Annotated in this window: 48 protein-coding genes, 1 pseudogene and 1 other annotated feature (1 of these 50 running past the window's edge); of the genes and pseudogenes, 21 read left to right on the top strand and 28 right to left on the bottom strand. The window is 54.1% G+C overall.

All coding sequences use genetic code 11. The features are described from left to right. Nucleotides 1-1,171 carry the 5' end (the start) of a putative bifunctional diguanylate cyclase/phosphodiesterase gene (locus ACH6EH_RS09145; protein WP_397332060.1) on the bottom strand. The gene continues 1,268 nt to the left of window position 1, outside the view, so the window shows 1,171 of its 2,439 coding nt (coding positions 1-1,171); the start codon lies at nt 1,169-1,171; its stop codon lies off the left edge, out of view. A 309-nt stretch (nt 1,172-1,480) separates the two neighbouring features. Beyond that, nucleotides 1,481-2,398, bottom strand: a complete 918-nt coding sequence (locus ACH6EH_RS09140; RefSeq protein ID WP_397332059.1) for an aldo/keto reductase — start codon at nt 2,396-2,398, stop codon at nt 1,481-1,483. A gap of 170 nt (nt 2,399-2,568) precedes the next feature. Between ACH6EH_RS09140 and ACH6EH_RS09135 the strand changes: the two genes are divergently transcribed. After that, the gene (locus ACH6EH_RS09135; RefSeq protein WP_397332058.1) at nt 2,569-3,624 is read left to right on the top strand and encodes an LLM class flavin-dependent oxidoreductase; all 1,056 of its coding nucleotides are present in this window, start codon (nt 2,569-2,571) and stop codon (nt 3,622-3,624) included. A 71-nt stretch (nt 3,625-3,695) separates the two neighbouring features. Here the strand turns inward: ACH6EH_RS09135 and ACH6EH_RS09130 are convergent, their stop codons facing one another. Then, nucleotides 3,696-4,625 carry a GNAT family N-acetyltransferase gene (locus ACH6EH_RS09130; RefSeq protein WP_397332057.1) on the bottom strand — a complete coding sequence of 310 codons (930 nt, stop codon included), beginning with the start codon at nt 4,623-4,625 and terminating at the stop codon, nt 3,696-3,698. Beyond that, complete coding sequence (locus tag ACH6EH_RS09125) at nt 4,609-6,732, bottom strand: S-layer homology domain-containing protein (protein WP_397332056.1); 2,124 nt, start codon at nt 6,730-6,732, stop codon at nt 4,609-4,611. The genes ACH6EH_RS09130 and ACH6EH_RS09125 overlap by 17 nt, the downstream gene beginning before the upstream one ends. A 221-nt stretch (nt 6,733-6,953) precedes the next feature. On the opposite strand from ACH6EH_RS09125, the gene rpmG reads away from it, so the two are divergent. From rpmG to ACH6EH_RS09105, 4 genes are all read left to right on the top strand, one after another. Further along, the gene (rpmG, locus tag ACH6EH_RS09120) at nt 6,954-7,103 is read left to right on the top strand and encodes a 50S ribosomal protein L33 (protein ID WP_138227413.1); all 150 of its coding nucleotides are present in this window, start codon (nt 6,954-6,956) and stop codon (nt 7,101-7,103) included. 11 nt (nt 7,104-7,114) lie between these two features. Beyond that, nucleotides 7,115-7,582: a hypothetical protein gene (locus ACH6EH_RS09115; RefSeq protein WP_397332054.1), complete on the top strand. Its 468-nt coding sequence runs from the start codon at nt 7,115-7,117 to the stop codon at nt 7,580-7,582. A gap of 6 nt (nt 7,583-7,588) precedes the next feature. Beyond that, nucleotides 7,589-8,794: a GTP-binding protein gene (locus tag ACH6EH_RS09110; RefSeq protein WP_397332053.1), complete on the top strand. Its 1,206-nt coding sequence runs from the start codon at nt 7,589-7,591 to the stop codon at nt 8,792-8,794. A gap of 121 nt (nt 8,795-8,915) precedes the next feature. Beyond that, the gene (locus tag ACH6EH_RS09105) at nt 8,916-9,929 is read left to right on the top strand and encodes an SDR family oxidoreductase (protein WP_397332052.1); all 1,014 of its coding nucleotides are present in this window, start codon (nt 8,916-8,918) and stop codon (nt 9,927-9,929) included. Nucleotides 9,930-9,994: 65 nt separating this feature from the next. On the opposite strand, the gene ACH6EH_RS09100 is transcribed toward ACH6EH_RS09105, so the two are convergent. Further along, nucleotides 9,995-11,419, bottom strand: coding sequence for a sodium/glutamate symporter (locus tag ACH6EH_RS09100; RefSeq protein WP_397332051.1), 1,425 nt, complete (start codon nt 11,417-11,419; stop codon nt 9,995-9,997). Nucleotides 11,420-11,659: 240 nt separating this feature from the next. On the opposite strand from ACH6EH_RS09100, the gene ACH6EH_RS09095 reads away from it, so the two are divergent. After that, nucleotides 11,660-12,160, top strand: a complete 501-nt coding sequence (locus ACH6EH_RS09095; RefSeq protein WP_397332050.1) for a cupin domain-containing protein — start codon at nt 11,660-11,662, stop codon at nt 12,158-12,160. A gap of 103 nt (nt 12,161-12,263) precedes the next feature. Here ACH6EH_RS09095 and ACH6EH_RS09090 read toward each other — a convergent pair whose 3' ends face one another. The 9 genes from ACH6EH_RS09090 to ACH6EH_RS09050 all read right to left on the bottom strand — a co-directional run bounded on the left by ACH6EH_RS09090 (nt 12,264) and on the right by ACH6EH_RS09050 (nt 25,866). Continuing rightward, a complete protein-coding gene (locus ACH6EH_RS09090) occupies nt 12,264-13,625 on the bottom strand; it encodes a sodium-dependent transporter (protein ID WP_138227407.1) in 1,362 nt (453 codons plus the stop codon). Between the two features lie 375 nt (nt 13,626-14,000). Beyond that, complete coding sequence (locus tag ACH6EH_RS09085) at nt 14,001-15,497, bottom strand: extracellular solute-binding protein (protein ID WP_397332049.1); 1,497 nt, start codon at nt 15,495-15,497, stop codon at nt 14,001-14,003. A 383-nt stretch (nt 15,498-15,880) separates the two neighbouring features. Further along, nucleotides 15,881-17,407, bottom strand: coding sequence for an extracellular solute-binding protein (locus ACH6EH_RS09080; protein ID WP_397332048.1), 1,527 nt, complete (start codon nt 17,405-17,407; stop codon nt 15,881-15,883). A 444-nt stretch (nt 17,408-17,851) separates the two neighbouring features. Then, on the bottom strand, nt 17,852-19,348 hold the full coding sequence (locus ACH6EH_RS09075; RefSeq protein ID WP_397332047.1) for an extracellular solute-binding protein: 1,497 nt from the start codon (nt 19,346-19,348) through the stop codon (nt 17,852-17,854). Between the two features lie 22 nt (nt 19,349-19,370). After that, a complete protein-coding gene (locus tag ACH6EH_RS09070; protein WP_397332046.1) occupies nt 19,371-20,255 on the bottom strand; it encodes a carbohydrate ABC transporter permease in 885 nt (294 codons plus the stop codon). A gap of 3 nt (nt 20,256-20,258) precedes the next feature. Further along, nucleotides 20,259-21,185, bottom strand: coding sequence for an ABC transporter permease (locus ACH6EH_RS09065; protein ID WP_138227403.1), 927 nt, complete (start codon nt 21,183-21,185; stop codon nt 20,259-20,261). Nucleotides 21,186-21,426: 241 nt separating this feature from the next. Next, complete coding sequence (locus ACH6EH_RS09060; protein ID WP_397332137.1) at nt 21,427-23,670, bottom strand: helix-turn-helix transcriptional regulator; 2,244 nt, start codon at nt 23,668-23,670, stop codon at nt 21,427-21,429. A gap of 92 nt (nt 23,671-23,762) precedes the next feature. Then, nucleotides 23,763-24,395, bottom strand: coding sequence for an SGNH/GDSL hydrolase family protein (locus ACH6EH_RS09055; RefSeq protein ID WP_397332045.1), 633 nt, complete (start codon nt 24,393-24,395; stop codon nt 23,763-23,765). Between the two features lies 1 nt (nt 24,396). Then, nucleotides 24,397-25,866 carry a sulfatase family protein gene (locus ACH6EH_RS09050; protein WP_397332044.1) on the bottom strand — a complete coding sequence of 490 codons (1,470 nt, stop codon included), beginning with the start codon at nt 25,864-25,866 and terminating at the stop codon, nt 24,397-24,399. A gap of 268 nt (nt 25,867-26,134) precedes the next feature. On the opposite strand from ACH6EH_RS09050, the gene ypfJ reads away from it, so the two are divergent. Further along, the gene (ypfJ, locus tag ACH6EH_RS09045) at nt 26,135-26,974 is read left to right on the top strand and encodes a KPN_02809 family neutral zinc metallopeptidase (RefSeq protein ID WP_397332043.1); all 840 of its coding nucleotides are present in this window, start codon (nt 26,135-26,137) and stop codon (nt 26,972-26,974) included. A gap of 77 nt (nt 26,975-27,051) precedes the next feature. Here ypfJ and ACH6EH_RS09040 read toward each other — a convergent pair whose 3' ends face one another. Then, entirely contained in the window at nt 27,052-27,897 is an 846-nt protein-coding gene (locus tag ACH6EH_RS09040; protein WP_138227398.1) for an ABC transporter ATP-binding protein, read from the bottom strand. 221 nt (nt 27,898-28,118) lie between these two features. Between ACH6EH_RS09040 and ACH6EH_RS09035 the strand changes: the two genes are divergently transcribed. From ACH6EH_RS09035 to ACH6EH_RS09010, 6 genes are all read left to right on the top strand, one after another. Next, entirely contained in the window at nt 28,119-29,174 is a 1,056-nt protein-coding gene (locus ACH6EH_RS09035) for an NAD(P)/FAD-dependent oxidoreductase (RefSeq protein WP_138227397.1), read from the top strand. 173 nt (nt 29,175-29,347) lie between these two features. Then, nucleotides 29,348-32,434: an ATP-binding protein gene (locus tag ACH6EH_RS09030; protein WP_397332042.1), complete on the top strand. Its 3,087-nt coding sequence runs from the start codon at nt 29,348-29,350 to the stop codon at nt 32,432-32,434. A gap of 155 nt (nt 32,435-32,589) precedes the next feature. After that, on the top strand, nt 32,590-33,648 hold the full coding sequence (gene rlmN, locus ACH6EH_RS09025) for a dual-specificity RNA methyltransferase RlmN (RefSeq protein WP_208203784.1): 1,059 nt from the start codon (nt 32,590-32,592) through the stop codon (nt 33,646-33,648). A gap of 53 nt (nt 33,649-33,701) precedes the next feature. After that, nucleotides 33,702-34,184, top strand: a complete 483-nt coding sequence (gene greA, locus ACH6EH_RS09020) for a transcription elongation factor GreA (protein WP_138227395.1) — start codon at nt 33,702-33,704, stop codon at nt 34,182-34,184. A 148-nt stretch (nt 34,185-34,332) separates the two neighbouring features. Then, nucleotides 34,333-34,620: a DUF6509 family protein gene (locus tag ACH6EH_RS09015; protein ID WP_397332041.1), complete on the top strand. Its 288-nt coding sequence runs from the start codon at nt 34,333-34,335 to the stop codon at nt 34,618-34,620. Between the two features lie 40 nt (nt 34,621-34,660). Continuing rightward, complete coding sequence (locus tag ACH6EH_RS09010; RefSeq protein WP_138227390.1) at nt 34,661-35,425, top strand: TrmB family transcriptional regulator; 765 nt, start codon at nt 34,661-34,663, stop codon at nt 35,423-35,425. Nucleotides 35,426-35,531: 106 nt separating this feature from the next. On the opposite strand, the gene ACH6EH_RS09005 is transcribed toward ACH6EH_RS09010, so the two are convergent. From ACH6EH_RS09005 to ACH6EH_RS08980, 5 genes are all read right to left on the bottom strand, one after another. Further along, the gene (locus ACH6EH_RS09005; protein ID WP_397332040.1) at nt 35,532-36,716 is read right to left on the bottom strand and encodes an MFS transporter; all 1,185 of its coding nucleotides are present in this window, start codon (nt 36,714-36,716) and stop codon (nt 35,532-35,534) included. 210 nt (nt 36,717-36,926) lie between these two features. After that, a complete protein-coding gene (trpS, locus tag ACH6EH_RS09000; RefSeq protein ID WP_233281076.1) occupies nt 36,927-37,916 on the bottom strand; it encodes a tryptophan--tRNA ligase in 990 nt (329 codons plus the stop codon). Nucleotides 37,917-37,964: 48 nt separating this feature from the next. Then, nucleotides 37,965-38,255, bottom strand: a binding site (T-box leader). 140 nt (nt 38,256-38,395) lie between these two features. Further along, nucleotides 38,396-39,268 carry an SDR family oxidoreductase gene (locus tag ACH6EH_RS08990; RefSeq protein ID WP_397332039.1) on the bottom strand — a complete coding sequence of 291 codons (873 nt, stop codon included), beginning with the start codon at nt 39,266-39,268 and terminating at the stop codon, nt 38,396-38,398. Continuing rightward, on the bottom strand, nt 39,265-40,347 hold the full coding sequence (gene uxuA / locus ACH6EH_RS08985; protein ID WP_138227386.1) for a mannonate dehydratase: 1,083 nt from the start codon (nt 40,345-40,347) through the stop codon (nt 39,265-39,267). Before uxuA ends, ACH6EH_RS08990 begins: the two co-directional genes overlap by 4 nt. Before the next feature lie 66 nt (nt 40,348-40,413). Next, nucleotides 40,414-41,130, bottom strand: coding sequence for a GntR family transcriptional regulator (locus ACH6EH_RS08980; RefSeq protein ID WP_397332038.1), 717 nt, complete (start codon nt 41,128-41,130; stop codon nt 40,414-40,416). Between the two features lie 234 nt (nt 41,131-41,364). Here ACH6EH_RS08980 and ACH6EH_RS08975 point away from each other — a divergent pair, with 234 nt between their 5' ends. Together ACH6EH_RS08975 and ACH6EH_RS08970 are read left to right on the top strand one after the other, a co-directional pair. After that, nucleotides 41,365-41,688 (top strand): metal-sensitive transcriptional regulator, encoded by a 324-nt coding sequence (locus tag ACH6EH_RS08975; RefSeq protein WP_138227385.1) that lies wholly within the window; start codon nt 41,365-41,367, stop codon nt 41,686-41,688. 189 nt (nt 41,689-41,877) lie between these two features. Then, nucleotides 41,878-44,337: a heavy metal translocating P-type ATPase gene (locus ACH6EH_RS08970; RefSeq protein WP_397332037.1), complete on the top strand. Its 2,460-nt coding sequence runs from the start codon at nt 41,878-41,880 to the stop codon at nt 44,335-44,337. 121 nt (nt 44,338-44,458) lie between these two features. Here ACH6EH_RS08970 and ACH6EH_RS08965 read toward each other — a convergent pair whose 3' ends face one another. Beyond that, nucleotides 44,459-45,505, bottom strand: a complete 1,047-nt coding sequence (locus ACH6EH_RS08965) for an LLM class flavin-dependent oxidoreductase (RefSeq protein ID WP_397332036.1) — start codon at nt 45,503-45,505, stop codon at nt 44,459-44,461. Nucleotides 45,506-45,740: 235 nt separating this feature from the next. Here ACH6EH_RS08965 and ACH6EH_RS08960 point away from each other — a divergent pair, with 235 nt between their 5' ends. Further along, nucleotides 45,741-46,499 carry a threonine/serine exporter family protein gene (locus ACH6EH_RS08960; protein ID WP_397332035.1) on the top strand — a complete coding sequence of 253 codons (759 nt, stop codon included), beginning with the start codon at nt 45,741-45,743 and terminating at the stop codon, nt 46,497-46,499. A gap of 62 nt (nt 46,500-46,561) precedes the next feature. Continuing rightward, nucleotides 46,562-47,020 (top strand): threonine/serine exporter family protein, encoded by a 459-nt coding sequence (locus ACH6EH_RS08955; RefSeq protein ID WP_138227383.1) that lies wholly within the window; start codon nt 46,562-46,564, stop codon nt 47,018-47,020. Between the two features lie 23 nt (nt 47,021-47,043). Here the strand turns inward: ACH6EH_RS08955 and ACH6EH_RS08950 are convergent, their stop codons facing one another. From ACH6EH_RS08950 to ACH6EH_RS08940, 3 genes and pseudogenes are all read right to left on the bottom strand, one after another. After that, nucleotides 47,044-47,934, bottom strand: a complete 891-nt coding sequence (locus ACH6EH_RS08950; protein ID WP_397332034.1) for a class I SAM-dependent methyltransferase — start codon at nt 47,932-47,934, stop codon at nt 47,044-47,046. An 87-nt stretch (nt 47,935-48,021) separates the two neighbouring features. Continuing rightward, a pseudogene (locus tag ACH6EH_RS08945) lies at nt 48,022-48,562 on the bottom strand (IS1634 family transposase); the annotation flags it as partial. A 181-nt stretch (nt 48,563-48,743) separates the two neighbouring features. Further along, nucleotides 48,744-49,331, bottom strand: a complete 588-nt coding sequence (locus ACH6EH_RS08940; RefSeq protein WP_397332032.1) for a hypothetical protein — start codon at nt 49,329-49,331, stop codon at nt 48,744-48,746. 95 nt (nt 49,332-49,426) lie between these two features. On the opposite strand from ACH6EH_RS08940, the gene ACH6EH_RS08935 reads away from it, so the two are divergent. Both ACH6EH_RS08935 and ACH6EH_RS08930 read left to right on the top strand, forming a co-directional pair. Next, nucleotides 49,427-49,588: a hypothetical protein gene (locus tag ACH6EH_RS08935; protein ID WP_175415370.1), complete on the top strand. Its 162-nt coding sequence runs from the start codon at nt 49,427-49,429 to the stop codon at nt 49,586-49,588. Between the two features lie 143 nt (nt 49,589-49,731). Continuing rightward, on the top strand, nt 49,732-50,460 hold the full coding sequence (locus ACH6EH_RS08930; protein WP_208203789.1) for an HAD family hydrolase: 729 nt from the start codon (nt 49,732-49,734) through the stop codon (nt 50,458-50,460). Nucleotides 50,461-50,513: 53 nt separating this feature from the next. On the opposite strand, the gene ACH6EH_RS08925 is transcribed toward ACH6EH_RS08930, so the two are convergent. From ACH6EH_RS08925 to ACH6EH_RS08915, 3 genes are all read right to left on the bottom strand, one after another. Further along, complete coding sequence (locus ACH6EH_RS08925) at nt 50,514-50,990, bottom strand: glutathione peroxidase (RefSeq protein ID WP_397332031.1); 477 nt, start codon at nt 50,988-50,990, stop codon at nt 50,514-50,516. Nucleotides 50,991-51,232: 242 nt separating this feature from the next. Next, the gene (locus ACH6EH_RS08920) at nt 51,233-51,412 is read right to left on the bottom strand and encodes a CsbD family protein (protein ID WP_208203790.1); all 180 of its coding nucleotides are present in this window, start codon (nt 51,410-51,412) and stop codon (nt 51,233-51,235) included. Between the two features lie 124 nt (nt 51,413-51,536). After that, nucleotides 51,537-53,009: an alpha-amylase gene (locus ACH6EH_RS08915; protein ID WP_397332136.1), complete on the bottom strand. Its 1,473-nt coding sequence runs from the start codon at nt 53,007-53,009 to the stop codon at nt 51,537-51,539. Between the two features lie 614 nt (nt 53,010-53,623). Here ACH6EH_RS08915 and ACH6EH_RS08910 point away from each other — a divergent pair. Both ACH6EH_RS08910 and ACH6EH_RS08905 read left to right on the top strand, forming a co-directional pair. Further along, on the top strand, nt 53,624-54,328 hold the full coding sequence (locus tag ACH6EH_RS08910; RefSeq protein ID WP_208203791.1) for a Na-translocating system protein MpsC family protein: 705 nt from the start codon (nt 53,624-53,626) through the stop codon (nt 54,326-54,328). A 159-nt stretch (nt 54,329-54,487) separates the two neighbouring features. Then, on the top strand, nt 54,488-56,575 hold the full coding sequence (locus ACH6EH_RS08905) for a putative bifunctional diguanylate cyclase/phosphodiesterase (RefSeq protein WP_397332030.1): 2,088 nt from the start codon (nt 54,488-54,490) through the stop codon (nt 56,573-56,575). A 69-nt stretch (nt 56,576-56,644) separates the two neighbouring features. Here ACH6EH_RS08905 and ACH6EH_RS08900 read toward each other — a convergent pair whose 3' ends face one another. After that, a complete protein-coding gene (locus ACH6EH_RS08900; RefSeq protein WP_397332029.1) occupies nt 56,645-57,652 on the bottom strand; it encodes a YeiH family protein in 1,008 nt (335 codons plus the stop codon). Nucleotides 57,653-57,671 lie beyond the last annotated feature (19 nt).

Genomic DNA, 57,671 nt, shown 5'->3' with positions numbered 1-57,671 from the left:
ACATGCCTGTCAGCTCGTCCTGATACGCCAGCTGCAGGATCGTTTCCTGGTCTTTTTTGGCGGAGGTAATATCCTTGATGATGCTGTACGCGCCGCGGAGCACACCCTCCACCATAATAGGAAGGGAGGTAACGCACAGCGTCAGCAGGGTGCCGTCGGCCGCTTTAGCTTCAACGTCAATGACAGCCGATTTGCCCTGCAGCACCTGACGGTAATGGGCTTCAGCCGCTGCGCGGGAGCCGGGCTCCACCAGATCCACGAGCGGAGAGGAAAGCAGCGGCTTGCCCAGGCGCCGGGACAGCAGCTCGCCCTGATGATTAAGCATACTCACATGTCCTTGAGCGTCAAAGGCCAGCACGCTGTCCGGGTTATGCTCAAAGAGAGACATGTAATGCTGTTCGGCCTCCATCAGCCGCTGATTCTGCTGCAGCTGGCGGCTTACACTCATCGTGTCAGGAATCATAAATATACCAATCGCAATAAACATCATTACGAGATGAGGCACCAGCACGGAAAGTCCGCCCATGGCAGCCCCCTGTCCGACCGGCAGCACCGAAAAGGCAGTCAGCATCGGAAAGCCGGTCAGAGCCAGCGCTACCAGAAGGACGCCCGGAATCGTTGCTACCGAGTACAGCTTCAGCTCCCGGTTCCGGTTCGAGGTGGCCAGCAGCCGCAGCACGCACAGGCAGAGAGACAGCACAATGACTACGGTCATCAGCAGCATGAGCGGCTGGAATACGATATAGCTGCGGAACAGAAATAGCGTGTTTATGTAATCGAAAATTAATATGATCGCTCCCATAGCAAAGCTCGCGGTCCAGTACGAATGACTCCGACTTCGCGGGAGACGGGCGTACCAGACGCCAAAATGCATTGCTGCATAGCAGCCAGCCAGCGTAAACAGCACATGAAAAATATAGTAGCTCGTAGCCGTAGGAACGTTCAGGGACAGGGGGACCAGAATATGAGACAGGCTGAAGGCTACCGCGCCGGTCCAGACAATCAGATGCATCGAAGGCGAAGCGATGACTTTTCTGGATCTAGGGGCTGGAGCAGACCCCGATTTGCCAGGCACCATGCCAAAGGTAATGACAGCGGTACCAAGCAGGCTTGACAATACAGCGAGAATAAGGAGCGGCCAATGAAGCTGAGACGGTTCTAAATAAGTCATGATCAACCTTCTTTGTCTGGATATAATGTTTAAAAAAGGAGATGGGTCTTTCAGACTACAGGACGCGATACTTATTAAACCAATTGACCATTGTTTAAAACATGACTTTTAGTCTATTTTATAGATTGTGCAGGATATTGTCCATCCATATTTTACATGAATATGACAATATGACCAGCCGCCGCCAGCGACACAGGGTCAACAAAAACCAGAGCTTCACGAAGGAAGCCCTGGCTGCGCTAGGTTGGAACATATTTAATCCCCCCGCAGTTCCCCGCGGGGGGATTATTGTACATTCAGGGGCCTTCTCTATGGAAGAATATTGCCTGCCGCCCGGTAGATGTCATACCATTCTTCCCGGGTTATGGTGATGTCGGCGGCCTCGCAGCAGTCCTTCAATCGCTCCAGGTTCGTCGTGCCAACCACAGGCTGCATGCCCGCCGGATGGCGGAGAATCCACGCAATCGCCATGGCCGTGCTGCTGACATTGTAGCGCTGTGCCACTTCATCAATCCTTGCGTTCAGTTCCGGGAACTTGTCACTTCCCAGGAATACGCCTTCGAAGAATCCGTACTGGAACGGAGACCACGGCTGAATCGTGATGTCATGCAGTCGGCAAAAATCCAGTACACTGCCATCGCGGTTGACCGCAGCTTCGTTCTCCATATTGACGTTCAAGCCGCTGTCAATCATGGTTGTATTTGTTATGCTGAACTGAAGCTGATTCGCGACCAGCGGCTGCTTCACATATTTTTGCAGGAGCTGGATTTGCATCGGATTCTGATTGGATACGCCAAAGTGCCGCACCTTGCCGGAGCGCTCCAGCTGATCAAAGGCCTCGGCAACCTCCTCCGGCTCTACCAGAGTGTCCGGGCGATGCAGCAGCAGCACATCCAGATAATCGGTACGCAGGCGCTGTAAAATCCCGTCTACCGAGCTCAATATATGCTCCTTAGAGAAGTCGAAGCTGCCCGGACGAATTCCGCATTTGGATTGCAGCAGGATGCGTTCGCGCACGTCACTGTTCATATGTATGGCATCGGCAAAGATTTCTTCGCACTCGCCGCCGCCATAGATATCCGCATGGTCAAAAAAATGAGCTCCCTGCTCCATCGCGGTCTGTACAAAGGTTTCGGCTTCCTTGGGACTTAGTGCATTGATCCGCATGCAGCCCACGGCGACCGCCGGAACCTTCAGCTGGCTTGCGCCTAATGTTATGGTTTTCATGTTGTGTTGTCCTCCTCATTCCTCTTCAACGTCAAGCGTCTTCATTGTGGCATACCGGGGTCAGCCCTTGCAATGGCAACAGACTTGATAATCCATGTTAAATCCGCCAAACTAGGAACATCTATAAAGAAGCTTACTTGATGTAAGTGACTTGAACAGGAGGAATACAGATGGAAATTGGAATCAGTACATTTGTCGAGACATTGCCTGACGTGCATACCGGAGAGACGATCAGCCATGCCGAGCGCCTCCGGGAGGTCGTGGAGGAGATTGTGCTGGCGGATCAGGTCGGCCTGGATGTGTACGGCGTGGGCGAGCATCACCGTAAAGATTACGCAGCATCTTCTCCTGCAGTCGTGCTGGCGGCCGCGGCAACGCAGACCAAGTCTATTAGGCTGACGAGTGCGGTCACGGTGCTGTCTTCTGCCGACCCGGTGCGGGTCTTTCAGGATTTTGCCACTCTGGATGGCCTTTCAAACGGACGGGCAGAGATTATGGCGGGCCGCGGCTCCTTCATCGAATCATTTCCGTTGTTCGGCAACGATCTGGACGATTATCACGAGCTGTTCGAAGAGAAGCTGCAGCTGCTATTGCAGCTGCGGGAAGCGGAAACGATTACATGGGAGGGCAAGTTCCGTCCCTCGATCCAGGAACGGGGCGTATACCCGCGCCCGGTGCAGCAGCCGTTGCCGGTATGGATTGGAAGCGGGGGCAACCAGGAATCGGTTGTCCGTGCAGGACTGCTGGGCTTGCCGCTCGTGCTCGCTATAATCGGGGGCCGTCCGGCGCAGTTTGCTCCGCTGGTAGAGCTCTATCAAAGAGCGGCTGCTCATGCCGGGCATGATCCCGGCAAGCTGACAGTTGCATCGCATTCCCATGGCTTTGTGGGCGATGTGGAGGAAGAGGCTGTGGAGAAGTTCTTCCTGCCCACGCAGGCAGGCATGAATATCATTGGCCGCGAGCGCGGATGGGGTCATTACAGCCGTGCCACTTACGACGCCGCTAGAAGCCCGGAGGGCGCCCTGTATGTAGGAAGCCCGGACACGGTAGCGAGCAAGATTATCGCCCTGCGCAAGCAGGTCGGAATCACCCGCTTTCTGCTCCACGTTCCGCTGGGCACCATGCCGCATAACGAAGTGATGCGGGCCATTGAGCTGCTGGGAACCGAGGTAGCGCCAAGAGTACGCAGAGAAATCGCGGAATGGGAAGCAGCGCAAGCCCGGTAGGACTCTTGCTGGAGCTGGATAAAGCACAAAGAACGGCCCCTTTGCAGGCCGTTCTTTGTGCTTTAAATGTTTCAGATGGATTTAGAGGTACGCCACAAGACTTCTACCGACACACTATGAAGCGGCGATAGCTGCTTTATGGCCAATCGGGCCATAGGAGGGTTACTTGCTTCCACGAAGCCTATCCAGTTCTCATACAATCCCTCCCGCTCCAGAAGCCGGCAGGCCTCCAAAGCCAGCACGAGGCCCCAGCCCTTAGAACGGCAGGAATCCTTTACATACATGGTTTTTAGCAGCACGGTATTGTTGTTAAATCGTTCTACCGTAATCCAACCTGCGATATTTCCGTTCTGGCGAAGAATCAGGCTGTGTTCCTGATCTATGACATGCTCCTCTGTAAAAGGGTCAAGAATAGACGGATAAGGAAGCTCTACCCTGTCCTTTATGGAAGCTCTCTCGATATCGTTGAGCTCATAAAAAGGGGTGACCGAAAAGGGTGAAGTCAGCTGCAGCCTGTTCCCGCGGGGCTCCTGTACCAGCTCTTTCAAGGACCCTTTCCACACATATATGCCGGGCTGCGGGATGTGAAAGCCGCAGGCCTGCAAGAAGCGGGCTGGCACCGAGACGGTATCCTGCAAGCCTGCAGCCGGTTTCGCCTTGCTTTCTTCAAGCTGGGCGGCTGCAGGTGCCAGATATTCCACGTGAATCTGCTTCAGCTGCTGCTGTAGTGCCCAGTTCTCCAGCATCTTGTACAGCTGGCGTCCGAGGCCGCGCCGTCTCCATGCTGGAGCGACGACGAAGCTTTGCAGCTTGCCTTCAGGGCTTCCGGGATCTCTGTAGAGAACGGCAAGTGCCGCTGGCTTCTCTCCACAAGCAATCCCGATAGCGACACACTCTGCTGGCAGCTGCTGGAGGTAAACGTGATGCTCGGGAAGCAACAGCTGCCTATAATCTCCGGGTATCCGTCCTTGAAAGGCGTATGCTTTAAAGGGAGTTGGCATAGATATCGACAGGTATCATAATAACCGGAAGACCTGCAGCAGTCATGTTGTTGAGGCGAATTCGGAACTTACTATTCGGAGAAGAAGACAGGAGGCTTTGGGCTTCTTCGGTCAGCTTAATACCAACAATAGACTCGTCTGTAAAGGAAATAATACCATCTTGTTCATAATCCAGCGTGATCGGGCTGTCAAATGTTCCATCAGCCGAATATTCGATCGTAGCACTCAGATCTGATGAGCTTACTGCTTTGCTAAATTGGAATTGAAATTCACCGGCTGCCGAGTTGTAGGTAGAGCTGGTGACCGTCATATCGGGATGAATGGTAACCGGAATCTTTACGGATGACGTTGCAGCGCCGTTCTGAACAATCTGAAACTGGAGAGAGGCTGTTGCTTCTTCTGTGAGTGCGGCTGCTCTACTGATAGTAAGCCCGGATGGTCCATCGTAAGGCGGCGTTATGGATAACAGATCCGAATCCTCGGTTGTGATTTTAAGCTCGCCAAGAACAATATAACCTTGACTACTGTAGTATGGAAATTCAATATTAAAATCATTTTCGACAGAGTCATATTGGGGTAAAGCTTCTTCAGATCCATAATATACACGTACTAAGTTTATAATGTCGATCTTATTATTACTACTTGGGTAACTAGTAATAATAATGGAATCCTGTTCCCCTTTTATTTCTAAAGCAATATTCTCAATAGCAGAAATCGTGATGTCAAATTCGTTTATTTTCTTAAAATTTTCGATGGTTTTACCGCTAAGGCTGCGGATAGCTTGCTCAAGATTTAAAGAAGCCCCATAGTTCAATATAATAAGGTCGTCCTGTGCAAGCGGACTTGTAATATGAAGCTGAACTACATTTCCGGACACTTCAATACGGTCAATATCCACGGCTTCGGTAATTTGGCCGTTCATATATTTCAAGAGTTCAAAGGAGCTTGAGCTCGGAAGGTAAGCCGCATCTAGCTCTTCATCGAACGTGAGAGTCAACATATTTAAAGATTCGCCGATGGTCAACATCGGGGTATTCAGAGCTTCGGTGGTGTTGAACACAAGAGTGATGGCTGCAGATGAAGAAGACACGTTCCCGGCGGCATCTATCGCAATAGCTTTGTACTCTCCGGGGAGTAACCGGTTCGTTGAAATGCTGGTTTCTACATTAGACGAGGAGACCGTTGCTTTGGCAGCTTTTTTTGTGTCTTGAACAAGAGCTTCAAGCTGTTCGCGTGTAGAAGGATTCTGAGATGCAGAAATAACATAGACCGTACCTGCTTCGGAAGTGCGTACCTGGATAGGAGATGTAACGGAAAGAGCAGTTTCAGATATTAATGTGAGCACGGGGGCAGTGCGATCAACCGGTGGGGTCGGTTTGGGATCGCTCGGTGCCGGGGAAGGAATATAAGGGACAGATCCAATAGGGGCTTCAGGCTTTTGCGGTACGGGTAGCTCTGCTGGCGGAGTTGCAGCATTGTCCAGCTCTTGCTTGGTTTTCAGAAAACGGCTGGACATCAAAGCGACCGACTGCCGGTCAGCACTGCCTTTCGGATTAAAGGTACCATCGGGATTGCCCTGAATCAGCTGAAGTTCAGACGCTAAGCCGACCGCATCCTTGGCGTAACCGGAAATCTCGCTGGAATCTGTAAAAGACAAATTCTCTCCCTTGCCATGAGCGTCAACACCGAGAGCACGAATGAAAAGCACGGCCATGTCCTGTCTCGACAGCTGCTGTCCGAAACCAAATTTTTGGTTTCCTTGTCCTTGCAGCAGTCCGGCCTTGACGGCAGCCTCCACATAAGAGTAGGCATAGTTTCCTGAAGGTACATCAGTGAAGGTGGGTGCGGACGGCTTGGAAGTCACGTCGAGTTGAAGCGCTCTAGCCAAAATAATGGCGAAATCTTGCCTCGAGATTTCAGCCTGCGGGTCAAATCGATCCTCTGATTTCCCTTTGAGAATGCCTTTCTGTGTCAGCTCTATAATCGCATCCTTTGCAAATGAATGCTGAATATCCATGAAGTTCGCTGATGCGCTGTAGGCAGGTAATGCACAAGCACTGAGTAAGGCTGCCGTGGTCATAACCTTAACTAATAATTTTGTTTTCAATCCAAATCCTCCTCAATAGATCGTTCTTGATGCCCATATCATATAATTCGAGGTAGTTTACTGGCAATCATTTTATTTCATCTAACAATTAGTTGAACAACGTTTATTTTTCGGTGCTGATCCTGTGAAGCCTTCTTGTTGACAAACCGTGATAAATTCATTACGATGACTTTAATCGTAATTCTTACGAATAAACAAACAAACAATACGGAGGAATACCCATGAGAGTGATTGTTACCTTGGCTTGCACAGAGACCGGTGATCGGAACTATACAACGACGAAGAACAAGCGGACACATCCGGGCCGCCTGGAGATGAAAAAGTACAGTCCCCGGTTGAAAAAGCATACCCTTCATCGCGAAACCCGATGACATCAGCTCATTTGCCGAGTTCTGAGGGGGAGGTTCTGCTCAGTCGGCATCCCTCTCGTTTCTGGCAATGGAGAGAGAGGGAGCTGGCTGCATGGGCTTCGCTGTCTAAGCCAAAGAAAGGCAAGAAACGGCTTGCTTTGTTCGGCGGTGTGCATGTGGATGCTGAGATGCTTCCGGTGTTAGAGCAATTCAGAGCCACCCATGTTCAGACAGAGTTTTCCTGCGCGGGCGTAAGTCTTGCCGATGAACCGGAGGAGCATTCGTTATATGCCTACATTACCGTGATGGATTCCGAGCCCGCTCGCAGGCTCGTGGCCTATCTCATGGACAGCATGCGGCATCGGCTGCTGGTGACGTACGAACCGGAACGGGGCCGCTACGATCTTTCCTCATGGATGATTGGGCATAACCGCTCCTTCTGTTATTTGTTAGAGCAATACACTAAACGCTTTAGGATTGAAAATGATAAACGGAGTTGAAGCATAATGTCACAGCCTAAAATACCGGTAACGGTATTGAGCGGGTACCTGGGAGCCGGCAAAACCACATTATTGAATCACGTTCTAAACAACCGCGAAGGCCTCCGGGTGGCCGTCATTGTCAATGATCTCAGTGAGGTCAATATTGACGCAGAGCTCATTAAGGGTTCCGGCGGGTTATTGCGGACGGAGGAGAAGCTTGTCGAGATGTCCAACGGCTGCATCTGCTGCACCCTGAGAGAGGATTTGCTGAAAGAAGTAGCCCAGTTAGCGAAGGAGAATCGGTTTGATTATATTCTCATTGAATCAACAGGTATTGGCGAGCCCCTCCCGGTGGCTCAGACCTTTACGTATGTGGACGATGAGAATGGCATCGATCTGACACAGCTGTGCCGACTAGATTGCATGGTTACTGTCGTAGATGCTTATCGCTTCTGGCATGATTTCTCTTCCGGGGAGAGTCTGCTGGACCGCCAGCAGGCCACCGGTGAGGATGATCTGCGGGATGTGGTCGATCTGCTTATCGATCAGGTTGAATTCTGCGATGTACTGATACTGAACAAATGCGATCTGGTGGAGGAGTCTGAGCTGCAACGGCTGGAAGGAGTGCTTTCCAAGCTGCAGCCGAAGGCGAAGCGGGTACGCAGTGCTCACGGTAAAGTAGATATTCATGAAATTCTGAATACGAATCTCTTCGATTTTGAAGAGGTCAGCCAGTCTGCGGGGTGGATTCAGGAGCTGCAGAAGGAAAGCCACACTCCTGAGACCGAAGAATACGGAATTTCCTCCTTCGTCTATGACCGCAGCCGGCCGTTTCATCCGGAGCGCCTGCTGGAATGGCTGGAGAACTTCTCTGAGGATGTGGTGCGGGCCAAGGGGAATATGTGGCTGGCTACACGCCCTGATATGGCTACGAGCATTTCCCAAGCGGGACCTTCCATTCGGATCGGCCCTGCCGGGCACTGGATTGCTGCGCTTCCTGTGGAGGAGCAGGAGCTGCTGCGTGCGGAAGAGCCGGAAGCCTTTCAGGGCTGGGATGAGGTATGGGGGGATCGCTCGACGCGAATCGTATTGATCGGCATAGATATGCCGGTCAAGGAGCTGACGGATTCCCTGGATCGCTGCCTTTTGACAGAGGAAGAAATGGGTGCGGACTGGAGCCTGTTACAAGATCCTTTGCCGAATTTTGAGATCCAGGAAGTTCAAGCTTAGACCTTAACAGCATCCAGCCTTATATTTGAGTTCATACGGCACACATGCTATCGTAAAGCATAAGACCCTCTCCTAGAGCGGAGAGGGTCTTTCTGTATATATGACTCGGAGGTGCAAACGAATGAAAGCACTGTTTATCGGAGGTACCGGAACGATTAGCTCGGCGATCACCACTTCCCTGCTGGAGCAGGGCTGTGAGCTGTATCTACTGAATCGGGGCAACCGCAACGACCAGCTGCCGGAGGGAGCACGCCTTCTTCAAGGTGATATTCATGATGAAGACCATGTACGCGGGCTGATCCAAGAGCTGGAGTTTGATGTGGTTGCGGACTTCATTGCGTTCCATCCGTCAGACGTTGAACGGGATTATCGTCTGTTTCGGGGCAAAACCAAGCAGTTTATATTCATCAGCTCTGCCTCGGCCTATCAGACGCCGCTCTCGCATTATCTCATTACAGAAGGCACTCCATTATCTAATCCGCATTGGGAATATTCCCGCAACAAGATCGCTTGTGAAGAATATCTGATCAAGCAATATCGGGAGCACGGCTTTCCGGTCACTATTGTCCGGCCCAGCCATACCTACGATGAGCGCGCGCTCCCGCTGGGCGTGCATGGAAGCAAAGGCTCGTGGCAGGTTGCGAAGCGCATGCTGGAGGACAAGCCGGTCATTATTCATGGAGACGGAACGTCCCTGTGGACCATGACGCACAACCGTGATTTTGCAAAGGGCTTTATCGGGCTTATGGGCAATATTCACGCGATCGGGGAGGCCGTTCATATTACGTCTGATGAAACGGTCACCTGGAATCAAATTTATGAAATGATTGCGGATGCGCTGGGCGTCAAGCTGCACGCGGTTCACATATCCTCTCATTTCCTTGCTGCCTGCGACCTGGAGTTCCAAGGCTCTCTGCTGGGGGATAAGGCGAATTCCGTCGTCTTCGATAATAGCAAGCTCAAACGACTCGTTCCAGGCTTTGCGGCAACGACCCGGCTGGATCAAGGAATTCGGGAGACGGTAGCTCATATTTTGGAGCACGAGGAGCTCCAGCCATCCGATGAAGCCTTTGACGCCTGGTGCGACCAGGTCATCTCTGCCATTCAGGCTGCGGCCCGGAGTTTGCAGAGCTAGAGCCTCTCGACATGACAAGACCGCCTATGGCAGATGGCCAAGGCGGTCTTTGGGCTGTCTCGTCCTTACGCGTCAGGCCGGGATGCTCCAGATCCTTTGCCGAAATAGAAGATGCCCAGCGCGCCCCAGATGACCATGAGCAGTGCTGCGCTAATAAGCACCGGCACCGGACCGAAGGCGGCGATCAGCGGCATGGAAGCCGCAGTGAACAGGCCGCCGCCGAGAAACGGCTCAAAGATGACCTGCTTGTACCCAAAGCTGTCAAAGGCCGGCGTTTTTTTCTCCGGATCGACCATCTGCAGCAGTAAAAGTCCCGTCGTCGTCATCGCGGTGGACTGTCCGTATTCCAGGGCGGAGCGCTCGGCCCAGTGGTCGGGCATCATTTTTTTGGCGATAACAAAGATTCCGAACCAATTCCAGCCAAGGCCAAACAGCAGCAGAATGAGAAATACGAAAATATGCTGGCCGATTTGCGACAGCGAGATGGAGACAATGGCGGAGACGATCATGAGATCCAGAGCGACGCCCTGAATACGAAGCATCATGCCCCGGTCGATGAGCGGAAAAGGGAGAAAGCGGCCGTACACCCACTGCACGAGCACGCCTCCCACCAGCGCCAATGGAAACAGCGGAATATGCTTCACAATGTAAACCTCGTAGGCACTGCCCCAGGTGACCTGCTCCAGCCATACGAGACTCTGCTGCAGCAGCATCCCGGCCCCAATGGCCAGAAATACGGCCACGAGATTGGCGGTCAGGGAGTCCATGGCTTCAGCGCGGGTTGTTTTTTCAGCCGCAGGGATATGCTCCTCCTCGAAGCGCCCTTCTTTCTCAGCCTGTGTGCGATCCTCTGCTTTTTTGGCATGAGAGGTGTAGCCCTTGCGGACAGTGTAGTTCACAAACAGCACGCCCGTGACCAGTCCCAGAATAATGCTGGAGGCAGACAGGCCCATCGCGATGTCCACGCCCTCCGGGAAGCCGAGGCTTTCGAAGGTGCTGCGCAGGCCTGCCGCCGTACCGGTTCCGCCCTGCAGGCTGATTTCAATCAAGGCTCCCGCCAGCGGACTGATATCAAATAAAGGACCAAGAATAAGCAGGAATAACAGCAGCCCCAGTACATACTGTCCCCAGCCGATCGTCATGCCGTAGGATAGATGGGGCCCGGCCTGGTTCCACATTTTTTTCAGGCGGGGAATAGGCTTCCCCAGAAACAACGCGGCAAAAATCAAGGTGATCGAAATGTCCGTAATCCCCGTCATCACTTGCAGGACATCCTCCGAATACAATCCCCCGGACAGCGCGGACAGGCCCAGCAGCGAGGCGCCCTGACCGAGCACATCTTTCCCCAGCAGCAGGCCAAGTAGGCCGGCGATTAACGAGGCGGGAATGAAATAACGCTGCAGCGGACCGGACCTGACTCTCAGTGCATGCCCGGCGGCCAGCAGAATGCCAAGAATGACGAAGGCTACAAGTACCGGATTGAGTTCCATGTAAGATTAACGTCCTCCTGTTCTTTAAGAAACATGCTCACATGACCTATACCCGCTCGCTCAAAAGGCAAACATGACATGGCAACCCGAACAGATTGCCAAGACCGCTGTCCTGCTCGTAATAGCACTTAGCAAGGAGGCTTTGGGAAAGGGGGAGGGAATGCTTTTTCTCGTTTAACATGAACAGCATCCGGGTACAGGTAGGGCATAACCAACTTTAAGGCAAAGGAGCGAGTAGACATGGATACACCGATTCAATCGTTTTATGTGCATGATGATGGAGAAGTCCCGAATCATCCCGAGCTGCCGGTGATGGTTTATAAGGGCGTGTTCCAGGACGGAGCGCTCAGTATGGATGCAGCCTTTAAACGCCACGGCTGGAGCGGGAGCTGGAGTGGCGGGATCTATGAGGAGCATCACTACCATAGCAATACTCATGAAGTGCTGGGCGTGAAAGCCGGCAGCGCTACAGTGCTGGTCGGTGGAGACGCCGGACAGCGGCTGGAGCTTCTGGAGGGCGACGTGCTTGTCATTCCGGCAGGTGTAGCGCACAAGAAGCTGGAGAGCAGCTTTGACTTTGAGGTCACGGGTGCTTATCCGAACGGAGCCTCTCCAAATCTGCGCAAGCGTGATCCCGCGCAGCGGGCACAGTCCATCTCCGAAATTCAGAACGTGCCGATCCCTGACCAGGACCCCGTCTTCGGCGAAGAAGGACCTCTGCTGCACAAGTGGGTGAAATAGATATCTCCATGCGGAACATGTTCAGGCATAACAAAGGACCGTACCTCAGGACGCTGGCGTCTTGCGGGTACGGTCTTCTTCTCATGATTTCCATGTAGAGCGTTTAATCGTTCAGTGTGAGGATGCCGGAGGAGTGCAGCAGGACCAGCAGCATAAGCACGGGAGCGACATAGCGCATCATAAACAGCCATATCTTGAACCAGCCTGCCCGAAGCCCTGCGGCTTCAGACGCGCCTTTCCAGAAATAGCCGACATAAATCGTCGTTGCAAGTCCGCCAATCGGCAGCAGGACATTGGAAGCGATAAAGTCGAGCCAGTCAAAAAATGATTTGCCGCCCGGATTCGTAAACAGCTCCGACAGTCCGAAGGAGAGCAGTGACGGCAGGCTCACCAGCAGAACAAGCGCCGAGACCAGCAGCACGGCGGGCGTTCTTTTCATCCGCAGACGCTCCATGGTATACGAAACCGGTACCTCCAGCAGTGATACCGTCGAGGTTAGTGCTGCAAAGGCGAGCAGAATGAAGAACAAGCCTCCGAAGAAGGAACCCAGCGGCATTGCGGAGAACGCAGCCGGAAGAGCCTTAAATACCAGAGACGGTCCGCTGTCCGGCGCAATGCCGAAGGAAGCGATCGTCGGAAATACGATCAGGCCGGCAATAAAAGCATAGATGAGATCCCCGGCGCCAATGGCTGCACTGGCCGAGCCCATAGATTGGCGCTTATCCATATACGCGCCGAAGGTCAGCATAATTCCCATCCCGAGAGAGAGGGAGAAGAAGGCATGCCCAAGCGCTACGAGCGCAGCCTCGGCAGAGAGCCGCGAGAAGTCGGGCTTCAGGAAGAAGGAGACGCCTTCTGCAGCGCCCGGCAAGGTCAATGCCCGGATCATCAGGATGATGAGCAGCACGATAAGGGCGGGAATCAGCACCTTATTGAATTTTTCAATGCCGCCGGCAATGCCTTTAATGACGATCAGCGCGGTTAACGCCATGACAACAACGTGCCACACCAATGGCATATAGCCGCTGACGAAGCCGCCAAATTGTCCATCAAAGTCCGTACTTTGGAACAGCTCGCCGCTAAAGGAGAGCACAGCGTAGTGCACCGTCCAGCCGGCGATGATGAAATAAAAGGACAGGATCAGAAAGGGTGCCAGCACCTGCAGCAGTCCGAAGAAACGGAATGCCTTGGGCCCGCCGGCCTTACTATACGAGGAGGCGGCGCTGCCGCGTCCGGTACGGCCGATGGAAAGCTCTGCGACCAGCACAGGCAGACCGACCAGCACGAGACAGAGAATAAACAGCAGGAAGAATGCTGCCCCGCCGTTCTCTCCCGTAATATATGGAAACTTCCACATGTTGCCGAGGCCGACCGAGCTGCCGATGGCAGCCAGGATAAAGCCCCGGGACGAAAAGCGCTCGGTCTTGTCCGAGGCCAGGGAATGCTGAGGTTGTTGCTGCTTCATAAAGGCCTCCTGTCAGGCATGAAATCATGCTCTTCATTTCTCTTCTTTCTAGATAAATACTATTAGTCACCACAGAGGTCACTGAAACAGCCACGAAGCAAAAAATGCTTATGATTTAAATCATGCTGCCTAGATGTCTTGATCATGTTTTCATGATAACGAAAAAGCTCGCTTTTGTCTCGACAATTTTCGCACTTATTACGTATTCTTCATGAAACAGCACCTTATCATATCATTATACAGCCCGATGGGGAAAAATATGCTGCCGTTTATGGACCCCGCACAAGCTTGGGCTGCAGCAGCTTGCAGAGAGCATCCCTGCACGCCAAAAAACCAGCCCCGTCAAAGCGGGGCTGGCATTTGAGATCATAAAGCTTATTTATTACTTGCGTTATAAGCCGCGGTGAATTCGTCCATAATTTGCTGACCGCCGTCTTTTTTCCACTGATCAATAGCAGCCTGCCAGGCGGCTTCATCAATCTCACCCAGTATGAATCGGACACGGGCATCCTCAATGATCTTCTTCAGCTGCGCACCCTTCTCGGTATTCGTCTCGGAATCCAGGGTCAGGGCGGGATTGGCTACAGCCACCGCTTCGTTTTCCTTATTCATATCCAAAGCTAATTGCTCCAGGGGATGCAGCACACCAGGGGTAGCGTTTTCAGTAAGCATACCTACGGAAAGCTGCGTGTATGGAGACATCAATCTGGAGAAGCCCTCTTTGTCCGTGTGCTCTGCTTTTCCGTCCTTGATGGCATAGGTTTCGCCTTCAATACCCCAGGTGAAAATGTTGGACATCTCTTCGTCCATCAGCTTGTCGAAGAAGTCCAGCACTTTCTTCAGCTCTTCTTCTGTTTTGACGGCAGACTTGGAGATCAGGAAGAAGCCGTTGCTGCCGCTCTCGGAAAAGATCTGAGTGCCGCGCGGTCCCTCAATCAAGGAAACCATGCCGACCTTCGCGTCCGGATCGATCTTCTGTGCACCACGCTCACGATGGAGCGCTACCGTGGTTACCTGCTTCATGGCGCCCGCTTTCGCGGTATCCCACAGCTTGAACCAGTTCTCGTAAGACGTAATCGGGAAATCCTGATTAATAATTTTCTCGTCAAACAGCTTCCGGTAGAATTGCAGCGCTTCTAAATAGGCTTCGGTCTGGAAGGAGGGAATCAGCTTGCCGTCCTCTACGCCCCATTGATTCGGGGCGCCAAAGAAACCGGCAATCATATCAAAGTTGGCCAGGGAGTTGCTCTCGATCAAGCCATAGGTGTCATCCTTGCCGTTGCCGTCCGGATCCTGCGTTGTAAACGCCTTCAGCATATTGTAAAACTCATCGACGGTGGCTGGTTCTGGCAGTCCGAGCTTTTCCAGCCAGTCTTTCCGGTAAGTGATGGTGTTTCGGGCTAAATCGCGGACCGACGGAATCCCGTAAATTTTGCCTTGAACCTTCAGGTTGTCATAGACCTGCGGCTTGATCGCAGACAGGTTCGGGTAATCCTTCAGATAAGGGCCGATCTCCCAGAATACACCGCTCTTTATCGCATTGACCACCGGCACTTCATAAAAAGCTTTGATCGCGGAAGGGAAGTTGCCCGAGGCCACGGTAACGCTAAACTTCTCGGTGTTACTTGAAGAAGGGACGCCGATGACGTTAATGTTGGTGTTGGTGTATTCTTCGATCATTTTCAAAATTCTGGAATCATTCTCCGGCACTTGGGACTCATGGTGAAACTGGAGGCTCAACTCAAAGGGCTCGGCTGAACTCGGATCGGGGGCCTTGGCTGGTGTGGCTGAAGAGCCGCCATTACTGCAGCCGACAACACCAACCAGGACGGCGGTAGATAATAAAGTGAATACTTTCGTTTTCTTTTTCATAAAATAACCTCCCTATAATGGTGAATGAGCAAAGGGGCATCGCAGAAGAGACCCTAAGAGATCAGATCAGCAGCTGCGCCGCGAGAACTTCAGGTGCATAGATTCCCTCCTTTTTCCTGTAGGTACATTCACTTTAAATGCATCTCGTACGGACGTCTATGTACACATTTATCACATCTAGAGGGTATTCTGGTGCATATTAGAAATTACATATAATAATCCCTTCCTTGGGTGAAAAAGCGTTGGAAAGCCTGTGGCTGCGCGCTCTGCGTCACTTGTCGAGATGATGATTATAGACAGATCAGCATGCAGAGCATCCCTGCACGCCAAAAAACCGGCCCCACCAAAGCGGGACCGGTCTTTCGTGTAAGCTAGAAGGAAGCTTACTTGTTCACTTCATTGTAAGCAGCAGTGAATTCATCCATGATTTGCTGACCGCCGTCTTTCTTCCATTGATCTACAGCAGCCTGCCAGCCGGCTTCGTCGATTTCACCCAGGATAAACTTGATGCGGGCATCCTCGATAATCTTCATCAGCTGTGCACCTTTCTCGGTATTCGTTTCGGAATCCAGAGTCAGGGCCGGGTTCGCCAGAGCCACCGCTTCGTTCTCTTTGTTCATATCCAGTGCCTGCTGCTCCAGTGGCTGCAGCACGCCTGGTGTCGCGTTGTCGATCAGCTTGCCTACAGCCAGCTGGGTGTAAGGGGACAGCATTCTGTCAAAGGCTTCTTTGTCGGTATGCTGAGCTTTACCGTCCGTAACGGTGTAGGTTTGACCTTCCAGACCCCAGTAGAAGAGGTTGGACATTTCTTCATCCATCAGCTTGTCGAAGAATTCCAGCACTTTCTTCAGATCCTCTTCGGTTTTCACCGCAGACTTGGAGATCAGGAAGAAGCCGTTGTTGCCTGCTTCGGAGTAGATCGCAGTGCCGCGTGGTCCTTCAAGCAAGGAAACCATATCGACCTTTGCATTCGGATCTACCTTCTGTGCACCGCGTTCGCGAGCTAAAGCTGTGCTGGTTACCTGGCGCATGGTGCCGGCTTTACCGGAATCCCACAGCTTGAACCAGTTATCACGGGATGTAATCGGGAAGTCCTGGTTAATGATCTTCTCGTCAAACAGCTTGCGGTAGAATTGCAGCGCCTCCAGATAGGCTTCGGTTTGGAAGGATGGAATCAGCTTGCCATCTTCCACGCCCCACTGGTTCGGTGCACCGAAGTAAGCGGTGATCAGATCCATGTTGAACAGTACATTATTTTCGATCAGGCCGTAGGTATCGTCTTTGCCGTTACCGTCCGGATCCTGGGTTGTGAACGCTTTCAGCATGTTGTAAAATTCATCCACCGTTGTTGGCTCTGGCAGACCGAGCTTTTCCAGCCAGTCTTTACGGTACGTCATGGTGTTCCGTGCCAAGTCACGAACGGATGGAACGCCATAAATTTTACCTTGAACCTTCATGTTGTCATACACCTGCGAGTTGATGGCAGACAGGTTCGGGTAGTCTTTCAGGTAAGGACCGATTTCCCAGAACACGCCGGTTTTGATCGCATTGACAACCGGTACATCATAGAACGTTTTGATCGCAGTCGGGAAGTTGCCGGAAGCGACAGTAACGTTGAACTTCTCTGCGCCGGTCGAAGATGGAACCGATTGAACGTCAATATTGGTGTTGGTATACTCTTCGATGATCTTCATGATTTCGGAGTCATTCTTTGGCGGCTCCGTCTCATAGTGGAACAGCAGGCTCATTTCAAATGGCTTTTCAGGCTCCGCCGTTTTCTCAGTGCCGGAACCGGGATCCGGGGTGGTGTTGTTGGACGGGGTGGCGGTGGAGCCACCGTCGCTGCAGCCTACAACGCCAACAAGCATAGCCGTGGATAACAAACTGAACACTTTACCTTTCTTTTTCATGAACATGACCTCCCTATTCTATTGGTAAGCAGATCAGGTCACAGCATTGAAGATGAGTCTGAGGTGGTGTCGGCCGCTTCATCCTATGGTACCGGATGTGCCGCTTAGAACCGCCTGCTGTTTCCTGTTGTATATCACGTTAAACGCAGTTAGCTCTACAGTCTATGTACATCTTCCGCACACCTTGCAAGTGTTATAATGCATATTGGAAAAGAGACATATCATGATAAAGATGGGAAATGGAGCGGTGAAAAGCCTTGATATGAAAGGGTTTACATGGATCTGTACAGATAATGATTATATAAATGATAGCGCTTCCTCTTGACAAATTGATTGCGCTTACATGACTACAAGCTTATGATTATTGAGGTCTGTGGAGCTCAAACACAAAAATACCGGCCCCGCCAAAGCGGGACCGGTATTTCGTGTAAGCTAGAAGGAAGCTTACTTGTTCACTTCATTGTAAGCGGCAGTGAATTCATCCATGATTTGCTGACCGCCGTCTTTCTTCCATTGATCTACAGCAGCCTGCCAGCCGGCTTCGTCGATTTCACCCAGGATAAACTTGATGCGGGCATCCTCGATAATCTTCATCAGCTGTGCACCTTTCTCGGTATTCGTTTCGGAATCCAGAGTCAGGGCCGGGTTCGCCAGAGCGACCGCTTCGTTCTCTTTGTTCATATCCAGTGCTTGCTGCTCCAGTGGCTGCAGCACGCCTGGTGTCGCGTTGTCGATCAGCTTGCCTACAGCCAGCTGGGTGTAAGGGGAGAGCATTCTGTCAAAAGCTTCTTTGTCGGTATGCTGAGCTTTACCATCCGTAACGGTGTAGGTTTGACCTTCCAGACCCCAGTAGAAGAGGTTGGACATTTCTTCATCCATCAGCTTGTCGAAGAATTCCAGCACCTTCTTCAGATCCTCTTCGGTTTTCACCGCAGACTTGGAGATCAGGAAGAAGCCGTTGTTCCCTGCTTCGGAGTAGATCGCAGTGCCGCGTGGTCCTTCAAGCAAGGAAACCATATCGACCTTCGCATTCGGATCTACCTTCTGAGCACCGCGTTCGCGAGCTACCGCTGTGCTGGTTACCTGGCGCATGGTGCCGGCTTTACCGGAATCCCACAGCTTGAACCAGTTATCACGGGATGTAATCGGGAAGTCCTGGTTAATGATCTTCTCGTCAAACAGCTTGCGGTAGAATTGCAGCGCCTCCATATAGGCTTCGGTTTGGAAGGATGGAATCAGCTTGCCATCTTCCACGCCCCACTGGTTCGGTGCACCGAAGTAAGCGGTGATCATATCCATGTTGAACAGTGCGTTATTTTCGATCAGGCCGTAGGTATCGTCTTTGCCGTTACCGTCCGGATCCTGAGTTGTGAACGCTTTAAGCATGTTGTAGAACTCGTCGATGGTCGTTGGCTCTGGCAGACCGAGCTTTTCCAGCCAGTCTTTACGGTACGTCATGGTGTTCCGCGCCAAGTCACGAACGGATGGAACGCCATAAATTTTACCTTGAACCTTCATGTTGTCATACACCTGCGGGTTGATCGCAGACAGGTTCGGGTAGTCTTTCAGGTAAGGACCGATTTCCCAGAACACGCCGGTTTTGATCGCGTTGACAACCGGTACTTCGTAGAACGTTTTGATCGCAGTCGGGAAGTTGCCGGAAGCGACAGTAACGTTGAACTTCTCTGCGCTGGTTGAAGATGGAACCGATTGAACGTCAATATTGGTGTTGGTGTACTCTTCGATCATCTTCATGATGTCGGAGTCATTCTTTGGCGGCTCCGTCTCATAGTGGAACAGCAGGCTCATTTCAAATGGCTTGTCAGAATCGGCATTCGTGCCGTTACCCTCGTTGGCTGTGGAGCCTCCGTTACTGCAGCCTACAACGCCAACAAGTAACGCAGTGGACAACAAGCTGAAAACTTTACCTTTCTTTTTCATGAACATAACCTCCCTTATCTATTTAGCCCTTCACAGAGCCAAGCATGACGCCTTTGGCAAAATGCTTCTGTAAAAACGGATACACGAGCATGATCGGAATCGTTGCAAACACGATTACGGCCATTTTGATGGACTGTGGTGGAAGCACCGTTTCATCCAGGGATGAGCTTGAGCCTACGGAGCTTTGGGACAGGATAACAATCTGTCTCAGGAGCACCTGAATCGGCCACTTGGTGTTATCGCTAATGTACAGGATTGCCTGGAAGTACATGTTCCAGTGACTGACCGCATAGAACAGCGCGAAGGTAGCCATAGCCGGCAAAGACAACGGCAGGACGATACGAACGAGCACGACCAGGTCGTTGGCGCCGTCAATCTTGGCGGATTCTTCAAGTCCATCCGGAATTTGCTGGAAAAAGTTCTTGAGAATGATCAGATAGAAGGCACTGATCGAGGTCGGGATGATAACCGACCATAGGCTGTCAAGCAGTCCGGTCCATTTTACCACGAGGAACGTCGGGATCAAGCCACCGCTGAACAGGATGGTGAATACCACGAACATCAGGATCAGTTTACGTCCTCTCAGATGTACCTTCGAAAGCGGGTAAGCCATCAGGCTCGTCATGACCAGGTTGACGATGGTTCCGCCGACGGTGATCAGAATCGAGTTATAGAGACCCTGCATCAGAGTGTCTGTCGAGAAGATGTATTTATAGGCGGCTAGAGAGAAGCCCTTGGGAAACAGGATCAATCCACCCTCGGCAATGCTCTTCTCATCGGAGAAGGACAAGGCCGTAATGTAAATGAACGGGAACAGCATGACTAGTGAAATGACGAGCAATAGAAACATATTGACCCAGTCAAACGCCTTTTCACCTGCGGTTTCTTTCATTGCACTGTTAGACATGATCTAAAACACCCCCTCTTCGCCTGCCTTCTTGGCTGTATAATTCGCAACAAGTACGAGGATCAGGCCGACGAGTGATTTGAATAGTCCGACCGCGGCGCTGTAACTGAAGTTACCTTGCAGCAAGCCCACCGTGTAGACATATGTGTCAAAAACTTCACCAACTTGACGGTTGAGTGCGTTGAGCAAGAGCAAGATATGCTCAGCGCCTTGCTCCAGAATATCGCCAAGTCTCAGGATAAACAGGATAATGATGGTGCTCTTCAGCGCAGGCAGTGTAATGTGCCACAGCTGTCTCCAGCGGTTTGCACCGTCCATCCGGGCTGCTTCATACAGCTGAGGATCGACACCGGCCAAGGCGGCCAGGAAGATGATCGTACCCCATCCAGCTTCTTTCCAGATGACCTGGCCAATTTGAAGCGTTCTGAACCAGTCTTCACTCATCAGGAAGTTGACCTTGTCATTCCCCGTTGCTGCGATGGCTTCATTGATGAAACCGCCTTCAGGTGTGAGGAACAAATAACTGATACCGACGATAACGACCCAGGATACAAAGTGCGGAATGTAGATGATCGTCTGTACGAATCGCTTGAACACCTGATTCTTCAGCTCATTCAGCATGAGAGCGAGAATGATCGGAATCGGGAAGAAGAAGACGATCTGGTACAGCGACAACAATAAGGTGTTGCGGAACAGCTGCCAGAAGGTAGGCTCGGAGAACAATCGATTGAAGTGCTTCAGTCCGACCCAGGCGCTGTCCAGAATGCCCAGTGCAGGGGAATAGTTTTGAAAGGCAATGATCACGCCCCACATGGGTAAGTACTTATAGACTAGAAAATAAATAATGCCGGGTAACAGCATTACATATAACCAACGGTCTCTCAGCAAATCACGCCGCCAGCTTCGTTGATTGTTTTGGATGCGCTGCATGTGGCTTCCTCCTCTTTGCTTTTGTACACCAACCTTAACCCCATCCGGATCAATAGTCTATATGCACCTTCATCACATCTCGGGGGTCGTCTGGTGCATATGAAATAGGCATAATAATCCCTGGAATGGCCAAAAAAGTGCCGAAAAGCCCGGTGTGAAGGTCATCTGCTGCACATGTCGAGATAATGATTATAGACACAAAAGCGCATCCCCTGAGTTGAAGAGGATGCGCTTTCAGACGCTATTCGTTCATTTTCCGGTAACTGGAAGGGGTCATTCCTTCCATTTTTCGGAAGTATCGGATGAAGGCAGTGGTGCTCTGATAGTGAAGCTTCTCGGCAACCTCCTGCACCTTCAGATCACTGGTCGTCAGCAAATGCTTGGCCATCTCCAGCTTGGTGATCGCCATATATTCGCTGAAGCTCATGCCTACTTCCTTCTTGAAGACGCGGCTTAGATAATTGGCATTGAAGTTCATCAGATCGGCAATGGCTTCCAGCGTTAAGTTCTCTTCAAAGCGGCTTTGTACCAGCTGCTTGATCTGCTGGGCAATCTGGCCTTGATGCGATTCTTCCCGGGTGGAGAGCAGCTGGAATAGCTGCTCCATGCCGACGGAGGTAAACCACTGGCCCAGCTCCACGAACGTAGTGGTACGGAACATCGCCTGAACGTACTCCACATCCAGCAGCATTTTCTTCAGCGTCTGCTCATCCCATTGCAGCAGGCTCATCATCTTGACCAGCAGCTGGTAGAACAGCACCTGGGCTTCCATCAAGGTGTACTGCCGGGTCTCGACCTCTGTCAAAATGCGGTCCACCAGCTCTTTTGCAGCTTCGCGGTCTTCACTTTGCAGCGCCTCCAGCAGCTCCTGCTCCCAGTGGGCCGGATAAGTCATTTGCGGAAGTCTGCCAGGATCCACGTCCTCAGACTTCATCACACCACGGTAACCTGTCCGTTGACAGAAACGAAGCGCCGCTGTGGATTCAGCGAACGCCATAGACACCTGCTCCAGCTGGGTGTGCGGCCGACTGACTCCGAGCTGGATGTCCAGTCCCAGGAAGGCCAGGATTTTGTCCTCAATCTCCTTGCAGGTCTGCATCAGAAGCTCTTCCGGTGCTGCGCTCTCTGCGCTGCGGGGACTGACGAACACCGCGGCACAGCTCTCATTCATAATGACCGGCTTAAAGGGCTGTAACGGCGTGAGAATTTCCTCCATCATGTTTAGAATGGCGTAAAGAATCAGGCTTAGATCCTCTTCCTCGAAGCGGGTGTGCTCCAAAGAATAAATCTTGAGGGTAAATACACTGAATTGCTCCCAGTCCGAATCAATATTGTATCGTTCAATGTGCTCCTGAATCTCCTTGTTGCTCCATTGACCGAGAAACAGCTTCATTACAAACAGCTCATGCAGATAAGGAAACTGCTTCTGCAGCTGCTTTTGCAGCTCCAGCTTGTTCCCGAGCAGTCCCTGAATCCCGGTGCGAATATATTGCAGCTCATCGGAGGCCTGCGGATGAGCATCGTCCGAATCCGCCACGAGATCCCGAAGCACGCGAATCGGAGAGTAGAACATCTTCGAGCCCTGCCAGGCAAGCCCCAGCGTAATGCTCAGAATGACCAGGCACATCAGCAGAGTGACCCAGCCAATGGCCTTCGATTCCTCGGTAATATCGGACAAGTGTACGAGGGATACATATTTCCAGCCGTTAAAGACAGAGTCCTCCACCATAGCCAGAGCAGGAGCACCGGCCAGCTCGAACCGAACTTTCTCCTGCTGCGAGTTCTCTCCGGACTCTGCGCTTAGCTTCAGCTCCAGCTGATCCTGCTGCTCCGGAGAGCTCAGCGTTTCTGAATTCCGGAATATAAGCTCCATATTCTCGTTATAAATGACGGTATCCCCGTAGCTTTCACTGCGGACGAGCGAGTTAAACAGCCGCGGGGAGAACCGCATGACAAAGGCCCCTTGGGGAGGTGACTTCGTGGTCAGAAAAGGCAGCGGCTTGATCAGGCTGATGCCGCCGCTGGCGCTGGTCACCCATTGTGTATTTCGGGGCTCTGACAGCAGCGCCGTCCATTCGGCCAGCTCTTCCTCTTCGTCCAGGCGCTCCAGTCCTTTATTGGTAATGACCCAACGCTTCTCCAGATTCACAAAATGGACACTCGCCACATAATCAAACACTTGAAATCCCTGAATCGTCTTGATCAGCTCGGAGACGGTTTCAAATTGGGACCGGTCAAGGTCCATATTCAGGGCGGAAACGGCCTGGGTAGAATTGGTGAACTGTGTTGCCATAACATATGCGGTTTCCAGTTTATGATCAATACTATTCATGGCCGAGCTCAAAATCTGCCGGTTGGCCTCATTGACCTTTTGCTCAACCACGGTTGAGGTCCGGTCATACGAGAATACACCCATGACGATGACAGGCAGGGCACCCAAGAATAAACTGTACATAAACAATTTTTTCAAGTAGCTGTATTTCATCACATTTTGTGTCTCCCCATGGATATATTGTCGTGGTATACAAACGGCCGGGTTCCCCTTACCTCGTCATGGCAGGGTGCTGCAGCAAGAAGCTACTCTGCCGATGAAGAGGCGTGAAGGCCTGAGCCTATCAGATAATCCGCGATAAATTCAGCTTGGCGGCGCTGGACCTCCTCGGTGAAATGAGCATGGTCCCGATAGGCGTCAGCTCCAAATTGCAGCGTAAACGTGTACAAATCAATGATCGGCACCTCATGCTGCTCCATGACCTGCGATGCAATCTCGTTATATTCCAGCACATCCCGGTGAAAGCGGTGAAAGGAGGTGCTCTGCGAATTATGAATATCATCAATAATGTCAGTGGTGCTAACCCAGATCAGGGCCTTGGCCATACTGCGGGCTGTTTGGATAATCTGCTCCAGGTTATCCCGGTAACGGGCAGGAGATATTTGTCTCTCGCCGGTGAGCGGATCGGTCTTGATATCATGCAGTCCACAGTTAAGCAGCAGCAGATCATAGGACACGCCCTGATGCTGCTCCTGGGTTAAATAGTCCAGCACCCGGCTGCTGTCGCCTCCATTGGCGCCTACGGGCTGGTCGAGATCGGCCAGTGCCTGCTTCTCTCCGCGCTTGCGGTCATAATGAAAGTACGATTCCACCAGCGGCTTCAAAAAAGGACCGTACTGGATAGAGATGCTGTCTCCCACAATGAACAGATGTCTCAACCTAAGCGCCTCCCTTGGGCTCATTTACGATAGCCGGGCCATATTCGCCGGTCGTTACCGGGATATAGGAGACAAAATGATTATCTTCATACCGGTATCCGTTCTCCCACATCAGCCGGTACATCTCCTTCAGCACTCCGCTCATCTCCGGCTGCTCTGCGATGTTGACCATTTCGTGAGGGTCCTGGTTCAGATCGTACAGCTCGTCGATGTCCGTGGGGTTGTACACAAATTTATAATCTCTGGTTCGCACCATACGGTTTGTATAGTAGAGCTCGGTGCCGTAGCACTGGGTGTAGATGGAATCGCGCCACTCCGTGGGCTGCTCATTCTGCAGGAAAGGCACGAGGCTCTGTCCGCTGCACTTGGAGAGCGGCTCTGCGCCTGCCAGCTCAATCAGTGTCGGCGCAATATCCATCAGCATGACGAAATCGTCCACGCTTCTGCCCGGCTCCTGAATCAGCTTCGGATGGCTGATAATGAGCGGAACCCGGTAGCCCTCGTCAAAGGTGCTGATGCCCTTGCAGTACAAGCCGTGGGCTGCACCCAGCTCTCCATGGTCGGAGACGAATACGATGAGGGTATTGTCCCGCTGGCCGTTTCGATCCAGCGCGTCCAGCACCTCGCCAAACAGATCGTCCATCATCGTGCAGTAGCCCCAGTAGTGGGCAAGGGATTCCTTGACCTCCTGCTCAGTCAGCTGGCTGAATACCTTCTTCATGCGTCTGTAGATGCCCGGCTTATCGGTCATGTCATCCCGGTAGTTGGGAGGAAGCTCAATGTCGTTCGGGTCGTACATCGTAGCGTATTTCTCCGGAACGATGAACGGATCATGCGGTCCCAGTACGCCAAGATACATACACCAAGGATCCTCCTGATCCTTCATCGCATTCAGCTGCTGAATGCCGGCGTCTACACAGTGGTAATCCGGGTGGTCATGATACTCCACCTTGGACGTGCCGTACAATTGAAATTTCGACCATCCTGGACGAAGGATCTCTCCCCGGGCCCGTTCGCGCGTGCCATGCTCGCTCTGAAGCTGGGCATAATGGTCCCGGCGCGAGCCGCGGTCGAAGCCCTGCTCCTTCATGTACAGCTCCGTCCAGCCGCGGTCACTCGGATTCTCCTCAGCCGATACATGCCATTTCCCGCTGTAATACATCTCATAGCCGGCATCCTTCAGCTTCTCGGAGAACATTTCCACTCCGGGGTTGACGGTGGAGTTGATGGCCTGGTCATTGCGGACGTTATTGTAAACGCCGTGCTGGGACGGGTACAGGCCGGTCATAAAAGAGGCTCGGGCCGGGCAGCAGTGGGCCATCGGCGGGTACGTGTACGTAAAGCGCACGCCTTGACCGGCGATTTCATCAAGATGAGGCGTACGGCAGGGATGATCCTGCATCGTGACCTGGGCTTGCTGCTGATCGGTCATAAAGATCAGAATGTTCGGTTTGCTGGACGTTGCTGACATGGTTGACACCTTCCGTTTTCAAGTATTTCCTCGAAGTCATCGAAGATCAGGGTGATTTGCTTCTCTCAAGCTGTACATCATCATTCCTTCATTGTAAACGTTATCTCTATCTATTTTAACGTATATTACGGCAGGTTAGTAGAAAAGATTGGCCGCAAGCCTTCATTTCGTTTCTCTAAGGGCGCATTTGGGGGTATAAATGCTTAAAGGATAAGAAAAAGCGAACCCAGTTCCTTAATAGGGGGCAAGCAGAAGGAGGAAGCAGATTATGCAGTGGAAAGGGAGAAGAGGATCCTCAAATGTAGAGGATCGAAGGGGCCGCAAAGGGCCCGGCCTGATTGGCGGCGGCATTGGAGGCATTATCATCGTGCTGGTCATCACCTTGCTGGGCGGAAATCCGGGAGAGCTGCTGGGCAGCCTGGGCGGAGCTTCCGAGCCGAGTGGAGCTTACACAGAAACGGCTGAGGAGCAGGAGCTGGCCCAGTTCGTGTCGGTGGTGCTGGCGGATACCGAGGAGGTATGGCAGAAGGTGTTCCGCAAGGAAGGTATGGAGTATGAAGAGCCGACGCTGGTGCTGTACACAGGCAGCGTACAGTCTGCCTGCGGCACCGCCGGCGCGTCGGTAGGCCCGTTCTATTGCCCGGGAGACCGCAAGCTGTACATTGACCTGAGCTTCTATGACGAGCTTCGCCGCGAGTTCAATGCGCCGGGTGACTTCGCCATGGCCTATGTGGTTGCCCACGAGGTGGGGCATCATGTGCAGACGCTGCTGGGCACCTCCGCGCAGCTTAATCAATACCGGCAGCAGCTGAGTGAAGAGGAATATCGGAAGTATCAGGTACGCTTCGAGCTGCAGGCTGATTATTTAGCCGGAGTCTGGGCGCATCATGTGCAGGGTGAGAATCTGCTGGAGGAGGGCGATCTGGAGGAGGCGCTGGCTGCTGCCAGTGCGGTCGGGGACGATACAATTCAGAAGAAGGCCCGCGGCTATGCAGTACCGGAGAGCTTTACCCACGGCACCTCGGAGCAGCGGAAGAGCTGGTTCTATAAAGGCTTTGAGCGTGGAACGCTTCAGGGCGGAGATACCTTTACTTTGCCGGATCCATAAAAAAGACAAACAAAAGTCCCTTCAGAGACTGCAGCCGCAGCCTCTGAAGGGACTTTCTATTTATTATAGAAGAAACGTTAAGCGCCAACTCCGACGGCAATGCGTTCCTCAGCGATCGCTGCAGCATGCACCGGCTCTTCCTTCAGTAAATTATACGTCAGGCACATCGGCTTGCCGGTGCGGGGATCCCGTCCGATCGCCGCGTCGATGTGAAATACCTCACGCAGCACGTCGGCATGAATAACCTCTTCACAGGAGCCGGATTGAACAATCTGGCCGTCCTTCATGGCAATGATGTGATCGGCGAAGCGGGCTGCCTGGTTCAAATCGTGGAGCACCATCACAATGGTACGCTCCTGTTCACGATTCAGCTTCTGCAGCAGCTCCAGCACTTCCAGCTGATGGGCAAGATCAAGATATGTTGTTGGCTCATCCAGGAATATAATTTCGGTTTCCTGAGCGAGAGCCATAGCGATCCACACACGCTGGCGCTGTCCGCCGGACAGGGCATCCACGGAGCGCTGTTTAAATTCCAGCGTGCCGGTCACCTCCATGGCCCAGTCGATCACCTCGTGATCCCGGGCAGTCAGGCGGCCGAAGCCCTTCTGGTACGGGAACCGTCCATAGGATACCAGCTCGCCGACCGTCAACCCGCTTGCGCTCTCCGGTGACTGCGGCAAAATCGCCATCTTGCGCGCAAGAGCCTTCGTATCCTCTTTGACGATTTGCTTGCCGTCAAGCAGGATAGTGCCGTCCTGGTGGGAAATGATGCGGGTCATCGCTTTCAGCAGCGTGGACTTGCCGCAGCCGTTCGCACCAATAATGGTCGTGATCTTCTTGTCCGGGATCTCGGCACTCAGCTGTTTAACAATCAGACGTTCACCGTAGCCGACGCTCAGGTTTTCCGTATATAGGCGAGACATGGGTACCCTCCAATAAATGAATTGATAATAGATAGCTTGCTTACAGAGATAGCTTGCTTACTTAGTGATAATCATTCTCAAATATCTGCTAACCTTACTTTAAAGGCTGTTTCATCCTGTTGTCAACTATAATTTAGGTTGTAATGAGCACAAATTCATCGTATATTACAATGAGAATGATAATCAGTGAACCAATGTCCTGATCAGGGAGATGAATATTCGTGGAGCAAGCAAATGTGTTTGATGTGACGATTATTGGTGCCGGTCCGGCAGGGTTGTATTCTGCCTTTTACAGCGGTCTGCGGGAAATGAAGACGAAGATTATTGAGTTTCAGCCACAGCTGGGCGGCAAAATTCATGTATATCCGGAGAAAATGATCTGGGATGTCGGCGGGCTCGCCCCTCTTCCCGGTGCCAAACTGATTGAGCAGCTTGTTCAGCAGGGCTTAACCTTCTCCCCGGAGGTTGTCCTGAACGAGAAGGTGACCTCCATTGTCAAAAATAGCGACGGGATTTTCGTCCTCGATACGACCTCCGGGACGAAGCATTACTCCCGAACCGTCATTGCGGCTTCCGGCCGGGGCATTCTGACGCCGCAGAAGTTGCAGATTGAAGGGGCCGAACGGTTCGAGGTGTCCAATCTCAATTACACCGTCAAATCATTGAAGCAGTTCAAGGATAAGACCGTGCTCGTCTCGGGCGGCGGCCATTCCGCAGTAGACTGGGCCAATGAGTTGTGTCCGGTCGCGAAACAGGTGTATGTCGTATGCCGGAAGGACACCATGACCGGCCATGAAGCACAGGTGAACCAGCTGATGAACTGCGATAATTCCAGCTGTATGCTGCAGCAGAGCATCAGCAAGCTGATTGCCTCGGATAACCATGAGCGGATTGAGCGGGTTCAGCTGACCTGCCTGAAGACCGGGGAGGTATCCGAGATCGCAGTTGATGAGGTAGTGATCAATCACGGCTACGACTGGGACAAGGAGCTGATCCAGAACAGCCGTCTGGACATCAGGGTGGCAGAGGACGGTTACATTGAAGGCTCCGTGCTGGGAGCCTCCTCCGTGCCGGGGCTGTTCGCTGCCGGTGACGTGTTGAAGCATGAGGGCAAGCTGAATCTGATTGCCGGTGCTTTTCAGGACGCTGCGAACGCAGTCAATCAGGCGAAGCTGTACATCCAGCCGGATGCGTCCAAGATCGCCATGGTATCCTCGCACAATGAGCAGTTTAAGGAACGGAACCGCGAGCTGGTCAAGCAGATGATGTCCACCTAGAAAGGATAAAGTTCAGACAGTGCGCTGCTAAGCGGTGCACTGTCTTTTTGTTATGGAATCTTGCGTGTTAAAAGGTATGGAAATTTCAGGACAGGTGGGGTTTAATTAAGATCTACGTAACGTGAAGCATACTGCTGACCGGCACCGGCTGCCGGCGGGAAAGAGGACCTGCGATGATACCACGTAAATGGCTGACGCTGATGATTGGCTTGACTCTTGTCGTTGTAATTCCGCTGTACTCCGGCATCCGCTTCGATCTGAAAGCCGGCATGACGCCCTCTGCGATGGAGGGCGTGCTGGACTTGCAGGAATGGGATTTTGCGGAGGACGGTGCAGTGCCTCTGAAAGGGGAATGGGAGTTTTATCGCGGGCGTCTGCTGAATCCGCCGGATTTTGAGAACCCGGGACCGGGGGTGGAGCACGGCGGGCAGGGTTCCCTTGAGCCTTCTGCCATTGTGAAGCTGCCGGGAGCATGGAATTCCTATATATCTCAAGAAGGGGAGGCGGAATCCGCCTGGGGCTACGGAACCTATCGCCTGATCATTCAGGTTCCTGATGGGGAGGAGAACGCCCTCTACGGTATCAAGACCGGCAACATCCGCACCGCGAACCGGATATTCCTGAACGGGCATCAGATCGGAAGCAGCGGAGAGCCCGCGGCAAGCCGTGAGCAGGAGACGGCCTCCAACATTCCGTACCTGTCCTTCGGACCGCAGCAGGCGGGACAGATTGAGCTTGTCGTTCAGGTATCCAATTATGCCTACAGCTCCGGGGGCATCTTTACGTCGATCTGGTTCGGGGATGTTGAGTCGATTCTGCAGGCCCGGGAATTGTCTCTGTTTCTGGACATTATGACGCTCGCAGGCTTTCTGCTCCCGGGCGCTTATGCGCTGATGCTGTACCGGCTGCGGAAGGAACGGGCGCTCTTGTATCTGGGCCTGGCCTGCACCGCGATGCTGATCTACACGGCCACCCACGGGGAGAAGCTGCTGGCCGCCCTTTTTCCGGGGCTTGGCTACGAATGGTTTACCAAGATTCAGATGATGTCCTCGGCGCTGCTCTATTACTTTCTGATCTATTATGTGGCCGTCTCCCTGCCGGGCATCATTCATCGGTATGCTCTGCGGGCCATACAAATGCTGACCGCGGCCAGCCTGCTGACGGCATGGCTCACGCCAGTGCGTGTCTTCTCGCAGCTGGAGTCTATCATCTTTATGACCTCCCTGGTGAGCGTCCTGTACATGTTCTGCCGTATGATTGTCAGCATCAAGGGCCGGAGTGAAGAATTCGGGCTGCAGGTTATTGGAGTGGTCAGCATTCTGATGCTAATTGTCATGAATATTGCCAGTCTGCTGGGCAGCCAGCATTTTCAAACCTTTGGCTCCCTGGAGCTGGTGCTGTTCGTGCTGACCCAGGCTATTTTGCTGGCCCGGCGCTTCTCGGATTCCTTTGAAGAGGTGCAGTATTTGTCCCGCCGGCTGCTTACACTGGATGGGCTGAAGGATGAGTTTCTGGCGAATACGTCGCATGAGCTAAGAACCCCGCTTCACGGCATGGTGAACATCAGCCAATCGCTCGTCGACGGTGCTTCAGGACCGCTGACCCCCAAGCAAACGGCGGATCTGCGCTTGATCGTATCCACGGGGAAAAGACTGTCTTCCCTCATTAATGATATTCTCGATTTTAACAAGCTGAGGAACAATCAGATCACCCTGCAGCCAAAGCTGGTGGATTTATCCGCAGTAACGACCTCGGTGCTGGAGGTCATGGCGCATGTGTCAGGGAACAAGCAGCTCGTGCTGCGGCAGGAGCTGCCGGAGCGGCTGCCTCTGCTCTATGCCGATGAGGAGCGGCTGCGGCAGGTGCTGTACAATCTGGTCGGCAATGCGGTCAAATTTAGTGATCAAGGACAGATTATCGTCACGGCGCAGCAGGACGAGGAGGACTGGATCACGGTCTCGGTCCGCGATACCGGAATCGGGATAGAGGAGCAGCGGCTGGCGTTGATTTTTCAGTCCTATGAGCAGCTGGAGCAGGAAGGCCGCGGAGATCATCAGGGCACGGGGCTGGGCCTGAGCATCACGAAGAAGCTGGTGGAGCTTGGCGGGGGCAGGCTCTGGGTCCGCTCAAAGCCGGGGGAAGGCTCCACCTTCTCCTTCACGGTGCGATCGACCCGGGAGGAGAGCCTGCCTGTGCCGGAACCGGTGCGGGAGTATCCCGGACAGGAAATGCTGGAGACCGAGCCGGACCGTGAACAGGCCGGGACAGCGGCTGCCCGGATTCTGGTCGTGGACGATGATCCCGTCAATCTGAAGGTCATTCACAATCTGCTGGGAGGAAGGGGAATCCGCATCCTTACTGCATCAAGCGGAGAGGAGGCCTGGCGTATGCTGAGCACCGGAGAAGCCGTCGATCTTGTGATTACAGACTGGATGATGCCGGGCATGTCCGGCCCTGCGCTGTGTTCCCGAATTCGGGAGCGGTTCACGCTGTTTCAGCTGCCCGTGCTGATCCTGACGGCCCGCAGCCTTCCGGAGGACGTCAAGGTGGGGCTGCAGGCGGGGGCGAATGATTTTCTCAGAAAGCCGGTGGATGCCGACGAGCTGAAATCCCGCGTACGGACTCTGCTGGAGCTCAGGAAAACCGTGCGGCAGGCGATTGCGTCGGAGCTGGCTTTTTTACAGGCACAGATCAAGCCGCACTTTCTCTTTAATGCGCTGAATACGATCATGTCTCATCTGCCGGATCACCCGTCGCTGGCGAACCAGCTGCTGCTAGAGCTCGCTCGTTATCTCCGGCGCAGCTTCGATCTTGAGGGCCGGGAGCAGCTGACCACGCTGGGTCATGAGCTGGAGCTGGTCACCTCTTATCTCAATCTGGAGAAAGCCCGCTTTGAGGAACGGCTTCATGTGGAATACCGACTGGCTGCCGGCAGCCAGCTTCTGGTGCCGCCGCTGAGCATCCAGCCCATCGTCGAGAATGCGGTCCGGCACGGGCTGATGCGCAAGGAGGGCGGCGGAACGCTGGTGCTGGAGATCACAGAGAGCAAGGAAGCGGTGCAGATTACAGTGAGCGATAACGGAACCGGCATGCCGCAGAGCCGGCTTAGCTCTCTGCTTCGGGATGGAGGAAGCCAAGGAATCGGGCTGCGAAATATTCACTCCCGCCTGCTGTCCATGTTCGGGAGCGGCCTTAAGCTTGAAAGTGCGGAAGGGCAGGGCACAACGGTTTCTTTTGAAGTGCCGAAGCATAGGGGCTGAGAAGGATTGGGAAGAGCGGAGGGTTTCTGTTAAGAAAAGTGTCCCTTAGGCTTGCCTACAGGCTTCTTTCCTGTAACTCCCCTTGTGTTATAGATGGAATTTTGGGACAATGGGAGAGGAATCTGGACAACGGATGTCATAGAAAGGAAACAGAAATGAATACACCATCCATTTATGGATTAACCTTAGAGCAGCTGAAGAGCTGGCTGGAGGCTCACGGACAGAAGCCGTCGCGCGCGGCGGCCGTCTGGCATGCGCTGTACCGGGAGCGCGTGACCTCCTTTGATCACATGGCGGACGTACACCCGGAGACGGCAGCGCTGCTGCGGGAGAGCTTTTCTATTTTGACGCTGGCCGAGCATACGAAGCAGGAATCGGTTGACGGAACCGTGAAATTTCTGCTGAAGCTGACAGACGGCAATCTGATTGAAACGGTGCTGATGCGCCATAAATTCGGATTATCGGTCTGTGTGACAACCCAGGTGGGCTGCAATATCGGCTGCAGCTTTTGTGCCAGTGGACTGCTCAAGAAGAGCCGGGATTTGACAAGCGGCGAAATTGTTGAGCAGGTGATGAAGGTGCAGCTGTACCTGGATGCAGCGGGACGGGAGGAGCGGGTCAGCCATATTGTCGTGATGGGCATTGGAGAGCCCTTTGACAACTTTCAGCATATGTCGAATTTTATTAAGGTCATCAAGGATCACAAGGGGCTCGCAATCGGCCCGCGCCATATTACGGTATCGACCAGCGGACTGGCTCCTAAAATCAGGGAGTTTGCCGACAGCGACCTGCACGTGAACCTTGCGCTTTCGCTGCATGCGCCAAACAATGAGCTTCGTACCCGAATTATGAAGATTAACCGCGCCTATCCGCTGGAAGAGCTGATGCCGGCCGTGGATTACTATCTGGAGAAGAGCAACCGCCGCATTACCCTGGAGTATATTCTCCTTAAAGGTGTCAATGATCAGAAGGAGCATGCCCTGGAGCTGGCTGAGCTGGTGGGACCCCGCCGCCATACGGCGAACGTCAACCTCATTCCATACAATCCGGTGGATGAGCACAGTCAGTATCAGCGAAGCACTCCGGACGATATTACGGGATTTTATGACACGCTGAAGAAGCAGGGCATTAGTGTCAGTGTACGCCTGGAGCATGGCACCGATATTGATGCCGCCTGCGGCCAGCTGCGCAGCAAGCAGATCAAGGCACAGTAAGGCGCGGCAATACGCTGCGTATGAATTTATAGAGGCAAGGGAGCTGAAGCGATATGGCCAATGAGGAAGAAGTTATTGTTACCGCCGAAGGATTTGCGAAGCTGGAAGAGGAGCTTCAATATTTGAAGGAGGTCAAGCGCAAGGAGCTGGCCGAGCGCCTGAAGGTTGCTATCAGCTATGGCGATTTGAAGGAGAACAGCGAGTATCACTCCGCGAAGGATGACCAGGCCTTTATGGAAACCCGGATTCTTGTGCTGGAGAAAATGCTCCGCAAAGCGCGTGTGGTGGATGCCGGCAAAATGGATTTGAACCGGGTCAGCGTCGGGGCGATCGCCGTCCTGAACGATCTGGAATTCAACGAGAAGGTAGAGTACCAGATCGTTGGACCGGCGGAGGCGGACGTAGTGAACAACAAGATTTCCTATGAAAGCCCGCTCGGCAAAGAGCTGATGGGCAAGGAAGTCGGAAGCATCGTTCACGTTACGGCTCCGGTGGGCATTATTAAATACGAGCTGCTGGACATCAAGATGAACTAAAGCGGCTGTGATGAGTCAGCGATTGAACAGGCCTCCCGGGAAGCGGGGGGCCTGTTTGTGCGGTGCGTTGCTGCAGACATGGCTGGGGCAGCGCCAAAACGTGTATAATGAAGCATAACGGACGTTGACGAGAGGGAAGGATGAGAGCATGCTGGAAATTATTGAATACACAGCGGAATACATTAAAGATCCATTCGGAATTTTGAGCGGGAAGCGCTATGAATTTGTGCTGGATCTGAACGTTCCGGAGGATGACGAGCTGTACCGGGAGCAAGGGGTATACCTGCGCGCCATTTATCTGGAGGATGAGAACCGGATTGTAAAGTATGATTTTTATGAGCGGGTCAGTGATCAGTATCTCGATTTCGATATGGAGCCGGAGGAGGAAGAAGAGCTGACGCGCTTCTGCCGGGAGCATTTGCCGAAGGCGGAGTAAGCAGAGCGAGGGATCATTCCGAGGCGGCGAAGGAGGGGCCATGCTATTACAATTTGGATACTCGCAGTATGAGAGCAAGGTATATGAAACGCTGGTCACGCAAGGGGAGGCCATGGATGCCTCCGGCATTGTCAAGCTGTCGGGAGTGCCCAAGGCCAAGGTGTACGAGGTGCTGGACCGGCTGGTGGATAAAGGCGTCGTGATGGATACCATATCGGGCAAAAAAAGAACGTATGCCTCGCTTCCTCTGGAAGCGGTTATCGACAAGCTTACGCGGGAGTTTGAGGAGGATATCCGGCAGCTGCGGGAGGCCAGCGTGTCCAAGAGCGCTGCCAACGGCCAGGTATGGAGCTTGAAGTCGTACAGCTCGATCCAGGCGTTTTGCCGGCAAATGATCCAGGAAGCCCGGGAATCGGTGCTGGTGTCCATGTGGAGTGAGGAGTTCGCTGCATTCACGGAGCTGCTGAACCGCAAGGAGCAGGAGGGCGTTCGGGTGGAGGCTCTCGTGACGGGCGATGATCCGCCAGGCGCTGCGCTGTCCAAGCTGTATGTGCTGAAGCCGTCAGCCGGACATGACAAGCTGGAGCGCTTTATGCTGCTCGTCACGGATACCCGGCAGCTGCTGTTTGCCGGTGTGGAGAACGGAAGCTGGCAGGCGATTGAGACGCAGGGGCAGCCGTTCGTCAAGGTATTTGCGGAGTTCTTCTATCATGATATGGCCTTGACGGCCTTCAGCCGCAAGTACCCGGAGGAAATGCTGCAGGATGAGGAGCTTCAATCCCTGCTGCTGCGGCTGCGATATTAAGCTAAAGGGCGGCTCCAGGCACAAAGGGGCGGTTCCCAGGATCTTGAACAAGATCTTGAGGAACCGCCCCTTTGTGAGTTATTGGACAACCATCAGCAGCTGATCCTTACTTGGCAGCCGCAGCCGCCATCTCCCGCTCTGCGGCAGGCTTGGTGCGGCGGCTGAACGAGAACAGCGCCATGCCGAAGGCTAGCGACGCAATCAGGCCGCCAACCCACGGATTATCGGAGACGGAGCCGTGGTCCATGACTGCACCGCCGATGATGGAGCCGGCGGCAATGCCAAGATGAGTCATTGACGAGTTCAAGCTGAACTGGGTCTCGGCATGATCCGGAGCCAGCTGGAGCAGGTAGGTCTGCATCGCCGGGGCGATGGACCAGCTGAGCCCGCTCCACAGCATCATGAACGGCAGGAACAGCCAGAAGGCGGTCTGGGACGTTACGAGCACCAGAAACATGGAAACCGAGAAGCTGGCTGTAATGCCCAGAATGGCCCGCTTGGTGCCAAGCCGGTCGGATATCCATCCGCCCGCGCCGCCGCCGAGCACGGCGGCGATGCCGAACAGGAAGTACACGGCGCTCATCATCTGAGGGCTGATCTGAAAGGTGGCGTCGACGAACGGCTGCAAATAGCCGTATAGCGTCAGATGCCCTGTCAGCAGCAGCAGCCCGATCAGCTGCGCGCTAATGATCTTGCTGTCCTTCAGCGAGGCGAGCTGCCGCCTTAGCGGAACCACGGGACTCGGCGCGGTACGCTTAGTAAACAGCGCTACGCCCCCCATCGAGAGCAGGGTCAGCACCGCAATGACGATGAACGGCGCGCGCCAGCCGAAGGCATTGCCGATCATCATCCCTACGGGCACGCCGAGCACCAGCGAGCCGCTGATCCCCATGTAGATGATTCCGATCGCGCGCCCTTTATGCGATTCCGGCACCATGGCGGCGGCCATAGATACCGAGAGCACGACGATGACCGAGCCGCTCATGGCGGCCAGAGCCCGGGCGGCTACGATGGCGGCGTAGCTTGAGGTCAGGGCGACCATGACGTTGCTGATGAGAAAGACGGCCAGCATGTACAAATACAGCTTCTTCCGCTCCAGCTTCGCCGTCAGGTTGACGAGAATGGGACCGCTGATGGCAAAGGTGACCGAGAAGATGGTAATGAACTGGCCTGCCGAGCTGACCGAAATGCTCAGATCCTCTGCGATCAGATTCAGGATGCCGCCGACGATCAGCTCCACCATCCCTACCACAAAGGCCGCAATAGCAAGCATATATACACGAAAATTCAATGAAACACGTCCTTCTAATGTTCAAAATTTAAGTTACCACTATTATAGTAACCTGTTTGAGAGAGCGCAACCTGCATTTTTTGGTGCTCTTCATTATACACGTTATCCTCTCCATTCCAAAAAGCCCCCCTCACCACGTCTGCCAGCCCCTCCTGGAAAGAGGGTGGCAGATTCATAATGAGGGGGGCTGTGAAAGCGCCGCTATAGGCTTTAGAACGTTACGAAGCCCATGGCGCGCTTCGCGGCGAGCAGGGTCTGCTCCGCTTTTTCGGCGGCGCGCTCGGCCCCATTTTTCAAGATGCGGTCGAGCTCTTCGGAATGGACGATCTCATGATACGTCTTCTGGATCGGCTCCAGCTTGCTGACGACGGCCTCGGCCAGCTCCTTCTTAAAGGTACCGTAGCCCTGACCTTCATAGCGCTTCTCGATGGCGTCGATGGAGTCGCCGGAGAAGACGGAGTAGATCTCGATCAGGTTGCTGACCGCCGGCTTCGCCTCCCAGTCATAGCGCACGCTCATATCGGAATCCGTAACCGCACGGGAGAATTTCTTCCGGATGACGGACGGCTCGTCAAGCAGGGATACGTAGCTGCCCTGGTTCGGATTGCTCTTGCTCATCTTGTTGGAAGGGTCGTCGAGGCCCATAATACGCGCTCCGCTCTCCTGAATGACCGGCTCCGGCAGTGTGAACGTCGGCGCATACTTATGATTGAAGCGCGCAGCCAGATCCCGCGTCAGCTCCAGATGCTGCTTCTGATCATCCCCGACCGGCACATGTGTCGCCTGATAGAGCAAAATATCTGCTGCCATCAGCACCGGGTAGGTGAACAGGCCGGAGCTGACCGTGTCCTTGCCGCCGGATTTGTCCTTGAACTGGGTCATCCGGCTCAGCTCCCCGAAGTGGGCCTGCGTTTCCAGCAGCCAGCTCAGCTCGGCATGCTGCCGAACCTGGGATTGAAGGAAAATAACCGCTTTGTTCGGGTCTACGCCAGCCGCGACATACAGGGCTGCAACGTCCCGGGAGCGCTGATGCAGCTCTTTGGGGTCCTGGTACACCGTAATGGCATGCAGATCAGGAATGAAAAAATAACAATCATAGTCGTGCTGCAGCGCTACAAACTGGCTCAATGCCCCGCTGTAGCCACCAATGTTCAGATCACCGCTGGGCTTGATGCCGGACAGCATAATTTTGCTCATCATAAAGACCTCCTCTATATTAGAACAACAAAAAAGCACTCCGCCCCGAGTCTCAGGGACGAAGTGCATGACTCCGCGGTACCACCACCGTTCGGCTGCGAGCAGCCGCGCTTCACGTGGACAGCTGCCTCGCAGTCTGTAAAGGCTGCGGCTTGCTTCCACCACTCCCGGGATAACGGGGGAGAGCCGTCAAAGCCTACTGGCACGCATGAAATCATGCAGGCGTTCGGTTTGAAGCGAAGGGACCCATTCATCTGCCGCATTGTGCCGGACCTTGCACCAGCCGCCGGCTCGCTTGGACAATGACGTCTGCAGAATACTCTTTCCCTTCATCGCTGTGTGATATGGGACACTCAAGTTCTTCAAAGCTGATTCTAAGATGCCATAACCGCGGCCTTAAAGTCAAGGTGCGACATTCACCCGGTCCGTGCCTCCTCAAGGATCCGTGGATTCTGGGGGACCCGCCCTGCCTGGGGGATCGGCTAGACCCCGGAGTAGGCCATAAACCCGCCGTCTACCGGAATGACCGTGCCCGTGACGAACCCGGAGGTCTGCGCATCCAGCAGCCACAGCACCGTGCCCAGCAGATCCTGGGGTACTCCGAAGCGGCGCATCGGAGTGTGATCGAGGATCTTGCGGGAGCGATCGGTCAGCGAGCCGTCTTCATTGGTGAGCAGCCGGCGATTCTGCTCGGTCAGGAAGAAGCCGGGGGCTATCGCATTGACCCGAATGCCGGATTCCGCCAGATGCACAGCAAGCCACTGTGTAAAATTGTTGATGGCCGCCTTCGCCGCGCTGTAGGCTGGCACCTTGGTCAAGGGAGAGGGCGCACTCATGGAGGAGACGTTCAGGATGACCGCATCGGAACGTCCCAGCATGTGCCTTGCAAAGATTTGCGTCGGAATGAGCGTCCCCTGCATGTTCAGATCGAACACGTCCCGGAAGCCGGACACGGAAAGATCAAAGAAGGTCGCCACGTCCTCCTGATCCAGATCCTCCATCCGGAACCGCTCATTCGTCGTATTGGCATCCTTATGATTGCCGCCCGCGCCGTTAATCAGAATATCGCAGGCTCCAAGCCGGCTGCGGACCTCCTGCTCGGCCTGGATTACGCTGCCCGGGTCGGTGACATCGCAGGCGGCGGCGATGGCGATGCCGCCTGCGGCCACAATCTCGTCCGCGACGGCCTGGCCCTTGCTCAAGGTGCGGTTGAGCACGGCGACCTTGACGCCTTGACGGCCCAGCTCCAGCGCCATAGCGCGGCAGAGCACCCCGGAGCCGCCCGTGATCGCCGCGACCTTGCCCTTTAGAGCGTCATGCTTCGGCAGCGTTGTGTATACTTCAGGAACCATCATGAGGAGACCTCCTTTCCGGCACGGGCCTGCTCCAGCGCATCCCAGACGCCCCATAAATACATAATGCCAAGGGCCCGGTCATACAGGCCGTAGCCTGGCCTGCACTGCTCGCCCCAGATATGCCGTCCGTGATCGGGGCGGCAGTAGCCGGTAAAGCCGTGCTCGTGGTAAGCCTTCACGACGCCGGCGATGTCTACCGTGCCGTCCTGCGTGCGGTGAGACGTCTCGATGAAATCGCCGTTGTCAAACACCTTCACATTTCGGATGTGCGCAAACGGAATCTGCTCATGAAACTCTCCGATCATGCTCACGATATCATTAGCCGGGTTCGCCCCGAAGGAGCCGCTGCACATCGTGACACTGTTGGAAGGGCTGTCCACCAGACTCAGCAGCCGGCGGACGCTGTCTGCTCCTGTCATAATGCGGGGTAGGCCGAAGATGGACCAGGGCGGATCATCGGGATGTATGGCCATCCGGATGCCGTGCTCCTCAGCGACCGGAATCACCGCCTCCAGGAAGTACGCCAGGTGATCCCACAGATCCTCTGCGGTAACCTCGCGGTACGCCTGAAACAGCTGAGTCAGCTGCGAGAGCCGCTCCGGCTCCCAGCCCGGCATCGTCAGGGCACTATTGCGGGTAATGCTGCTCACAAGCTCCAGCGGATCGATGCCGTGAATCTTGTCTTTTTCGAAAAAGAGAGCGTTCGAGCCGTCCTCCGTTTCCTTATGCAGATCGGTCCGTGCCCAGTCGAATATCGGCATAAAGTTGTAGCAGATGACCTTTACGCCAACGGTCGCCAGCTTCTTGATATTGTCTATGTAGTTCTGGATGTAGAGGTCACGGGATGGAAGGCCCAGCTTAATGTCCTCATGCACGTTGACGCTCTCCACCACCTCCACATGCAGCCCATAGCGGAGCGCCTGATCCCGGACCTCGATGATCCGCTCCATCGGCCATGCTTCACCGGCCGGAATATCGTGCAGCGCCCAGACGATTCCTTCCACGCCCGGAATTTGCCGGATCTGCTCCAGCGTAACCGTGTCATTTCCTTCGCCAAACCAGCGAAATACCATACGCATCTTGCATACCGCCTTTCTAGTCAATGAATGTAGGGCCTAACGAATTGAGCTTGCAGCCGCTCCCGTTCAGATCCCGGGGGGCTTGAAATAATCCGGATGCCTCTGCTGCAGCACGGACAGGTTGGAGATGATCAGGCTCAAGTGCTGCTTCATCAGCGCATCGGCCCTCTTGCCGTCCTGCTGCCGGATGGCTTGTACCATCTCCCGGTGCTGTTCATACAAGGAAGCCCAGTCCGGATCCTCGGACAGCCACAGCATGCGGCTCCGGTTGAGATGGGCATTCATCTGTTGAATGACGTTCCACGTGCCGAGCTTCCTGCAGCCGGCAAACAGGATGCGGTGAAATTCCTCATCGAGCTGGAACATCATTCTGCCGTCCTGCTGGAAGACACTGTGCTTCTGCTGCGCCAGATTAGACTCCAGCTCGGCCAGCAGGTCCTCCGGGAAGCTCTCGCAGGCAAGGGCGATCACAGCGCGCTCCAGCTGCTCGCGCATGAAACGGGCTTCTTCCACTAGCTCCGGATCGATCAGGGAGACGCGGGTACCGCGCTGGGGCAGGACGACTAGCAGTCCTTCCTGAGCCAGACGGACAAAGCTTTCCCGCACCGGGGTGCGGCTGACCTGATATGCCGTAGACATCTCCTTCTCGGACAGCAGGGTGCCTGGCGGCAGCTCCAGGCTCAGAATCTGCCCCTTCAACGAGGTGTAGACCACACTGCCGGCTGAGGAATTCTCGGCCGATAGCATCGTTTGAAAAGACTGTGACGGCGGTATGGATACCATAATGTACATTCACCTCCTGAGGTTCTGCCATACTACCATACAAGTATGGCAGTATCATATTATACTCTGTATCCGCTTGCAAGGGGGAAATGAAGCGGAAAACAATTTTTTTAGCATGGATAGGGTGGGGGGCTATGTGTTACAATAGCTGTATGATCAGATGGGCCTTGCCTCAGGGCAGGGACCTTGCAGGAGCTTAGAAAGCAAGCTTGCGAAGAACGGGGGACAAGAGATATGTCTGCAGAGAATCATCTTCATGAGGAGTGCGTCGTAGACGGGGAACGGAAGAGCCATCATTCCGATAAAATCAAAAGCAATCTCATCAGCCGCCTGAACCGGATTGAAGGCCAGATTCGCGGTGTGAAGGGCCTGATTGAAAGGGATACGTACTGTGATGATGTGCTGAACCAGATCGCTTCGGTCCAATCCGCGCTGAACGGTGTGGGAAAGCTGCTGCTGGAGCATCATATGAAGAGCTGTGTTATGGAGCGCATCCAGGAGGGAGACGAAGAGGTCATCCCTGAGCTGCTTGTGACGATTAACAAGCTGATGAAATAACGCGATCGTCCGGGGCCTGCTGCGCTTTGCTCTGCAAGCTGCGCAGCTCCGCTGGCCCGCAGTCAAGCGGGATGACTCGTCTTCCTTTTTATAGGGTAGGTGGGTATGCTAGATAGATGGATATTTTGTACATTGTGCTTGCTGTAACAGCATGCGCAAGAAGAACCAATACGCACGGAAGAGGTGTACATGATGGAACCAACAACAGGACAGAGTCAGGGAGACCGCCCGGGACTGAAGAAGGCAACACTCCAGCTGACCGGAATGACCTGTGCCGCTTGCGCCAGCCGAATCGAAAAAGGCCTGGGGCGGATGAAGGGCGTGCAGGAGGCCAGTGTGAACTTTGCGCTGGAGCGCGCGTCCGTACAATATGACCCCGAGGCCGTAACCCCGAAGGACATGGTTCAAAATATCGAAAAGCTGGGCTACGGCACGCTGAAGGAATCGGGAGATCTGTCGCTGACCGGAATGACCTGTGCAGCGTGCGCCGCCCGCATTGAGAAGGGGGTAGGCCGCCTGCCAGGGGTAGACCGGGCGACGGTGAATTTCGCGCTGGAGTCTCTGCATGTGGAATACAACCCGGCGGAGGTAAGCATTCCGGATATTCAGGCCCGGGTGCAGAAGCTCGGCTATGGAGCGGAGCCCAAGGCGGCCGCGGAAGAGGCCTCTCGCCACCGTCAGGATGCGATCCAGCGGCAGAAGCAGCGGCTGCTTCTCTCTGGCCTGCTGTCTTTGCCCCTGCTGTGGGCCATGGTGAGCCATTTCTCGCTGACGTCCTGGATCTGGATGCCGGATCTGTTCATGAATCCGTGGTTTCAGCTGCTGCTGGCTACGCCGGTGCAGTTTTATATCGGGGGGCCGTTTTATGTTGGGGCTTATAAGGCGCTGCGCAGCAAGAGTGCCAATATGGATGTACTGGTGGCGCTGGGCACGTCGGCGGCCTATTTCTATAGCCTGTACTTGACGCTGCAATGGGCGTTCGCCGGTGCACCGGGCCATCACGGTCCGGACATGTACTATGAGACGAGTGCGATTCTGATTACGCTGGTGCTGCTCGGCAAGCTGTTTGAGGCACTGGCGAAGGGGCGGACGTCAAAAGCGATTCAGAGCCTGATGAGCCTGCAGGCCAAAATGGCAAGGGTCCTTCGCGGCGGAGAGGAGATCTCCATTCCGGCGGAGCAGGTGCAGGTGGGAGATCAGGTTATCGTAAAGCCGGGAGAGATTATTCCCGTAGACGGGGAAGTGCTTGAAGGGGTTTCATCGGTCGATGAATCGATGCTTACCGGAGAAAGCGTTCCCGTGGATAAGCAGCCCGGTGATCCTCTGATTGGTGCGACGGTCAATAAGAACGGGCGCCTGATCATGAAGGCGTCCCGGATCGGCCGCGATACGGCGCTGTCGCGTATTATCCGTGTGGTGGAGGAGGCACAGGGCTCCAAAGCGCCCATTCAGCGGATCGCCGATGTCATCTCGGGCGTGTTCGTCCCGATTGTGGTCGGCATTGCGGTGCTGTCCTTCCTGATCTGGCTGCTGGTCATAGCGCCGGGTGATGTGGCAGCGAGCCTGGAGATTGCCATTGCCGTGCTCGTCATTGCCTGTCCATGTGCATTGGGCCTTGCCACACCGACCTCCATTATGGCCGGCTCGGGCCGGGCAGCGGAGCTTGGGATTCTGTTCAAGGGCGGAGAGCATCTGGAGTCGGCCCATAAGGTGGATACGGTCATGCTGGACAAAACAGGCACCGTGACGAACGGCACACCGGAGCTGACAGATGTGGAGGTGCAGAATTGGCTCAGCGAGGCGGAGTTCCACCGCCTGGTAGGTGCCGCAGAGCGCGGGTCGGAGCATCCGCTGGCGGAGGCCGTGTCCGCCGGGCTGGCGGCGCGCGGCGCGGTATTCAAGGCTGCCGAATCGGTAGAAGCGGTCCCGGGCTACGGCATCTCCGCGCTCGTGGAGGGCCGCCGCGTTCTGGTCGGCACCCGTAAGCTGATGAGCCGTCATGATGTAGATTTCAACGATGTGCTGGAGCGCATGGTGCAGCTGGAGAGCGAGGGCAAGACCGCGATGCTGGCAGCCGTAGACGGGCGGCTGGCCGGGCTCATTGCCGCTGCGGATACAATCAAGGATACATCGCAAGCGGCGGTTGAGCGGCTCAAGAGAATGGGCATTGAGGTTATTCTGATGACCGGGGATAATGAGCGGACGGCGAGAGCGATTGCGAAGCAAGCCGGCATTGATATCGTGCTGGCCGAGGTGCTGCCGGAGGGCAAGGCCGAGGAGGTGCAGAAGCTGCAGCGGCAGGGCCGCAGGGTAGCGATGGTCGGTGACGGCATCAACGATGCACCGGCTCTGGCCGTAGCCGATATCGGCATGGCGATGGGAACCGGGACGGATGTAGCGATGGAGGCTGCAGATATTACGCTGATGAAGGGCGATCTCAACAGCATCCCGGACGCCATGGCCATGAGCCGCCGAACGATGCGCAACATCCGGCAGAATCTGTTCTGGGCGCTGGGATACAATACGCTGGGCATCCCCATTGCCGCAGCGGGGCTGCTGGCACCCTGGGTCGCGGGTGCGGCGATGGCGCTGAGCTCGGTTTCGGTCGTGCTGAACGCGCTGCGGCTGCAGCGCATGAAGGGAAACTAAAGCGACGGCGGGAAGTGCAAGGAGCACTCCTGCCAGTCTGAGCCTGATTCAGCCCATCACCAAGCAAGCCCCCCTTGTCCCGCAGCGCGGGCTCAAGGGGGGCTTGTCATGTTGAAGATGGTTAGGAAGCGGTCCGGGAGCTGGCAAAGCCCATCTCGGACAGCAGCTCATAGGAGCGCAGGCGCGCCTGATGATCATAAATCGCCGAGGCGACGATGATCTCATCGGCTTGCGTCTGCTCCAGGAACTGCTCCAGCTTTTCGCGGACGGTAGCCGGGCTGCCAATCGCGGAGTAGGTCAGCGTCCGGCTCACAATCGCCCGCTCCTGCAGCGACCACTGATCCTCCATGCTGCTGACCGGAGGCTTCAGCTGACCGGTTTTGCCGCGGATAATGTTCAGGAACTGCTGCTGGCCGGAGGTGGACAAATACTGGGCCTCCTCGTCGGTATCCGCGCAGATGACATTCACGCCGATCATGGCGTAAGGCTTCTCCAGCTCCTCGGAGGGCCGGAATTGACTGCGGTACAGATCCAGGGCGGGCAGCAAATAGTCCGGTGCAAAATGGCTCGCAAACGCAAACGGCAGCCCCAGCTGTGCAGACAGCTGAGCGCTGAAGCCGCTGGAGCCCAGCAGCCAGATCGGTACGTCCAGGCCTTCGCCCGGAACTGCCCGAACCCGCATGGACGACCCGGAGGTGGGCTTGAAGTACGTTCTCAGCTCTCCAAGGCGGTCCGGGAAATCCTGTCCATCACTGCCGGATCCACGGCGCAGCGCCCGGGAGGTCAGCTGATCCGAGCCGGGCGCCCGGCCGAGGCCCAGATCAATCCGGCCCGGAAACAGCGACTCCAGCGTGCCGAACTGCTCTGCAATGACGAGCGGCGAGTGGTTCGGCAGCATAATGCCGCCAGAGCCGACCCGGATCTGGCTCGTGCCTGCTGCAATATGGCCGATCACGACAGAGGTCGCCGAGCTGGCGACACCCGTCATATTATGGTGCTCCGCCAGCCAAAAGCGGTGGTAGCCCCACTGCTCGGCGTGCTGTGCCAGATCGAGCGAGTTGCGCAGCGAAACGGCGGCTGTGCTGCCCTCTGTAATCATGGACAGATCCAGAATCGAGAGCGGTATATGTTGAAGGGAATGAGATGATGGCTGAGCTTGTTTCTGCATAGAAATTCCTCCTTGTCTAACATAGGGTGTATGGGTATACCATAAACCATTATACCTCCTGTTATGCAGGAAACCCAAATCTGCGGCATGAAAGCGAGGTCTCAATTAGGTTATACTCATCTTAAAGAATGAAACAAGAGGCGGTATCTGCGGCTGTTACATTCAAGAAGCCAAGGCCGCAGGGGAAGACACCCCCGGCGGCCGGGAAGAGCATCAGGAAACGGAGGACACGGGTGTGGAGGAGCTGTTAAGGCGGGAGCATGAGGTGATGAAGGTATGCCTGCTGGCCGGAAAAATCATGCTGGAAAGCGGTGCCGAAACCTACCGCGTGGAGGATACGATGGTTCGCATTGCAGCAGCCTTTGGCTTGGATAACAGCCATAGCTATATGACGCCGACAGGCATTATTTTTTCAATTGAAGAGCCAAGCCATATGACCCGGCTGATCCGGATCGCGAGCCGTACGACGAATCTGTACCGCATCGATCGTGTAAATTCCATCTCCCGGAGCATTCATCTGGGTGAGCTGACCGTGACCGAGGCGTTTCGGGCCCTTCAGGAAACGGAACGGGAGAAGCCCAATTATCCGTCCTGGCTCATGATCCTGATGGCTGCGGTGGTCAGCGGATGCTTTCTGCTCATGTTCAACGGCACCTGGGAGGATGTGCTCCCCGCCGTACTGGCTGGCGGCCTGGGCTACATCACAGCGGTATCTATGGAAAAAGTGGTGCCGGTCCGCTTCTTTGCCGAGTTCTCGGGGGCCTTGATCATTGGCATGACCTCGGTCTGGCTCGTGCGGGCCGGTCTGGGCCGGCATCTGGACCTGATTATGATCAGCTCCGTCATGCCTCTCGTACCGGGGCTAATGATTACGAACGCCATTCGGGATTTGATGGCAGGCCATCTGATCTCCGGCTTGTCCAAAGGCGCGGAGGCATTTATCACCTCCTTCGCGATCGGGGCGGGGATAGCGTTTATGCTTACTTTTTTATGAAGGAATGAGCACCATATCGATGGGAACAGTCGCGCCTGTTTCCAATTACAGGAGGGACCGCCGTGGAGATTCATCACGCACTGCAGCATGTACTGGCGAGCTTTATCGCCTCCGCCGGCTTCGGCATTTTGTTTAACGCTCCCCGCAGGGCCCTGCTGCAATGCGGGGCGGCCGGGGCGGCCGGGTGGATGCTGTACATCTGGCTCCAGGAGCTGGAGGTGCTGCCGGTCACGGCTACGGTCGTAGCAGCCTTTTGGGTGACGATCATCAGTCACTATTTCGCCAAGGTGTACCGGACGCCGATTATCGTCTTCAGTGTATCCGGGATCATTCCGCTGGTGCCCGGAGGGCTCGCGTATGATGCGCTCCGGCATGTCGCCATGAATCAGTATGACCAGGCGGTGTCCCTGGGCGCTCAGGCGTTCATGATCTCCGGCGCGATCGGTCTGGGGCTGGTGCTGGCCGAGGTTACGAACCAGCTGATCCGTAAATGGCTGCCGACCCGTTACCTGGGGAGGTAAGGGAGGACAGCCATTCATTGGAGCTATTTCACGCCGATCCGCATCCGGTAGCTGAGCAGGACGCTTTCTTCGCTATCGGCAAAATGGCGCTGGATCAGCTCCTGGAACGTGGCAATATCACCGTCCAGGTCGGTTAGGCCGAGGCGCAGCACCGCCTGTACGCTGCCCTGACTCAAGGCAAGGCCGAGGTAGCGCTCTGCGGTGCAGGGCTCTTGGTGGTGAAATACGACTTCTTTTGCGAAGCGGAAGCGGCCGCTTGCCTGGATCTGCTGCAGATGCCCCTCCTTGCTCCACTTGTGGGCCTGGGCCTCTTTCTCCACATGACGGTCCAGCAGCTGATCGGCATTCCTGATGAGCTGTACATAAGCCTGCTCCACCTCCCAATGTAGGAGTGGCGGCCAGTCACAGTCATAGGCAGCGAAGAGGCCGCCCTCTGTCAGGATGCGGGCGGCTTCCTCCAGGGTGCTGCCGGGGTCCATCCAGTGAAAGGATTGGGAGCAGGTCACGATGTCTGCCGAGCTTGCCGGCAGGCCGGTCTGATTGGAATATCCCGGCCGGAACGAGAGATGACTGGCTCCGGACTGCTCCAGCTTCTGCTCGGCAATACTGCGCATGTCTCGGCTTGGCTCAATGCCAATGACTTGCTGTGCAGCCTCCTTCCAGGCGAAGGTGGACAGTCCGGTCCCACAGCCAAGATCGACAACGAGCCGCGGGGTATGGCCCAGATCGCGGGTCAGGAGATGGATGACCAAGGGCGGGGCTTCGGGCCGGTGTCGGTCATACAGGCTCTGAAAGCCGGAGAAGCGCTCAATGTTGCTGATCACATTGCCTTCGGGAACAAGAGAAGGGGAGTCCCCTGTAGTGCCCGGTCCAGTGCAGCCTGCGCCGCTGGGGCCTTGATTAGGGTCGGTCATAATATCATCATCCCCCTTAATAAATGGTAATGTAGACAAATATATTTATTATTAGGAAAATATTATTACATCCTAAGTTCCCGAAATTTATAGCATGGGAGGGTCTACCCCCAGCGCTCGATACAAATGAGACTGATTTTGCGACACTTCTCCAAGGATTTGTCCGTGTTCAGGCGCTTCAAACCGCTCTATGGTTTCCAATTTATCGAGTAATCCCTGCATCGTCCATGAATCAAAGAGTCCAGCATCTTGCATGTGTTTCTTGACGTAGGAAAGGTAGATAAGAGCAATAAATTCAACGAACAGCTTACCGTTGAGTGAAATTTCCGAAGAAACTTGCATTCTACCGAAATTTAGTTGCTCTCTAAGATTTCTGAATGCTTTCTCTACGATGTCCTTACTGCAGTAGAACGACAAGGCCTCACTTAGATCTTTCACTTCGTTGGATAACAGGGCGAAGTAGCCGTAATTCTGTACTGTCTTAAGCATCTTGTCCTCTCGTGGGACAATTATTCGGGCCACGCTTCGGGATCTCTGTCACTTCAAAATACTTGTTATAATCCTTGAGGCAATACTCACGCAGCTTGCTCTCCTGCAGATCGCGGTACAGACCGGTGAGGTACTCATTCTATTGTCCGTCAAGCTGCGTATTTCACGGGCTACTAACCTATGACACATCTATCGTTGACCAGATTTTTGATCTACGAAAGTTGAGCTAGGAAAAGAAAAACGGGTGAGTCCCGATCCATCGGAACAAACCCATTATTTCTTTTAATTTTCTTAATTGTTTGCGTTTATTGTTTGGTTCTTCATTCAAAGCAGGCAGAATAGATATCACCGATACTAAAAAAACCAATTGCTGCACTAATCAATTCAGGACCCGCGTCTTTTGCAGCGAATCTGACAGCATAACCAATTGCCTCGTTTATGCTGTAACCCCATTCGTTCTTAGCAACTTTGAAAGCTGGGACCAAGTTACCAATGAATTTTGTTACGCCTCCGCCGGCTTTGATAACGTCTTTAATCTTTGCAATTTTTGCGAATGCGAAAAGATTTTCTGCAATTGCAAGTCCTACTGCAGAAGTACAACCGACAACACCAAGTGTTCCTACAGTATCATCTTTAGACAAGTTATAAAATTTATCACCATCTGTAATATACTTATCACCTGTATAAGCACTCAGCCAATCTGAAGTTGCTTGAGCACCTTTTTTAATTACTTCATCAGGAATAGCTTCAATAAGGTATAAAGCCTTTTCTAATTCAGCAAATTCGGTTTGGCTGAATTGGTATATAACACCTTCGTTGTTAGCACTCGCCGAAGCCACACCTACCAAATTCATTAGCAATACCAAAGCCACCAAACTAGAAATGGTTCTCTTGAAAAAATAACTCATGCCGTTCCTCCTTTTTTTAGAAATTTTGGAATAAGTAAATCTTAAACCATAATATGTTATAATTCAACCTAATAAATCCAAAAGGAGGTTTTAATTTGAAACGTAGAGTGCCATTTGGTTTATTGATTCTAGCTATGGCAATGGGTGGTTTTTTTGTGACTCAACTTGAGAATGATAGATTTAAACTCATTTATTCAGCTTTAGGAATCTTGGTTATTGTAACAAGTTACTTTCTATTTTTTAAAAAGAAAGGATAGTTTAAAATCACTGCTCTCAAGAAAACGGAAAAAGCGAGAAGAGGAACGCTCCCGTCGTATACTGCTTTAAATGCCGTTGAGCTTGAGCCAACAAAAGTTTCATATTTCTATGTACAAGTGCACATAAGAATTAGGAGGAAAACATGACAGAAGCAGTCCAAGCTGTATTTTTTGACGTAGATGATACGCTCTATGACCATTTGACGCCCTTTCAGGAGGCTGTGCGGGAGGTTGTCCGGCCAGAAGCCGGATTCCCGTATGAAGAGGCATATCATTTGCTGCGCTACTATAGCGACAAGCTGTCTGTAGAGCTCGGGGGTGCTGGCTCCGCCGATTACAGCCGTGGACTGAAGCGGCTCCGAACAGAGCGCTTTCAGAAGACGCTGGAGCACTTTGGAATCCCGGTCGGAAAGCGCGATGCAGAAGAGCTGCAGGCCGCTTACCTGGCCCGGCAATATCATATTGAAATGTTTGCCGGGGCCAGGGAGCTCCTGCGGCAGCTGGTCAACGCCGGCTATACGGTCGGCGTCATCACGAACGGGCCGCTGCAGCACCAGATGAACAAGGTCGCCGCGATGCGGCTGGCCGAGGTACTGCCTCCAGAATCCATCTTCGTCTCCGGCGGCGTAGGCTGGGACAAGCCGGACCCGCGCATCTTTCAGCATGTGAATGAGGTCACCGGGACGCTGCCAGGAAGCAGCCTCTTTGTCGGCGACTCCTGGCGCAACGATGTGGTCGGTGCCCTGGAAGCCGGCTGGCAGACGATCTGGTTCAATCACCGGAACGCCAAGCCGGAATCCCAGCATCTCCCGCACTATACCGCATCCAGCTTTGAAGAGGTGGAGCGGATTCTGAGCCGGCTGCTTCCCTGAAGGTCCGGCTCACTCCTGTCAGGGCCCTGGCATTCTAGAAGCTGAAGCTGGAACTAGAGCAGCTTCTCGATGTGGCTCTTGATCTTCTCCGGCGTATCCGTAGGGGCAAAGCGGCTGACGACCTTGCCATTGCGGTCCACCAGAAACTTGGTGAAGTTCCATTTGATCGCCTTGGTGCCCAGGGCGCCGGGAGCTTCTCCTGCCAGGTATTTATACAGGGGATGGGCGCTGTCCCCGTTCACATCAATCTTCGAGAAGAGCGGGAAGGTCACGCCATGATTAATCCGGCACGCCTCAGCAATGTCAGCGTCCTTCTCCAGTTCCTGATTCATAAACTGGCTGCTTGGAAAGCCCAGCACCGCAAGCCCCTGATCCTTGTAGTTCTGATGTAACTGCTCCAGTCCGTCAAACTGTGGAGCGAAGCCGCATTTGGTCGCCGTGTTGACGATGAGCAGCACTTTTCCCTTGTAGGCCTCCAGAGCCTGGGTATCCCCTGTAATGGATTTAACCTCATATTGATAAATGGACATGCATATATCCTCCTTCAATGAATGTATATGAGTGCAGCGCTTGCGTTCATTTCTATCATATCACGCGGAACAGCGCCATGAGAAATTCCCGGCTTTACGCTCAAGATGGGCAGGCTCATCGATAGATAAAACACGGTGCCAAGCTTACATCAAAAAGACACCTTCAACCCTTAAGGCATGCTGCCCGCAGGAGTTGAAGGTGTCTTTTGTATGATCCGGCCGGATTCTGTTTTAAATAAAGCTTAGTGTCTGTCTTTGAACTCGCCGACCTTTTCCTGGGCTTCGCCCTTGGCTTTATCCTTCTTGCCTTCGGCCTGCAGAGAGTGGTCGTCGGTCGCATTGCCGATCTGATCCTTGATTTCGCCTTTAGCTTTATTTACACCACTCTTGACCTTATCGCTTATTCCGTTATGATCACTCATGTGTAACAGCTCCTTTACGAAGTAGGATACCAGAGTATTACCCGGGAGCGGAGGGTTCTAAACTTCACGACGGCTAGGCGAAGGCACGACCGCTCTTCCGGCGGCTGCAGGCTTGCAAGGGGGCCTATTCCGGCTTAACGTCCTGCTCCGGAAGGGCCCAGACGGACACACTGCCCCCGTTCACCGGGAATTCCGCGTTGCCGTCCTCTTCAATTGTGATACGCTCCTGGCGGGTGTTCGTCAGATCGAGCCAGACCTCTCCCGCCCGATGCGCGCCCACCTGCATCACTTTGCTGCCTTCCTCGTGATTGGAAATGACGACAGCGCAGCCAGAGCGCGGAATATCCTCCACGCCGCGTCGCACCCAGCCGATCAGCCCGGGCTGGTCGAAATAATCATCCTGCTGGCCGTATGCCTTGTGCTGCCGTGCATACAGCAGCGGATCAATCGCTTCCTTCTTGCCCGGAATCGGCTGTTCGCCGCCAATACCGTAATAATCGCCGTAGAAGACGACCGGGTATCCATCCTGGCGCAGCAGGATGAGGGCGTAGGCGCTCTGCTTGAACCAGTCCTGGACCCAGGACTGCAGCGATTCCTGCGGCTGGGAGTCATGATTGTCTACAAAGGTTACGGCATGCAGCGGGTGGGACTGCACGAGCGTATCATCAAAAATAGTTCGCAGATCAAAATCCGCTCCTGCCTCTGATGCGGCCTGCAGCTTGTAATGAAGTGAGACGTCAAACAGGTCGATATTATAATCCACGGTGTCCAGGAAATTGCGGCATACCTCCAGCTCCGGATTCCAGAATTCGCCGACGATGTAGAAGTCCTCGCCGAACTCTTTTTTCATCACAGATGCAAATTCCTTAATGAAGTTATGGTTAATATGCTTGATCGCATCCAGGCGGAAGCCTCCGCAGCGCAGCGTTTCTGCAAGCCACTTGCCCCAGGCCAGCATCTCTTTCTGAACGTCCGGGTGATTGTAGTCAATATTGGCGAACATGAGATAGTCGTAATTGCCGAATTCATGATCTACCTGATCGCTCCACGTTTTGTGGTCGCCGACAATCCGGAAGATCCCGGTCTTCTTGCCCGCCTCGTCATAATCGGTTCCGTTAAAATGGGTATAGTCCCACTTGAAGGAGGAATACGTGTCACCGCGCCCCGGGAAGGTGAACTTCGTCCAGCCCTCGATTTCGAAAGGCTTGGAGATTTCCTTGTTGCGGTCCTGCTCGTCCACCTGGACGACCTGAAAGTGCTCCTTCTCATCAGCCCCGGCCTTATGGTTCATGACCAGATCGACATAGACGTTGATGCCCTGCTCCCGGCAAGCATCGATGGCCGAGATCAGCTCGTCCTTCGTGCCGTATTTGGTAGCGACCCCGCCCTTTTGGTCAAATTCGCCGAGGTCGTACAGATCATATACGCCGTAGCCATTGTCCTCCGGAGACTGGGCTTTCGTTACGGGTGGTACCCAGACCGTGTCGATGCCCGCCTCCTTTAGCTCGGCAGCAGCCTCCTGCAGCCGTTTCCAGTGAGATCCATCCGCGGCAACATGCCACTCAAAAAACTGCATAATCGTATGATTTCTTTGCATCATCTTCATCTCCCCTGGAATGATCCTTCATTATGTAGGCACCCCGCATGCCTGCCTGGGTCCAATTCCAATTACCCATTGACGTGAGGAGTCCAAACGGCCGTGCTGCATCATCTTCGGCTGATGGTTTTAACATGCCCTTTTTACCCGTATAAAAGCCGCTCGCAAGTCCTTTTTAACCAGAGGCGGCATCAGACAATAGACTCTTTTTTCCACTGATAGTGTATGCTATAATGGGTTCAGCTTAAGTGTGAAGGATATGGTCAACAAGGCTGATTCCATATCGCAGCGATCTTGCAGCAGGCAGCTCTCATTTCATTGTGTAAGGCTATGACTTCCAGAATGAATGAGAATGAGTGAATATATATCCAGGTAAATGGGTGAATCTATCCCTCATGGGGTAAAAGTCACTTTCATGGCCTAACTTTCGATCGGGAGAGTTAGGTCATTTTTTATTTCCAATATATTCTAATATTTTCTCTGCGCCATGCAGCCAAATAACCTGAGTCTGCCGCTTAAATTTAGCTATACGTCAGGAGGGGTCTGAGCATTCGTTCAAGAATGGTGCCTGTCTTATTGGGAGAGGGCCGGTGCTATGGAGCGAGTCGTCATTCATGAATCAGTCTATACATCAATTACAGCAGCTTATTGCTAGCTATACGGGAAAGGTCCTGAGAGAACGCTTTGGAAAAGGACCGGAATCCGTCATTGTATCCATGGGCGGGCAGTATATTACTATTTATCTTCGAAACTTTTTGACGCCATCCGAACGAGTGCTGCTGCAGCAGGACCATACACACATCGTCTATCAGACGAGAGAAAGACTGATGGAGCTGGTGCTTCCGGAGGTCAGTGCCTATATTGCGCAGGTGACCGGGAGCCAGCCTGAGGAAATGTATTACGACTGGGCTCTGCATCATCATTCCGGTATGATCACCGCCATTTGCCTGGAGACCTTCACTGAAGAGGTGGACCTCAACGAGCAGTTTGACAAAAAAGCCGAGCTGGAGCAGGAAATTATTCTGATCAGCGGTCAGGCCCGGCGGAATCCGGAGCAGCTCCAATCTTTTGAAATGAATAATCGCACGCTCTTATTTATTCGTGAGGGCATTTTGGTGCCGATTGAGAAGGAGTTCATCCGTTTGGGGCACGGGGAGCTGCTAAAGAGTGTAAAGCGGAATATGGAGAAGCAGTATTTGTATCAGCAGGGTCTGTTTGAGCCGATCCTGAATCGCCGAATTCTGGATATTTTCGTCGATTGGGATTATGATTTCAACAAGAGCATCATTGTGATGGTCACTTCTCCGCGCAGTTTATAATGTCGTTAGGTTGCATTGCCAGCCGCCAGCCTGCTCTCGGGTATATGCCCCTTGCAGGTCGGGCGGCTTTCTTACTTTTCTTTCCGGTGTGGTTCCATTATACTAGGTCACAAGAAGTATAAAAGAAGAAGGCATGTCTGAATATGTAAAGCGAGTCACATGCCGATGGAGCTAAATATGATGCATGAACATTACGATGGATGGATTGTCCTTTTATCGGTTCTGATTTCAATCGGGGCTTCTTTTCTGGGCTTGAATATTGCCAGCAGGGTATACCGGGCGAGCGGGCTTCAAAAGCTGTTATGGCTGTTCGGCGGCTCCACGATTATGGGGCTGGGCATCTGGTCGATGCATTTTATCGGAATGCTCGCTTTTCACTCGGTTCAGGCGCTGGCTTATGATCCGGCCTTGACTCTGTTGTCTGCCGTGATCAGCTGTATCGGCGCCTTCGTAGCCTTTTATTTGGCCACACATAGCCGAACCGGGATGCCGGGCATGTGGATTGGGGGCGTCAGCATGGCACTGGCCGTGTTGATGATGCATTTCATCGGCATGGCCGCCATGAGAATGGATGCCCAGATGACCTTTGATCCCCTGCTTACGGGAATTTCGGTCCTGATCGCTTTCGCTGCATCCTTTACTGCGCTGATGCTGTTTCGCAAATTCCGCTACTCTATCCGCTTCAGCTACTGGAAGGTCAACAGCGCCCTGCTTATGGGGGCCGGAGTATCCGGAATGCATTATACGGGGATGGCTGCAGTGCAGTTCACGCCTTATCAGGGGCCGGCTGTCCTGACAGATTCCGGCTATATTACCTTTTTGCTTATTCTGATCTCGGCGGCAGCTACCGTTATTCTTATGGTCACGATGGGGGCGCTGTTCTATGAACGTCATCTGCTCGAGAAAATGGCGTATCACGATTCACTGACTGCCTTGCCGAACCGCAATGGCATGATGCGCTATACAGAGAGCAGCCTCGACAGGCACTGGAGAGGAGCCGTGCTGTTCATCGATCTTGACCGCTTCAAGTCGGTCAATGATTTATACGGCCATGACGTTGGTGATATGCTCCTGCAGGTGATTGCAGACCGCTTCAGAGAAGCGGCAGGCCAGCAGGCGCTCGTCTATCGACTGGGCGGGGATGAATTTGTGGCACTGGTACCACAGGCGAACCGCGAGCAGGCGGGCCAACTGGCGGATCGTTTCATCTCTACTATACATAAACCGGTTCTGGTGGAGGGTTACAAGCTGATGGTGTCCGGCAGCATTGGCATCAGTATGGCTCCCGAGCATGGCCAGGAACGCAATGTTCTGCTGCGGGCGGCAGATACCGCCATGTATCACGTCAAGAAGACCGGCAAGGATCGGTACAGCTTCTTCGACGATCAGATGGCACAGGAGCAGGCGCGCCGGCTGAGGCTGGAACGGGATTTACAGCTGGCGCTACACCGCTCCGAGCTGAGGATTGTATATCAGCCGAAATGGGATGCGCGATATGACCGGTTAGCCGGCATGGAAGCGCTCCTGCGCTGGGAGCACCCGGAGCTGGGTTCGATTTCACCTGGCGAATTCATCCCGATTGCAGAAGAGAACGGCGTGATCCTGACCATTACGGCCTGGATGCTGAATGAGGTATGCCTTCAGAATGCTGCCTGGCAGAAGGCCGGCCTGGCCGCAGTTCCTGTCTCCGTGAACATTTCGAGCCATGTGCTGGACAGCTTCCTGATGGTCAGCATGATTGACCGTGCCCTGCAGGACTCCGGGCTGCCGGCCTCAGCTCTGGAGCTGGAGATTAAGGAGTCGGTTGCGATGAGCAACCTGGAGCAGAGCATCGAGCAGCTTGGACGGCTGCAGAGCCGCGGGGTCCGCATCTCCATGGACGATTTCGGCACCGGCTATTCCTCGCTGGGACGAATCGGGGACATTCCGTTCCACACCTTAAAGATCGACCGCTCCTTTATTCAGCAGAGCAGCCTGTTCTTTAAGCAGGCCATCATCCGCAACATGGTGGCGATCGCGGGCAATCTGAACCTGGGCATTATCGCAGAGGGCGTAGAGACGAAGGAGCAGGCCGAGTTTCTCATGACCACAGGCTGTTATCAGATGCAGGGATTTTATTTTGGTGTCCCTATGGACGCAGATTCCATGGATAAGTGGCTGCATGGAGGGGGAGCGGCAGGACGCCTAGCCGCTGCCGGAGTGGGGGTCGCGGGCCTCGAAGCGGCGGCGGCCCTGCCGCAGGCTTAAGAGCAGATTATGCCCTGCCGGCGGCGTGTGCCGGCAGGGCTTTTGATGTCAAGAGCAGATGGCAGGGGCTCAGACCATCCAGAAGGTGATGATCGAGAGCAGTACGGAGGAGAGCAGCATGGCAGCCAGCGGGCGCCAGGCCCGGGTCAGACTGCGCAGATGGATCTGCAGGCCGAAGCCGGCCATGGCCATCGCGAGCAGGAAGGAGGCCGCAGCCCCCGCGAAATCCTTCACAGCCTCCGGGATGAGCGGCTGGCCTGAAGGGGCCAGGCTTCCAGCCAGGCTAAAGGCGGCAAACCCCAGCAGAAACCAGGGGAAGGCCGGCCGCTTCGCGGTTTCATTCCCGCCTTCTCTCCGCATCCAGGCCAGGAGTACAAAGCACAGCGGCAGCAGCAGAAACACCCGGCCCAGCTTGGCCATCAGGCCGGCCGTCAAGGCCTCCTCCCCTGCCGGTGCTGACGCCAAGGCGACCTGAGCTAGCTCATGCAGGCTGAGCCCGGCCCAGATGCCGTATCCCAGGCTATCCAGCGGCAGCAAGGGCTGTACAAGTGTATATACGACAGCAAACAGCGTGCCAACGAATGCGATCATGCCTGCTCCCAGAGCGGTGTCCTCCTCCTTGGCATTCAGGATTGGTGCGGCTGCGGCAATGGCCGCAGCACCGCAGACACCGGTGCCGATGCCTAGCAGAAGAGATAGGGAGCTCTCTGCCTTCAGCCATTTGGCCGCATACCAGGTTAATGTAATGCCCAGGAGGACGACGGCAGCGCCTCGGAGCAGCATCCCGGGCCCCTCACTGAATAGCGTGCCCATGTTCAGCTTCAGCCCGCAGAGCATAATGGCAAGCCGGAGAAGATTCTTGGAAGTAAACTGAATGCCGGGCCGCAGGCTTTCGGGATACCCCAGCAACTGCCGGTACAGGGCGGCAAGCAGGATACCCCAGGTTAGAGGTCCCAGCAGCTGGAGCGCCGGAATCCATGACAGCAGCTGACCGCATAAAGCCAATGCGGCTGTGAACAGAACACCGGCGCTGATGGATAACATCTGCCTGCGGGCAGGCAGGCGAGAGAGCTTCATTAGACGGTGGATATTTGAT

The organism is Paenibacillus sp. JSM ZJ436, assembly GCF_044383795.1.
Lineage (GTDB): Bacteria > Bacillota > Bacilli > Paenibacillales > Paenibacillaceae > Paenibacillus_AQ > Paenibacillus_AQ algicola.
The sequence above is the reverse complement of the archived record's forward strand: the minus strand, read 5'-3'. Positions and strand labels throughout refer to the sequence as shown.

Coding starts and splice junctions, on each gene's coding strand:
- ACH6EH_RS09140 (WP_397332059.1), bottom strand. CDS start 2,398: ATGAAAACCATAACATTAGGCGCAAGCCAGCTGAAGGTTCCGGCGGTC.
- ACH6EH_RS09135 (WP_397332058.1), top strand. CDS start 2,569: ATGGAAATTGGAATCAGTACATTTGTCGAGACATTGCCTGACGTGCAT.
- ACH6EH_RS09130 (WP_397332057.1), bottom strand. CDS start 4,625: ATGCCAACTCCCTTTAAAGCATACGCCTTTCAAGGACGGATACCCGGA.
- rpmG (WP_138227413.1), top strand. CDS start 6,954: ATGAGAGTGATTGTTACCTTGGCTTGCACAGAGACCGGTGATCGGAAC.
- ACH6EH_RS09110 (WP_397332053.1), top strand. CDS start 7,589: ATGTCACAGCCTAAAATACCGGTAACGGTATTGAGCGGGTACCTGGGA.
- ACH6EH_RS09105 (WP_397332052.1), top strand. CDS start 8,916: ATGAAAGCACTGTTTATCGGAGGTACCGGAACGATTAGCTCGGCGATC.
- ACH6EH_RS09100 (WP_397332051.1), bottom strand. CDS start 11,419: ATGGAACTCAATCCGGTACTTGTAGCCTTCGTCATTCTTGGCATTCTG.
- ACH6EH_RS09095 (WP_397332050.1), top strand. CDS start 11,660: ATGGATACACCGATTCAATCGTTTTATGTGCATGATGATGGAGAAGTC.
- ACH6EH_RS09090 (WP_138227407.1), bottom strand. CDS start 13,625: ATGAAGCAGCAACAACCTCAGCATTCCCTGGCCTCGGACAAGACCGAG.
- ACH6EH_RS09085 (WP_397332049.1), bottom strand. CDS start 15,497: ATGAAAAAGAAAACGAAAGTATTCACTTTATTATCTACCGCCGTCCTG.
- ACH6EH_RS09080 (WP_397332048.1), bottom strand. CDS start 17,407: ATGAAAAAGAAAGGTAAAGTGTTCAGTTTGTTATCCACGGCTATGCTT.
- ACH6EH_RS09075 (WP_397332047.1), bottom strand. CDS start 19,348: ATGAAAAAGAAAGGTAAAGTTTTCAGCTTGTTGTCCACTGCGTTACTT.
- ACH6EH_RS09070 (WP_397332046.1), bottom strand. CDS start 20,255: ATGTCTAACAGTGCAATGAAAGAAACCGCAGGTGAAAAGGCGTTTGAC.
- ACH6EH_RS09065 (WP_138227403.1), bottom strand. CDS start 21,185: ATGCAGCGCATCCAAAACAATCAACGAAGCTGGCGGCGTGATTTGCTG.
- ACH6EH_RS09060 (WP_397332137.1), bottom strand. CDS start 23,670: ATGAAATACAGCTACTTGAAAAAATTGTTTATGTACAGTTTATTCTTG.
- ACH6EH_RS09050 (WP_397332044.1), bottom strand. CDS start 25,866: ATGTCAGCAACGTCCAGCAAACCGAACATTCTGATCTTTATGACCGAT.
- ypfJ (WP_397332043.1), top strand. CDS start 26,135: ATGCAGTGGAAAGGGAGAAGAGGATCCTCAAATGTAGAGGATCGAAGG.
- ACH6EH_RS09040 (WP_138227398.1), bottom strand. CDS start 27,897: ATGTCTCGCCTATATACGGAAAACCTGAGCGTCGGCTACGGTGAACGT.
- ACH6EH_RS09030 (WP_397332042.1), top strand. CDS start 29,348: ATGATACCACGTAAATGGCTGACGCTGATGATTGGCTTGACTCTTGTC.
- rlmN (WP_208203784.1), top strand. CDS start 32,590: ATGAATACACCATCCATTTATGGATTAACCTTAGAGCAGCTGAAGAGC.
- greA (WP_138227395.1), top strand. CDS start 33,702: ATGGCCAATGAGGAAGAAGTTATTGTTACCGCCGAAGGATTTGCGAAG.
- ACH6EH_RS09015 (WP_397332041.1), top strand. CDS start 34,333: ATGCTGGAAATTATTGAATACACAGCGGAATACATTAAAGATCCATTC.
- ACH6EH_RS09010 (WP_138227390.1), top strand. CDS start 34,661: ATGCTATTACAATTTGGATACTCGCAGTATGAGAGCAAGGTATATGAA.
- trpS (WP_233281076.1), bottom strand. CDS start 37,916: ATGATGAGCAAAATTATGCTGTCCGGCATCAAGCCCAGCGGTGATCTG.
- ACH6EH_RS08990 (WP_397332039.1), bottom strand. CDS start 39,268: ATGATGGTTCCTGAAGTATACACAACGCTGCCGAAGCATGACGCTCTA.
- uxuA (WP_138227386.1), bottom strand. CDS start 40,347: ATGCGTATGGTATTTCGCTGGTTTGGCGAAGGAAATGACACGGTTACG.
- ACH6EH_RS08980 (WP_397332038.1), bottom strand. CDS start 41,130: ATGGTATCCATACCGCCGTCACAGTCTTTTCAAACGATGCTATCGGCC.
- ACH6EH_RS08975 (WP_138227385.1), top strand. CDS start 41,365: ATGTCTGCAGAGAATCATCTTCATGAGGAGTGCGTCGTAGACGGGGAA.
- ACH6EH_RS08970 (WP_397332037.1), top strand. CDS start 41,878: ATGATGGAACCAACAACAGGACAGAGTCAGGGAGACCGCCCGGGACTG.
- ACH6EH_RS08965 (WP_397332036.1), bottom strand. CDS start 45,505: ATGCAGAAACAAGCTCAGCCATCATCTCATTCCCTTCAACATATACCG.
- ACH6EH_RS08950 (WP_397332034.1), bottom strand. CDS start 47,934: ATGACCGACCCTAATCAAGGCCCCAGCGGCGCAGGCTGCACTGGACCG.
- ACH6EH_RS08940 (WP_397332032.1), bottom strand. CDS start 49,331: ATGAGTTATTTTTTCAAGAGAACCATTTCTAGTTTGGTGGCTTTGGTA.
- ACH6EH_RS08930 (WP_208203789.1), top strand. CDS start 49,732: ATGACAGAAGCAGTCCAAGCTGTATTTTTTGACGTAGATGATACGCTC.
- ACH6EH_RS08925 (WP_397332031.1), bottom strand. CDS start 50,990: ATGTCCATTTATCAATATGAGGTTAAATCCATTACAGGGGATACCCAG.
- ACH6EH_RS08920 (WP_208203790.1), bottom strand. CDS start 51,412: ATGAGTGATCATAACGGAATAAGCGATAAGGTCAAGAGTGGTGTAAAT.
- ACH6EH_RS08915 (WP_397332136.1), bottom strand. CDS start 53,009: ATGCAAAGAAATCATACGATTATGCAGTTTTTTGAGTGGCATGTTGCC.
- ACH6EH_RS08910 (WP_208203791.1), top strand. CDS start 53,624: ATGAATCAGTCTATACATCAATTACAGCAGCTTATTGCTAGCTATACG.
- ACH6EH_RS08905 (WP_397332030.1), top strand. CDS start 54,488: ATGCCGATGGAGCTAAATATGATGCATGAACATTACGATGGATGGATT.
- ACH6EH_RS08900 (WP_397332029.1), bottom strand. CDS start 57,652: ATGAAGCTCTCTCGCCTGCCTGCCCGCAGGCAGATGTTATCCATCAGC.